This is a genomic window from Burkholderia sp. HI2761 (assembly GCF_002223355.1).
GTDB lineage: Bacteria > Pseudomonadota > Gammaproteobacteria > Burkholderiales > Burkholderiaceae > Burkholderia.
In genome coordinates this window covers 343,677-401,347 of record NZ_NKFN01000009.1, presented here as the reverse complement: position 1 = coordinate 401,347, position 57,671 = coordinate 343,677, and the positions used below count along the sequence as shown (strand labels likewise).

37 protein-coding genes (2 of these 37 cut by a window edge) are annotated in these 57,671 nt (G+C 68.5%); 11 read left to right on the top strand and 26 right to left on the bottom strand.

What is annotated here, in order from left to right:
* Positions 1-2,465, bottom strand: partial view of a YadA-like family protein gene (locus tag CFB46_RS33760; protein ID WP_027786558.1) — the 5' portion only. The gene continues 1,129 nt to the left of window position 1, outside the view; 2,465 of the gene's 3,594 nt are visible here — the first part of the coding sequence; it begins with the start codon at positions 2,463-2,465; its stop codon lies beyond the left edge, outside the window.
* 1,130 nt (positions 2,466-3,595) lie between these two features.
* Here CFB46_RS33760 and CFB46_RS33750 point away from each other — a divergent pair.
* Entirely contained in the window at positions 3,596-4,411 is an 816-nt protein-coding gene (locus CFB46_RS33750; protein WP_027786557.1) for a response regulator transcription factor, read from the top strand.
* Positions 4,412-4,427: 16 nt separating this feature from the next.
* Here CFB46_RS33750 and CFB46_RS33745 read toward each other — a convergent pair whose 3' ends face one another.
* Positions 4,428-6,599, bottom strand: a complete 2,172-nt coding sequence (locus CFB46_RS33745) for a TonB-dependent siderophore receptor (protein WP_089502466.1) — start codon at positions 6,597-6,599, stop codon at positions 4,428-4,430.
* Positions 6,600-6,877: 278 nt separating this feature from the next.
* On the opposite strand from CFB46_RS33745, the gene CFB46_RS33740 reads away from it, so the two are divergent.
* The 3 genes from CFB46_RS33740 to CFB46_RS33735 all read left to right on the top strand — a co-directional run bounded on the left by CFB46_RS33740 (position 6,878) and on the right by CFB46_RS33735 (position 9,564).
* Positions 6,878-7,789, top strand: coding sequence for a DUF72 domain-containing protein (locus CFB46_RS33740; RefSeq protein ID WP_027786555.1), 912 nt, complete (start codon positions 6,878-6,880; stop codon positions 7,787-7,789).
* A 169-nt stretch (positions 7,790-7,958) separates the two neighbouring features.
* Positions 7,959-8,129: a hypothetical protein gene (locus CFB46_RS36190; RefSeq protein ID WP_175884989.1), complete on the top strand. Its 171-nt coding sequence runs from the start codon at positions 7,959-7,961 to the stop codon at positions 8,127-8,129.
* Between the two features lie 274 nt (positions 8,130-8,403).
* Positions 8,404-9,564, top strand: coding sequence for a glycoside hydrolase family 53 protein (locus CFB46_RS33735; protein WP_027786554.1), 1,161 nt, complete (start codon positions 8,404-8,406; stop codon positions 9,562-9,564).
* 43 nt (positions 9,565-9,607) lie between these two features.
* Here the strand turns inward: CFB46_RS33735 and CFB46_RS33730 are convergent, their stop codons facing one another.
* From CFB46_RS33730 to CFB46_RS33705, 6 genes are all read right to left on the bottom strand, one after another.
* Entirely contained in the window at positions 9,608-10,912 is a 1,305-nt protein-coding gene (locus CFB46_RS33730) for a sugar efflux transporter (RefSeq protein ID WP_027786553.1), read from the bottom strand.
* Between the two features lie 4 nt (positions 10,913-10,916).
* Positions 10,917-12,887 (bottom strand): beta-galactosidase, encoded by a 1,971-nt coding sequence (locus tag CFB46_RS33725; RefSeq protein WP_027786552.1) that lies wholly within the window; start codon positions 12,885-12,887, stop codon positions 10,917-10,919.
* 35 nt (positions 12,888-12,922) lie between these two features.
* Positions 12,923-13,774 carry a carbohydrate ABC transporter permease gene (locus CFB46_RS33720; RefSeq protein ID WP_027786551.1) on the bottom strand — a complete coding sequence of 284 codons (852 nt, stop codon included), beginning with the start codon at positions 13,772-13,774 and terminating at the stop codon, positions 12,923-12,925.
* 11 nt (positions 13,775-13,785) lie between these two features.
* Positions 13,786-14,703: a carbohydrate ABC transporter permease gene (locus CFB46_RS33715; RefSeq protein WP_027786550.1), complete on the bottom strand. Its 918-nt coding sequence runs from the start codon at positions 14,701-14,703 to the stop codon at positions 13,786-13,788.
* A 79-nt stretch (positions 14,704-14,782) separates the two neighbouring features.
* On the bottom strand, positions 14,783-16,021 hold the full coding sequence (locus tag CFB46_RS33710; protein ID WP_027786549.1) for an ABC transporter substrate-binding protein: 1,239 nt from the start codon (positions 16,019-16,021) through the stop codon (positions 14,783-14,785).
* A 63-nt stretch (positions 16,022-16,084) separates the two neighbouring features.
* Positions 16,085-17,239, bottom strand: a complete 1,155-nt coding sequence (locus CFB46_RS33705) for an ABC transporter ATP-binding protein (protein ID WP_027786548.1) — start codon at positions 17,237-17,239, stop codon at positions 16,085-16,087.
* Between the two features lie 235 nt (positions 17,240-17,474).
* On the opposite strand from CFB46_RS33705, the gene CFB46_RS33700 reads away from it, so the two are divergent.
* Positions 17,475-18,488 (top strand): LacI family DNA-binding transcriptional regulator, encoded by a 1,014-nt coding sequence (locus CFB46_RS33700; protein ID WP_027786547.1) that lies wholly within the window; start codon positions 17,475-17,477, stop codon positions 18,486-18,488.
* A 336-nt stretch (positions 18,489-18,824) separates the two neighbouring features.
* Here the strand turns inward: CFB46_RS33700 and CFB46_RS33695 are convergent, their stop codons facing one another.
* Both CFB46_RS33695 and CFB46_RS33690 read right to left on the bottom strand, forming a co-directional pair.
* Positions 18,825-21,881 carry a beta strand repeat-containing protein gene (locus CFB46_RS33695; protein WP_089502479.1) on the bottom strand — a complete coding sequence of 1,019 codons (3,057 nt, stop codon included), beginning with the start codon at positions 21,879-21,881 and terminating at the stop codon, positions 18,825-18,827.
* A gap of 315 nt (positions 21,882-22,196) precedes the next feature.
* A complete protein-coding gene (locus CFB46_RS33690) occupies positions 22,197-34,913 on the bottom strand; it encodes an autotransporter-associated beta strand repeat-containing protein (RefSeq protein ID WP_089502465.1) in 12,717 nt (4,238 codons plus the stop codon).
* Positions 34,914-35,650: 737 nt separating this feature from the next.
* Here CFB46_RS33690 and CFB46_RS33685 point away from each other — a divergent pair.
* Positions 35,651-36,124 carry a (2Fe-2S)-binding protein gene (locus CFB46_RS33685; RefSeq protein WP_027786546.1) on the top strand — a complete coding sequence of 158 codons (474 nt, stop codon included), beginning with the start codon at positions 35,651-35,653 and terminating at the stop codon, positions 36,122-36,124.
* 2 nt (positions 36,125-36,126) lie between these two features.
* Positions 36,127-38,619, top strand: a complete 2,493-nt coding sequence (locus CFB46_RS33680; protein ID WP_089502464.1) for a xanthine dehydrogenase family protein molybdopterin-binding subunit — start codon at positions 36,127-36,129, stop codon at positions 38,617-38,619.
* A gap of 314 nt (positions 38,620-38,933) precedes the next feature.
* On the opposite strand, the gene CFB46_RS33675 is transcribed toward CFB46_RS33680, so the two are convergent.
* From CFB46_RS33675 to CFB46_RS33605, 15 genes are all read right to left on the bottom strand, one after another.
* Positions 38,934-39,908, bottom strand: a complete 975-nt coding sequence (locus tag CFB46_RS33675; protein WP_027786544.1) for a type II secretion system F family protein — start codon at positions 39,906-39,908, stop codon at positions 38,934-38,936.
* Between the two features lie 36 nt (positions 39,909-39,944).
* Complete coding sequence (locus CFB46_RS33670) at positions 39,945-40,922, bottom strand: type II secretion system F family protein (protein WP_027786543.1); 978 nt, start codon at positions 40,920-40,922, stop codon at positions 39,945-39,947.
* 34 nt (positions 40,923-40,956) lie between these two features.
* Positions 40,957-42,321: a CpaF family protein gene (locus CFB46_RS33665; protein WP_027786542.1), complete on the bottom strand. Its 1,365-nt coding sequence runs from the start codon at positions 42,319-42,321 to the stop codon at positions 40,957-40,959.
* An 18-nt stretch (positions 42,322-42,339) separates the two neighbouring features.
* Positions 42,340-43,548 carry an AAA family ATPase gene (locus CFB46_RS33660; protein WP_027786541.1) on the bottom strand — a complete coding sequence of 403 codons (1,209 nt, stop codon included), beginning with the start codon at positions 43,546-43,548 and terminating at the stop codon, positions 42,340-42,342.
* A gap of 22 nt (positions 43,549-43,570) precedes the next feature.
* Entirely contained in the window at positions 43,571-44,014 is a 444-nt protein-coding gene (locus CFB46_RS33655; RefSeq protein WP_027786540.1) for a TadE/TadG family type IV pilus assembly protein, read from the bottom strand.
* Positions 44,011-44,547, bottom strand: a complete 537-nt coding sequence (locus tag CFB46_RS33650; protein ID WP_027786539.1) for a TadE family protein — start codon at positions 44,545-44,547, stop codon at positions 44,011-44,013. Before CFB46_RS33650 ends, CFB46_RS33655 begins: the two co-directional genes overlap by 4 nt.
* Before the next feature lie 13 nt (positions 44,548-44,560).
* Positions 44,561-45,832, bottom strand: coding sequence for a pilus assembly protein TadG-related protein (locus CFB46_RS33645; RefSeq protein WP_027786538.1), 1,272 nt, complete (start codon positions 45,830-45,832; stop codon positions 44,561-44,563).
* Between the two features lie 25 nt (positions 45,833-45,857).
* Entirely contained in the window at positions 45,858-46,154 is a 297-nt protein-coding gene (locus CFB46_RS33640) for a hypothetical protein (RefSeq protein ID WP_027786537.1), read from the bottom strand.
* 20 nt (positions 46,155-46,174) lie between these two features.
* Entirely contained in the window at positions 46,175-48,094 is a 1,920-nt protein-coding gene (locus tag CFB46_RS33635) for a type II and III secretion system protein family protein (protein WP_027786536.1), read from the bottom strand.
* Positions 48,095-48,198: 104 nt separating this feature from the next.
* Positions 48,199-49,038 (bottom strand): Flp pilus assembly protein CpaB, encoded by an 840-nt coding sequence (gene cpaB, locus CFB46_RS33630; protein ID WP_027786535.1) that lies wholly within the window; start codon positions 49,036-49,038, stop codon positions 48,199-48,201.
* A 35-nt stretch (positions 49,039-49,073) separates the two neighbouring features.
* Complete coding sequence (locus CFB46_RS33625) at positions 49,074-50,474, bottom strand: ATP-binding protein (protein ID WP_027786534.1); 1,401 nt, start codon at positions 50,472-50,474, stop codon at positions 49,074-49,076.
* A 43-nt stretch (positions 50,475-50,517) separates the two neighbouring features.
* Positions 50,518-51,057 (bottom strand): A24 family peptidase, encoded by a 540-nt coding sequence (locus CFB46_RS33620; RefSeq protein WP_027786533.1) that lies wholly within the window; start codon positions 51,055-51,057, stop codon positions 50,518-50,520.
* A gap of 28 nt (positions 51,058-51,085) precedes the next feature.
* The gene (locus CFB46_RS33615; RefSeq protein ID WP_027786532.1) at positions 51,086-51,304 is read right to left on the bottom strand and encodes a Flp family type IVb pilin; all 219 of its coding nucleotides are present in this window, start codon (positions 51,302-51,304) and stop codon (positions 51,086-51,088) included.
* An 82-nt stretch (positions 51,305-51,386) separates the two neighbouring features.
* Complete coding sequence (locus CFB46_RS33610; protein WP_027786531.1) at positions 51,387-51,578, bottom strand: Flp family type IVb pilin; 192 nt, start codon at positions 51,576-51,578, stop codon at positions 51,387-51,389.
* A gap of 149 nt (positions 51,579-51,727) precedes the next feature.
* Positions 51,728-51,919: a Flp family type IVb pilin gene (locus CFB46_RS33605; RefSeq protein WP_027786530.1), complete on the bottom strand. Its 192-nt coding sequence runs from the start codon at positions 51,917-51,919 to the stop codon at positions 51,728-51,730.
* 1,049 nt (positions 51,920-52,968) lie between these two features.
* Here CFB46_RS33605 and CFB46_RS33600 point away from each other — a divergent pair.
* From CFB46_RS33600 to CFB46_RS33585, 4 genes are read left to right on the top strand one after another with little or no spacing between them, the layout of a single operon-like run.
* Positions 52,969-54,207 (top strand): glycosyltransferase family 87 protein, encoded by a 1,239-nt coding sequence (locus tag CFB46_RS33600; RefSeq protein ID WP_027786529.1) that lies wholly within the window; start codon positions 52,969-52,971, stop codon positions 54,205-54,207.
* Positions 54,204-55,583 (top strand): glycosyltransferase family 87 protein, encoded by a 1,380-nt coding sequence (locus tag CFB46_RS33595; RefSeq protein ID WP_027786528.1) that lies wholly within the window; start codon positions 54,204-54,206, stop codon positions 55,581-55,583. Before CFB46_RS33600 ends, CFB46_RS33595 begins: the two co-directional genes overlap by 4 nt.
* Before the next feature lie 23 nt (positions 55,584-55,606).
* Positions 55,607-56,650: a glycosyltransferase family 2 protein gene (locus tag CFB46_RS33590; RefSeq protein WP_027786527.1), complete on the top strand. Its 1,044-nt coding sequence runs from the start codon at positions 55,607-55,609 to the stop codon at positions 56,648-56,650.
* A gap of 12 nt (positions 56,651-56,662) precedes the next feature.
* On the top strand, positions 56,663-57,046 hold the full coding sequence (locus CFB46_RS33585) for a GtrA family protein (protein ID WP_027786526.1): 384 nt from the start codon (positions 56,663-56,665) through the stop codon (positions 57,044-57,046).
* 120 nt (positions 57,047-57,166) lie between these two features.
* Here CFB46_RS33585 and CFB46_RS33580 read toward each other — a convergent pair whose 3' ends face one another.
* Positions 57,167-57,671, bottom strand: partial view of an NIPSNAP family protein gene (locus CFB46_RS33580; protein WP_027786525.1) — the 3' portion only. The gene runs 110 nt beyond the window's last position; 505 of the gene's 615 nt are visible here — the last part of the coding sequence; its start codon lies beyond the right edge, outside the window; it ends in the stop codon at positions 57,167-57,169.

Here is a 57,671-nt window from a genome sequence, read left to right as displayed (position 1 = left end):
TACTTGACGACGTTTTTCACGGCTTCGCCGGCCTGGTTCGACACCTGCGTGATCTGCTGTTCGAGCGCGGTCTTCACGCCCGACAACTGGCCGCCGTTCACCGCATCCGTGCTGCCCGCGGCGAGGTTGCCGTCGGCCACGTTCGTCAGCTTCGTCGGCGCACCGCCGCGCGCGGCGTTGAACGCGCCGAGCGCCGGGTCGAATTGCAGCGCATCCTGTTGCAGCCCGGCAATCGCGGCCGTGTTGCCCGCGATATTCGTCTCGGCGTTGCCGATGCGCGTTTCGTGATTCTCGAGCGTCGTCGTGTTGCTGCCGACGCGGCCGTCGAGGTTCGTCAATGCGTCGCCGACGTTGTTGAACGCGCTGCCGCCGATCTTGTAGTTCGGTGCGCCGATCGAGCCGTCCGGGTTCGCGCTCGCGCCGCCGCCGAGCGCAGCCGCGGCGCCGTCGGTCGCGCGGCGCAGTTGCGCGCCGTTCACCGCATCGGTGCTGCCGGCCGCCACGTTGCCTTCCGCGACATTGGTCACGCGCACCGGGCTGCCGCCGTTGCCCGCGCCGAGCGACACCTGCTGCTTGCTTGCATCGTCGTATTTGACGGCGAGCGCATCGAGCTGGCTCGTCCCGTCGTGAATCGCCGCGGTCAACTGATCGACGTTGACCGCGTCCGTTCCGCTCTTGCCGGCCGCGACGTTGCTGATGAGTTGCGGACCGTGGCCGCCGTGGCTCGCATCGTAGGCGCCGAGGTCCGGGTTCCATTGCAGCGCATCCTGCTGAAGCGCCGCGATGTTGCCGGTATTCGTCGTCACCTGGTTGCCGACGGTCGTGATCGACTGGTTGAGCGTGTCGGTCGCCTTGCCGAGCTGGCCCACGTTCACGGCATCGCCTGCCGCCACACCGTCCGCGACGTTGTGCAGGCCGACCGGCGCCGCGGCGCCCGTGCCGCCGAGCGTGACGCCGCCGTGTGCATCGTCGTCGTACTGCACCGCGTTCTTCGTCGCGTTGCCGATCTGGCTGGTGATCGACGTGCTCAGGTTGCCGAGCGTCGTGCTGAGGTTGTTCGTCACGCTCGTGCTGAGCGATGCGAGGCCGCCCGTCAACTGGCCGACGTTGACTGCGTCGTGCAGGTCCTTGCCGTCCGCGACGTTGTGCAGCGTCGTGCCGTTCGGGCCGGCGAACGTCACCGAGTCGAAGCCGCTCGCGCCGTCGTACTTGACGTTGCGCGTATCGGCCGCCTGCAGGTTGACGATGTTCGACGCCGCGGTGCTCAGCGAGCCGTTGATGCCGGTCACGCTGTTCTGCAGGTTCGTGATGTTCGAAGCCGCCGTCGAAACGGACGTCTGCAGCGGCGCGATGCTGCCCTTCAACTGGCCGACGTTGACGGCGTCGGTATCGGCGACGCCGGCAGCCACGCCGCCGATCGTCGTGCCGGTGGCGCCGTCGAGCGCGATCGCCGCATGCGAATCGTCGGTGTATTTCACGACGTTCTGCGTCGCCGTGACGATGCTCGTGCTGAGGCTGTTGCCGACGCTGGTCACGCGTGCGTCGACGTTCGAGATCGAGGTCGACAGCGCATTGCCGACCGACGTCACGCGTGCGTCGACATTGCCGATGCCCGTGCTCAGCGTACTGTTCACGTTCTTCAACTGCTGGACGTTGACGGCGTCCGTATCGGCCGCGCCGGCCGCGACGTTCTTGAGCTGGCGTTCCTTGCCGAGCGCGCCGAACGACACCGCGCCGCCGACCGGCGCGGCCGTGCCGCCGAACACCGGCGTGCCGCCGTTGTTCGCGCCGACGCTGCCCGAGCCGATCGCCACCTGGTTGTTGTCGTTCGTCTGCGCGCCCGCGCCGATCGCCACCGACTGCGTGCCGGCCGCACGCGTCTGCGTGGCCGCGTCGTACGAGGCGCCGGCCGATACGCCGTCGCTCGACGTCGGGTTCGCGCCGCCGATCGCGACCGAACGGTCGCCGCTGGCCAGCGCCGAATGGCCGAGCGCGATCGAGCTCGTGCCGTGCGCATCCGCGACGTTGCCGAGCGCCATCGAGAAATCGCCGACCGCGGCCGACTGGCGGCCGATCGCCAGCGCCGTGTTGCCCTGCGCGACCGCCACCGTGCCGATCGCGGTGGACGAATTCGCCAGCGCCTGCGAACCGACCCCGATCGCGATCGCGCCGCCGCTGCTGCTGCCGCCGTTGCTGCTCGCATTCGACTGGTCGCCGATCGCGATACCGCTGGAGCCTGCCTTCGCATTGGTGCCCTGCGTCACGTTCGTGGTACTGACCGCGACGAAGCTGCCGTTCTTCGTTGCCACGCACAGCGGGTTGGTGCCGTCGATGCACTGGCCGTTCAGCGCGTTGTCCGGGTTGCCTCGGTCGACGAAATTGTCCGCGTGCGCGGCGCCGGCGATCAGCACACCCGCCCCCGTGAACATCGCGGCGGCGAGCGCCGAAATCTGCTTCCTCTTCATGGTCTTCTGCTCCGTTGTGTAGCGTCTGGTTTGAATATGGACTACTTACTTTTATTGACAGCTTCGACTTCGATTGCGACTTCGTTTCGGAAGCGGATTCCGGCGCCGGGCAAGCCATGTCGACACGACACGCGTCGAGCATCCGTTTCGACCGGGCGTTCGAACGCCCGGGGCATGCCGTCGGCCTGACGTCCCGTTCCGTTAATTCGACAACTGCATTAGGAATACGTATCGATTTCCATGGACGAGTCTTTCCCCGACTGAATCCGGAGATTCAACCCGTCGTCATGACCATCCCCGATTTGTCGCCGCACCGATCGCGGCTCACTCCGCTTCTTTTATTTCATCCCCGGCGACCGGGTTTCACTTCGTGCAGCGAGCACATGCCTGGACAATCATCAATTGATGCGCCGGCCCCGGGTCAGGCAACGTCCGTCACCGCTTGCGGTGCTTCCGCTTACCTGCTCCACCCGTTACTCAAAGTTCGGACGAATTATGAGACACGAACTTGAATTATTAAAGCGGGCATTCTTTATAGATTGTAAAATTCCGGATATTCAATGAGTTACGTAAAATAAGCCCACCCCGCAAACGATTGCCGCTCGACGCCGTTATTCAAGATCTTTTACCGGGCGGATAAATACTTTGCCAAAGCGGATTCAAATAATGTTTTTCCATAAAATACAATCCGAAAGCCGGCCGGATACGCGGCTTCTCACTGGGTATACGCGTAAACCACGAGTAATTGCGCGCCTCGACGTTTCACATCCCTGTCGCAAACCGACATTTTCGATAATCACGAAGATGGAATGGCGCGAATGAAGCGGTCATGGCTGGCCGGATTTCCAATATGCTCCTACAATTCCGCTCGCATCGATTCCGGCAGTCGCGATCATTCTCCACGCGAGCACGGCAATGCGTCGCGTCCCGACCGGCTCGGCGATCAAAACGACGAACGCCGCGCGATGCGCCGAGCGGTTGCCTGCCGCGCGGTTCTACCCTGTCGGGAATCGATGCGAGCGTGCGATGCGCCGGATGCATCGCCACGGAGCGGCTTCCGACGTTTCCATCTCACCGGGCAGGCCACCCGCGGAAAACGCAGCCAACCGCCTTTTCACAACAGGTGCACGATGCCTTCATCGATCTCCGCATTGAGCGACGCGCATATCCTGATCGTCGACGATCAACCCGACCAGCTCCGTTTGCTGACCGACATCCTGCGCAGCACGGGATGCCGGATCAGCATCGCATTCGACGGCGAGCAAGCGTGCCAGCGCGCGCAGGCGCTGATGCCCGACCTGATCCTGATGGACGTGCGCATGCCGCGCATGGACGGCTTCACCGCATGCCGCCTGCTGGCCGCCGATCCGCTGACGGGCGCGATCCCGATCATCTTCCTGACCGTGGCCGGCGCGTTGCACGAACGGCTCGAGGGGCTCGAGATCGGCGGCGTCGACTATGTGGTGAAGCCGTTCGAGCCGGCGGAGGTGATCGCGCGGATTCGCGTGCAGCTCTCGCGAGCGAAACGCGAACGGCCCGCCGGGACGGAACAGGCGGAAAGCCCGTTCGCGGGCGGCAACGACGACGACATCATCGTGCGCGCGGCCATCCGCCACCTGTCGCGCACGCTCAACGATCCGCCGACGGTGGAGGAACTGGCGCGTGCGGTCGGCACGCACGAAAAGCGCTTGTCGCGCGCGTTTCGCGACAATCTCGGCCAGACGGTATTCGAATATCTGCGCTACGAGCGGCTGCGGATCGCGCAGGATCTGCTGGATTCCACGTCGCTCAGCATCGCCAGTATCGCGAAGGAAATCGGCTTTTCCACGCCGGCCAATTTCGCCACCGCGTTCCGCGAACGTTTCGGCATCACGCCGACCGAATGGCGACGCCAGGGCCATGCGGGCGCGCGCACCGTTACCCGGGCGCCGCAACGCCGCGTGTAGGCCGCATGCGACGCGCTCACCAGTTGTATTTCGCGCTGGCCAGCACGGTCCGCTCGTTGCCGAACACGCACACGGCGTACGACTGACAGCCGCTCACATAGCGCCGGTCGAACAGGTTCGCGACGTTCACCGCGAAGCGCCAGCGCGGCAGGTCATAATGGATCGCGAGGTCGTAAAGCGTCGCGCTCGGCACCGTCAGCGAATTGTCCGGCGCGCCGGCCGATGCGCTCTGGTAGCGCACGCCGCCGCCGATGCCGAGACCGGCCAGCGCGCCCGTGTGCCAGGTCCAGTCGGCCCACATCGACGCCATCTGCCGCGGCAGCGGTACGGACACCGGCCAGTGGTTCAGCGACGCGTCGTTCGCCTGCACGTTCTTGACGTCCTGATAGAGATACGACGCGACGATCGACACCTCGCGCGTCACCTTGCCGACCGCACTCAGCTCGATGCCGCGCGAGCGCACCTTGCCGGTCTGCACCGACGTCGTCGCGCTCGGGTCGAGATTGACCGGCGTCGGCGTCACGACGTTGGTCTGGTCGATCTGATACACGGCCGCATTCAGCATCAGGTTCCGGCCGGCCGGCTGCCAGCGTAGCCCGGCTTCCGTCTGCGTGCCGCGGGTCGGCTTCGGCAAGCCGCCGCCGAACATCCGCACGCCGATGACCGGATCGAACGACGTCGAATAGCTGACGTACGGCGATAACCCGGCGTCGCCGCGATAGGTAAGCCCGACGCGTCCGGAGAACGCACTGACGTCCTGCTGCGCATGCGTGCCGGCGGTCCGGTCGTCGAAGCGCGCGTTCACGACGTCCTCGCGGCCGCCGAGCGTCAGCGTCCAGCGCTGCCAGCGGATCTGGTCCTGCGCATACACGCCGAACCCGTTCATCGCGGTGTACTGGTCGACGTGGCCGAGCGACGTCGGGCCGGAGAAGATCGCGGCCGTCACGGGCCGATAGACGGGGTGGTACAGGTCGAGCGACGGCGCGAGCGCAAGCTGCACGCTGTTGGTCGTCGTCTGCCGGTCGAACTGCAGGCCGAACAGCAGCGTGTGTTCGAGCGGCCCCGTGCCGAAGCGCGCCTGCGCATGATTGTCGATGTCGAGCCGGCTGTAGTTGAGCTGGAACAGCCCCGCGAAACGCATCATGTTCGTCGTGCTGCGGGGCACGAGGCCGTTGCCGAACACCGTCGCATCGTCGAGCGACAGGTGCGACCAGCGCACGTCCTGATGCAGCGTCCAGATCGCGTTCACGCGGTGTTCCAGCGCGTAGCCGAGCGACCATTGCTTCTTGCGGTAGTCGTTGAACGACGGGTCGCCCATGTAGATGTCCTGCGACAGGCGGCCGTTCGGGTTCGGCAGCACCGTGCCCTGAGCGGGCAGGAAGTTCGACGAGATGTCGCCGCTGTCCTGCAGGTACATCGCGGAAAACGTCAGCGACGTGTCGGCGTTCGGCCGCCACCGGAACGACGGCGCGAGCGCGACCCGCCGGTCGCCGTTCGGGCCGGTCACCGCGTTGCCGTCGCGCGCGACGCCGACGAAGCGGTACGCATACTTGCCGTCCGGATCGAGCCTGTCGCCGACATCGAGCATGGCTTGCTTGCGCGCATCGTTGCCGATCTGCACGCCGGCTTCACGCACGCGCGCGCCGTCGGCGCGCTTCGTCTGCGCGTCGACGATCGCGCCGGGCTCACCCGCGCCGTACAGCACCGACGTCGGCCCGCGCAGCACCGCGATCGAATCGATCGTGTACGGATCGACGCGCCAGTTCGCGATCACGGCCGTGTCCGGCGCCGGCAGGCCGTCGACGTACAGCGTCGGCGTGAAGCCGCGCAGCGCCGCATACCAGTCGGTGCGGCTGTCGGCGCCGAACGTCGCGAAACCCGGCACGTAGCGCAACGCCTGGTTCAGGTCGGCCGCGCCGGTCATCTCGATCTGTTGCGCGGTCACGATGTTGATCGTTTGCGGAATCTCGTCGATCGGCGTGTCGGTCCTGGTGCCGGTGGCGGTGCGCCGCCCGACGAGCCCGACGGCCGAAGCATCGGTCGGCCCTCGCACGTCGATGGCCGGCAGCACGGCCGCCGCGGCCGGCGCCGATGCCTGCGCGTGCGCACCGCCCGCGGCGGCCATGCACAATGCTCCGCCAGCCGCGATCGCCGTCGCGCGCCGCCCCGCCTCTGTCTCCATCCACATCGTCTCGATACTCCGTCGTGCTGGGTTGGCCCGTTCGGCCGGATCGACGGACCGCGTATCGTCGGGGTCCGTCCGGTGGTGTCGTGATTACCGTGCTGGCGAAGGCAGTGAAGCGTGGATCGGTACGCACCGGCCGATCGCGCCGTTCGCGAGCGCAGCGATCATACCGGCCGAACGTGGCGCGGTCTTTAAAAAAAGAATTGGACCGGTGACGGGGCGGCACGCATATTGCGCGTCGCCCGAACCTCATCAGGGACCCGGCATAGCCGGGCATCGACGTGACACGCACATCAGGCAGGATTCACATCGGCATTTCAGGCTGGCGCTACCCCGGCTGGCGGGGGACCTTCTACCCGGACGACCTGAAGCAGGCCGGCGAGCTGCGGTATGCATCGGGCCGGATGCAGACGATCGAAATCAACGGCACGCACTACAGCCTGCAAGCGCCGGACAGCTGGCGGCGCTGGTATGCCGAAACACCGCCGGGGTTCGTGTTCAGCGTCAAGGGCTCGCGCTACCTGACGCACATACTGCGTTTTCGCGACGAAGCAGCCACGGTCGCGTGCGCGAATTTTTTCGCCCAGGGGCTGCTCGCGCTGAAGGACAAGCTCGGGCCGTTGCTGTGGCAATTCCCGCCGTCGCTGCGTTTCGACCCGGCGCACATGGAGCACTTCCTGAGCTTGCTGCCGCACGATACGGAAGCCGCACTCGCGCTCGCCCGCCGGCACGATTCGCACGTCCGGGCGACGTATCTGGAGATCGACCGCAAGCGAGCGTTGCGCCACGCGGTGGAAGTGCGGCACGAGAGCTTCGTGGATCCGGCGTTCGTGAAGCTGCTGCGCCGCCACAAGGTCGCGCTCGTCGTGTCGGATTCGACCGAGGCGTGGCCCCAGTTCGAGGATCTGAGCGCGCGTTTCGTTTACATGCGGCTGCACGGCACCGAAACGAAGTATTCAGGCGAATACTCCGATGCGGCGCTCGAGCGATGGGCACGCAGAATCGAAACGTGGAGCCAGGGCGGGCAGCCCGACGATGCGCGTCTCGCCGCACCCGCGCTGCAACCGCCGCGCGCGGCCACGCGCGACGTGTACTGCTATTTCGACAACGACACGAAAACGCAAGCGCCGTTCGACGCCGGGCGGCTGATGGCGCGGCTCGGGCTGCATGCGCACGACACGGCATCCGAATGAAGCGGCTAGCAAGCCGCATGCCGAAAAATGCCGTCGGGAACCGCGAGGCCGGGCGCGCAATATGCTCCGGTGCTGCGAGATCATCTCCTCATCGCGCGCACCGCGCGCCCGGTAAATTTTTCACGACCGGCAAGCGGCGCCATGAACCAAACACTGCAAGGAGAAAGCGATGACCCTGCTTATCTACCTGGTCGGATGGATCATTTTCATCGGCGGCGTCGCCTGGGGCTTGATGACGCTGCACGTCGCGCAGTACATCATCGAGATCGTGGCCGTCATCCTGTTCGGCATCGCGGTCATCACCGGCGCGACGCGCGCGCGGAATCGAGATCGGTCGTAACACGTCACGGGCGCCTGCCCTGCACGATCGGGCGGCATCGTCCGGATTCCTGACGTACGTCCAATGGCCGTTTCGCGCGCACGGCGGGACGCCGGGAATGCGCGCGCCTCCCCACCTCACCAGATAGTAGGCAACGCATGCGTCCTTTGCGTAGGCGACAGCGGTTGCGCTACGCTCGATCCGGCCTCGTATCGGGGCCGCAAATTTAAGCGCTTAAAATTTTTTGAAGCCGGCGATCCCGCATCCGACGGGATCCCTCACCTGGAGGATGACGATGAACAGACGATCGATGCTGAAATGGAGCGTTTCGACCGCGGCGCTTGCCTGTCTCGACCTGGCCGGCCCGCTGCCGGCCTTCGCGCAGGCCGTCACGCGTGCCGCGGGCAGCGCCCCGTTCGCGATGGGCGCCGACGTGTCGACGCTACCGGAACTCGAGGCGCACGGCGCGCAGTACTTCGACCGCGGGCACCCGCGCGACTGCCTGAAGATCCTGCACGCGCACGGCGTCGACTCGATCCGCATCAAGGTATGGAACGATCCGGGCAATCCGGATTTCTTCCCGGCGAATCAGAGCGCCGCGGCCGGCTACAACGATGCGGCCCATGTCGTTGCGCTCGCCAGGCGCGCGGCCGCGCTCGGGATGCGCATCCTGATCGATTTCCACTACAGCGACTGGTGGGCCGACCCCGGCAAGCAATACCCGCCGCACGCGTGGGCCGGCAAGAATCTCGCCGATACGTGCGCGCTGCTGTCGGCCTATACGACCGACGTGCTGCGCCAACTGCAGCGCGCCGGCGTGCGGCCGGAGTGGGTGCAGATCGGCAACGAGATCACGGGTGGCATGCTGTGGCCGCTCGGCCGCTACGACCAGTGGGACAACCTCGCTCAGTTGCTGAAGGCGGGCCACGATGCGGTGAAGGCCGTCGATCCGCGCATCAAGGTGATGCTGCACATCGACAGCGGCGGCGACAACGCGAAAAGCCGCTGGTGGTTCGACAGCGCGACGCAACGCGGGGTCGCGTTCGACGTGATCGGCCTGTCGTATTACCCGCAGTGGCAAGGCGCGCTCGACGACCTGCGCAACAACGCGAACGATCTCGCGGTGCGCTACGACAAGGAACTGATCGTCGTCGAGACCGCGTATCCGTGGACCACCAGCGACGGCGACTCCGAGCCGAACGCGATGACGAACACGGGCTCGACCGCGTTCCCGCCGTCGCCGGCCGGGCAGGCGCAATTCCTCGCGGCGGTCGTCGATATCGTGAAGGGTGTGCCGGGCCATCGCGGCAAGGGCGTGTTCTGGTGGGAGCCGGAGTGGATTCCGACGCCGGGCGTCGGCTGGAAGGTCGGCGCGGGCGATCAGTGGGACAACAACACGCTGTTCGACTTCCACGGCCACGCCCTGTCGTCGCTCGACGCATATCGCCAGCGCTGACGCGGCACGTCGTGACGGCGTCACCGCACCGGCGCAGCGCGCGTCAGTGCGGTGCGTCGAAGCGGCGACGCGCGGGCGTCGCCGTGCCGCTTGTGCCGCTTGTGCCGCCGGCTCCGCCCCGCCCGCCGTGCGCATCCCGGGCGAGCAGCGCGAACGCGACGAGCGCGAGCCCACAGCAGCCCGCGAATGTCGCGCGATAGCCGAACAGGTCGACGCACGCGCCCGACAGCACGCCCGACGCGATAGAGCCGACGCGCGCCGTGCTGAAGAACATCGCGGTGGCGGTGCCGGGGCGCGACGGCATCAAATCGCACACGCGCGTCATCCCGAGGCACGACGTGATCGCGACCACGCATGCGCTCAACAACTGCAGCGGCAGGATCGCATCGACCCGCGACACCGCCGCGAGCCCGATGAAATACGCCGCATGCACGAGCGCGCACGCCATCAGCCAGCGCGCCTTGTCCAGCCGCGTCGACCGGACGCCGAGCCACAGCATCATCGGGATTTCGAGCAATGCGGCCAGCCCGAGCGCCGCCGATACGTTCGTCGGCGTGCCGCCGAGTCCACGCACGATGTAGAGCGGCAGCACGATCATCGTCGCGTTCGCCGCCAGCCCTATCAGCGCGAGCGCGACGAGGGTCCGCAGCACGCTCGCGCGAGGCGCGGCGACGCCAGCCGTCGCCTCGTCCGGCGGCGCCGCGGCGCGATCGACTGCGCGCACATGCGCCGCCGTGGGCCGCCGCACCGGCTCCGGAATCCGCGCGACGATCGCCGCGCATGCGACGAAGCCCACGGAAGCCGCTAGAAAGAGCCCGGTAAAACCCGTCTGCGCGAGAATCAGCGCACCGAGCGCGGGACCGAACACCCACGCGATCGACAGCATCGTGCGCAGCGCGGCCGACGCGAGTTCGCGCTGCGCATCGTCGGCGACGGGCAGTACCGCGCGCGCGAACGAGAAGATCTGCGACAGCGACACGGCGCCCGCGCCGAGCAGGATCGTGCCGGCTGCGATCACCGGCCCGTGCGTCCGCAATACGCACAGCAGCGCGAAGCCCAGCGCGGCCGCCGCGAGCGACACGACGAGCAGCGGCCGGTGCCGGTCGCGGCGATCCGACCAGCGTCCGGCCCACGTGCTCGCGACCACCCCGCTCGCCGCGATCAGCGTCATGAACACGCCCGCGAGCAGCGGCGACATTCCCGCCGCCTCCACGCCGAACAGCGACAGGTACGGCGCGGTGAACGACATCGCGACGCCGAGCATCAGCGCCGCCGCGGACAGCGGTACGAAGTACGCGATCCCCGCCAGGCGCGCGAAATGCAACCGCAGCGACCGCAACGACTGCATCGCGTCAGTCCGGCTCGACCCAGGCGGCCACGTCCACCGCGCCGAGTTCCCGGCCGCCGAGCACGAAGCGCGCACCGTCCGGCGCGGGCAGCGTGCACGACGTGTCACCGTAGTTGAACGCGAACGTTACCCGCCCGCGTCGACGCAACCGCACACCGTCCGGCAGCGCACGCATCGGCAGGCCGGCATCGCGTGCGCAGCGGGCAACGATCGCGCGCAACAGCGTCCGATCGAAACAGGCCGTCGCCATCGTGACGTAACCGCGCCGCACGAGCGCCGGCACACCGTCGTCGCAGGCGGCCAGCACGTCTATGTCGGCCGGCGATTCCATGTCGATGTGATCGCGCCATTTCAGTGCATGGCCGTCGACACCGTCGAACGACACACGCGGCGCGAGCGAAGGCCGCAGCGATTCGACCTGGCCGATCCGCACCGGCAGCACGTCGCGCAGCTTGCCCGGTGCGAGACCCGGCGCGATCGCGAATTCCGCGGTGCGCGAACCCGTGCGCGGCCCGAACAACCAATGTGCGTTTCCGCGCGCGGCCTGCTCGACGACGCGATCCGTCACGACAGGCAGCGTCGGCACGACGACGAACGCATAACGCGACACGTCGGCATCGGCCGCGACGATATCGACGTCGAGCCCTAGCTCGCGCAGCGCGCGATACCAGTCGAACGCGTGCTGCTGATAGTCGAAGTCGGCGCCGTGCGGCTGGATGCGGATCATCCAGTCTGCCTCGTAGTCGAACAGCAGCGCGACGCGGGCCGTCTCACGCTCGCCGACGACGAGCGCGGGATCCAGCGCGGCGATCTCGCGTGCGACGCGCGCCACTTCATGACCGCCCGGCGACAACCGGTCGTCCGGCGCGTTGAGTCCCGAGTGCAGTTGCTCCTGCGCGTGCGGATACTGCCGCCAGCGGAAATACGACACGAGTTCCGCGCCATGCGCGAACGCTTCCCACGTCCACAGCCGCACCGCGCCCGCATGCGGCACCGGGTTGTACGGCCCCCAGTTGACGGGCCCCGCCTGCTGCTCCATCACCCACATCCGGCCGTTGCCGACCCCGCGATACAGATCGTGCGAGAACGCCGACACGTCCGGATGCCCGGTGCGGGCCCAGCGTCGCTTGTCCGCCTCATCGAGCGGCAGCACTTCGGTACGCGGCACCGGATAGCTGTCCCACGCGGCGACGTCGAGGCCGCCGCGTGCGAACGCGTAGTGATCGAACTCGGTGAAAAATCCCATGAAGTTATGCAGCACGTCGCGGCCCGGCGCGTGCGGACGGATCGCGTCGACCTGCGCGGCATGAAACCGCGCGACCTCGTCCGACTGATAGCGCCGGAAGTCGAGCAGGTGCGCGGGATTCGCGTCGGTCGGCGTATGACGCGGCAGCTCGATCTCGTCGAAGCCGCGATACTCCATGCTCCAGAACACGTTGCCCCACGCGCGGTTCAGCGCGCCGATGTCGCCATAACGCGTGGCGAGCCACGCGCGGAAGCCTTCGAGCGCCGCACGCGTGTAGCTGGGCAGCGTGTTGTGGCAGCCGAGCTCGTTGTCGGTCTGCCACGCGATCACCGCCGGATGGGCGCCGTAGCGCCGCGCCATCGCGTCGGCGATGCGCACGCAGTGCTCGCGATACACCGGGCTCGCGATGTCGTAATGGCGACGCGAGCCGAACTGCCACACCGCGCCGTCCGCGCCCACCGGCAGGATCTCCGGATGACGATCGACGAGCCACTTCGGCGGCGCGGCGGTCGGCGTGCCGAGCACGATCTTCAACTGCCGGCGCGCGAGCGTGTCGATCGCCTCGTCGAGCCACGCCCAGTCGTAGCGGCCGGGCTCCGGCTCCATCCGGCTCCACGCGAATTCGGCGATCCGCACGCGGGTCAGGCCCAGTTCGGCCATGCGCCGTGCATCGCGATCCCATTGTTCGCGCGGCCAGTGTTCGGGGTAGTAACAAACGCCGAGGTGCATCGTGGATTCCTTGCTGAAGAAAGAGGATGGGACGGTCAGCCCTTGGTCGCGCCGAACGTGAGCCCCGCGACGAAGTGCTTCTGCATCGCGAAGAACATCGCGACCGACGGCAGCGCGGCGAGTACCGAGCCGGCCGACACGATGTTCCAGGCCGTCGTCCACTGCCCTTTGAGCGCGGCGACGCCGACGGTGATCGGCGCCGCGTCGTCGCCTTGCGTGAGGCACAGCGCCCAGAAGTAGTCGTTCCATACGAACGTGAACACGAGGATCGCGAGCGCCGCGAGCGCGGGCCGCACGAGCGGCAGCACCACGCGCAAGTAGATCGCCCACTCGGACGCGCCTTCGACGCGCGCGGCCTCGATCAGCTCGAACGGCAGCTCGCGGATGAAGTTGCGCAGGAACAGCGTGCAGAAGCCGGTCTGGAACGCGGTATGGAACAGCACGAGCGCCCACACGGTGTTGTAGAGGCCGACGCCGAGCATGATCTGGCGCACCGGGATCATCAGAATCTGGATCGGCACGAAATTGCCGGCGACGAACAGCCCGAGCAGCACGAGATTGCCGCGGAACCGGTAGTTCGCGAGCGCGTGCCCGGCAAGCGACGCGAGCAGGATCGACGCGGCGACCGACGGTACCGTGATCAGGAGGCTGTTCGCGAAGTAATGAAGCATCGGCGTCTGCGTGAGCGCGGCGCCGTAGTTGGCGACGAGCGCGAACTGCTTCGGCCAGTCCCAGTAATGACCGGCCATGATCTCGTCGGTCGATCGGATCGACGTGACGAGCACCGCGAGCAGCGGCACGAGCCACAGCGCGAGCGCGCACGGCAGCGATAGCCGGTACAGCAGACGGGCGGGACGTCCCCAGCGGGACACGGGCATCGGATACATGTTGGTTATCCTTACGACTCGACGCGCACCAGCTTGCGAAGCTGCCACACGATATAGACGAGCATGATCGCGAACAGCACGACCGCGATCGCGGCCGAATAGCCTTCGCGGTAATACTTGATCGCCTGGTCGACCATGAAATATGCGAGCACGGTCGAGCTGTCGAACGGGCCGCCGCCCGTCATCACCGAGATCAGGTCGAAGCTGCGCAGCGCGCCGATCACGGTCAGCACGACCGCCATGAACGTCGCGGGCCGCAGTTGCGGCAGGATCACGTGCCACAGCAGCGTGAAGCCGCGCGCGCCTTCCATCCGCGCCGCTTCGACGATCTCGCCGTTGATGCCGGTCAGCCCGGTCAGGTAGAGAATCATGCAGAACGGAATCTGCGGCCACAGCGCGGCGGCGATCACGCCGTAGGTCGCATAGCGCGGATCGCCGAGCACCGGGATCCCGTGCCCGACGATCAGCTTCAGCAGCCCGAACGTCGGGTCGTAGAACCACGAGAACACGAGACCGACCACGACGCCCGGCAGCACGAACGGCGCGAAAAACAGCGACTTCACGAGCCGGATGCCGAACACGTTCTGGTTCAGGTACAGCGCGAGCGCGAGGCCGAGCGGCGGCGCGGCGAGAAACAGCACGAGCCACAGCACGTTGTTCTTCAGCGCGACGTAGAAGGTGTCGGACTGCAGCAGCTCGCGATAGTTGTCGAGCCCCGCGAACGTCATCGGCGTCATCCCGTCCCAGTGATGAAAACTCAGCCAGATGCTGCTGACGATCGGATACAGCACGAACACGGTGAAGAGCGCGAAACCCGGCAGCACGAACCACAGGGCCGCGCGGTTGCGCCGCCGCGCGAGCGACGCGCGTGCAGGCCGCTGCAAGCCGGCATCGCGGCGCGCGACACTTTCGGACAGGCTGGTTGACATGAGATGACCTTCGATGAAACGAACGTAACGGTGACGACGAAGCACCGGACCGGCAGCGCCGGCCCGGCCGCGCGGCGCATTACTTCCGGTAGATGCGCTTGCGGGTCTGCTCGAGGCGCTGCAGGATCGCATCGAGCTGCGTCGGATCGGACAGGAACTGCTGCATCGCCTTCATCCCCTCGTCGGCCATTTCCTTCGTCATGTCGCGGTCGTAGAACTGCGCGATCCCGCCCGGCGTCGTCGCGAGCGTGTGAAAGCCGATCTTCGAGATCGGGTCCTGCGGCTCCGGCGCCTTGTTGTTCGACGGCAGTTGCCCCATTCCCTTCGCGAATTCGCCGCTGACCGCCGGTTGCCCCATGAACGCGAGGAAGCGGCGCGCATCGGCCTTGTTGTGCGCCTTCGCGGGGACGATCAGCACATTGACCGGGCCGTCCTCCGCCAGCGGCACCGACGCGTCGATCACCGGAAAGCGGAAGAAGCTGATCGGGTTGCGCGTCGCGCTCAGCAGTCCTGCCGAATACCACGTGCCCATCAGCGTCATCGCGGCCTGGCCGTTGACGATCAGCGGGCTCAACGAATCGACGTCGTAGGACAGCGCGTTGTCGATGAAATACTTGTCGTCGATCAGCTTCTTCCACGCCGCGTACACGGCACGCACGCGCGAATCGGTATACGCGACGTCGCCGGCCATCAGCTTCTGGTGAAACGCATAGCCGTTGATCCGCAGGTCGAGGTAGTCGAACCACGCAGCGAGCGTCCACGCATCGCGCGCGGCCACCGCGATCGGCGCGATGCCGGCCGCCTTCAGCTTGCGGCACGCGTCGAGAAACTGCGGCCAGTCGGCCGGCTCGCCGTGAATCCCGGCCTTCTCGAACAGGTCCTTGCGATAGAACAACCCGTACGCGTCATAGCCGAGCGGCAAACTGTAAAGCTTGCCGCCGTAGGTCGACGACTGCTTGACGGACGCATACGTGTCGTTCCAGCCGTTCTTCTGCCAGTCCGCGCTCAGGTCCTCGATCAGCCCGCGCTTCGCGAAATACGCAAGCCGTTCGCCGTTGTTCCAGCTCAGCACGTCGGGCGGATCGGTCGCGAGCCACCCGGACATCTGCACCTTGTATGCCTCCTCGCCGACGTAGCTGACCTTCAGATCGATATCCGGATTCGCCTTGTGGAACTGGTCGAACGCTGCCTGCCACGTCGCGCGCTGGTTGCCGCGCGCGGCGACGTTCACTTTCAGCGTGCCCGCGTCGGCCGTGCCCGCGGCGCATGCCGCGGCAGTCGTCAGGGCAAGCAGCAGTCGGCTCGCACGAAGTTTCATCGTTGTCTCCTGGTATTGGTGTGTTGAATGCCGCGTCGCATGCGGCGGGTCGGCATTGCGCCGTTACGCGAACGCCGCTTCGGCGTGGATGGCCGGCAATGCGATGCCGGCTTCGTCGAAAAGGTGACAGCTCGACGGCGGCACGCGGAACGCGTGGCGCTCGCCGCGCCGCAATGCGGCCTGCCCCGGCAGTTTCGCGAGTAGCGGCACACCATCGGGCTGGTCGAGATGCACGTACGCGGCTTCGCCGAGCTGCTCGACGAGCGCGACGTCGCGGACGATCGACGGCAACCCGGCATCGCCGGACGCCGCGACCGTCAGGTGCTCGGGACGGATCCCGAGCGTCACGCGCGCGCCGCGGCCGACGTGGCGCGGCAACGGGCGATCGCGCAGCGTGAGCATTTCGCCGGACCCTTCCAGCGTCAGCCGGCAGCCGTGCGCATCGCCTGCGTCGACCACCGCCGGCAGAAAATTCATCCGCGGCGAGCCGATGAAGCCCGCGACGAAGCGGTTGGCCGGCCGGTGATACAGCTCGAGCGGCGCACCGGCCTGCGCGATGCTGCCGAAGCGCGCGACGTCGTCGCCCGCGTGCAGCAGCACGATCCGGTCGGCCAGCGTCATCGCCTCGATCTGGTCATGCGTGACGTAGACCGAACTCGATTGCGTGAAGCGCGCGTGCAGCCGCGCGATTTCGACTCGCGTCTGGCCGCGCAGCGTCGCATCGAGATTCGACAGCGGTTCGTCGAACAGGAACACGCGCGGCTCGCGCACGATCGCGCGGCCGATCGCGACGCGCTGCCGCTGCCCGCCCGACAACGCCTTCGGCTTGCGATCGAGCAGCGCGTCGAGCTGCAGCACGCGCGCGGCCTCGGTCACGCGGCGGCGGATTTCGTCCTTCGGCGTGCCGGCGATCCGCAGCCCGAAACCGATGTTGTCGAACACGGTCATGTGCGGAAACAGCGCATAGCTCTGGAACACCATCGCGACGCCGCGCTCCGCGGGCGGCGTGTCGTTCATCCGCGCGCCGTCGATCCGCAGTTCGCCTTCGGTCACGTCCTCGAGCCCCGCGATCATTCTCAGCAGCGTGGATTTCCCGCAGCCCGACGGGCCCAGAAACACGCAGAATTCGTGCGACGCGATCTCGAGGTTCACGTCGCGCAGCACCGGCGCATGGTCGCCGTAGCGCTTGGAGACATCCTTCAATGAAATGGCGGTCATCGCGCTCTCCTCTGGCCGGTCACACGCATCGGATCGGAAAATTTAAACGCTTAAATTTCTGTGGTTCGATTCGCCCGGTTCGCCGTACCATGTCGTCTCCTTCCTCTGATGTGTCGAGAAATTAGCGTATCGGCTGTCCCTGTGCAACTTGTGGGACACACTCCCAGAATATGAGCAGACACTCCCCCGCCTTACTGTTCTCTTGCGGCGCTGCCCGGCCGAACGGAGCCCTCGCATGGTGACACTCGCCCAAGTCGCGCGACGCGCGAACGTCACGGCGGCGACCGTCTCGAACGTGCTGCGCAATCCGCAGAAGGTGAAGCCGGCGACCGTCGAGCGCGTGATGGCCGCGATCCGCGAGCTCGGCTATCGGCCGAACCTGACCGCACGCGCGCTCGCGGAAGGCCGCACGTCGACGCTCGCGCTGATGCTGTCGAACATCACGAACCCGTTCTACCCGGAGTTCGTGCTGGCCGCCGAACGCGAGGCGCGCAAGCGCGGCCATTACCTGCTCGTGTCGAATACCGACGACGATCCGGCGATCACGCGCAACTACCTCGAGCGGATCGCGGGCACGCTCGCGGCCGGCGCGATCGTGATGAACACCGATCTGGCCGAAGCCGAACTCGCCGACATCACGCGTCACGGCGCATCGATCGTGCTGTGCATGTGGGAACACGTGCATGCGTCGCGCACGCTGCCGTGCGTGACCGTCGATTTCGCGGCGGCGGGCGCGCTGGCGGCCGCGCATCTGTCCGGGTTGCGGCATCGCGCGTTCGGCGCGCTCGTCGGCAAGGGTTCGGGCGGACCGCAGTCGGTGCGGCTGCGCGGTTTCGCCGACGAACTCGCCGCGCGCGGCCATCCGGCGAATGCGCTGACGACCGTGTCGGCGCACGACTCGATCGAAGGCGGCTACGAAGCGGCCGCCGCGCTGCTACGGGAAAAGCCGGGCCTCACCGCGCTGTTCGCGACCAACGACCTGATGGCGATCGGCGCGATGCAGGCCGCCGCCGATCTCGGCTTGCGCGTACCGGCCGATCTGTCGGTGGTCGGCATGACCGATATCCAGCTCGCCCACCAGTTCCGCCCCGCGCTGACGACCGTACGGTTCCCGACCGCGCAGATTGCCGCGCGGGCGATCGCGCTGACGCTCGACATGATCGACGGGATCGAGCCGTCCGCGGCCGTGCATACGATCGGCGCGCCCGAGCTCGTCGTGCGCGAATCGACCGGGGTGGCGCCGGACTGACGGTTCGACATGCACGCGTTTGCGCGTGCGGCGTATGCGTCGGCAATGAACGGCGTGGCGTCGGTCGCGCGGTTTGCGTTTTCGCATTCGACGAGGGCGGGAAACGTACATCGCCCCTTCGACGCGCGGCGAACCGATGCGGGCAGGAAGAGATCGGAAGTCCGAGAGAGCGGCATCCGACGCCACCGCTCCGCGAAACGCAAAATGGCGCGTCACCGAGACAACGCCGCGCGAGTCGACACGATTCGTCGTCCCGCCGGCGTTGTGGGTGACGCGCGTGTAGCGTGATGATTCGCGGTCGCCCGGAGCATGCGGCGGCCGCGATATCGACGTCGCCTACTTCTTGATCACCGGGACGGTGAGCGAAGTGACGAGCGACGTCACGGGTGCCAGCAGACCGCCCGACGAACTGCCTCCGCCTTGCGCGGAATTGCCGTTCAGCGAAACCGCCAGCGCGGGAACGACGCCGGCCACCGCACCGACGGCCGAACCGACCGATTGCACCGCCGCGTTGGCGACCGTCGCGCCACCGGAGATGAGCGCCCCGGCGGCGTTCGTCACACCGCCGACTGCGCCGGCCGCCGTGCCGCCGTTGAGCGCGACACTCAATGCCGGCAGGGTCGCGGCGACCGCGCCGGTGGTACTGGTTACGGTGTGCGCGAGCGAGCCCGCCAGGCCTGTGGTGACCGTCGCGAGCGAGCCCGCCGCGCCGGTTGCGCCGGAGAGGACGCCGGTTCCCGAGCCGACGACGTTGCCGGCGCCGCCCGTGGCGGATCCGATCAACGACGTGACGGTCGATGCGATCGGCGTGATTGCCGCCGTGCCGGTGCCGGCGATGCCGGTTACCGCGCCGGACATTGCGCCAATCGCACCAGTCGCTGCGCCGACCGGCAGCGAACCGCCGAGATTGCCGACGATGCTCGTGATCGGCGTGATCAGCGCGCCGCCGTTGCCGGCGACTCCGGTGACGGCGTTGACGACGCCCGTGCCGGTATTGGCGACCGTGCCTACGATGTCACCGAGGCCGCCGGTCGCACCGCCGGCACCGCCCACTGCGCCGGTCAGCGTTCCGACTGCACCGGTTGCCGTGTTGCCGACCGTGCCCACAATGCCGCCGAGACCACCGGTCGCACCGCCGGCACCGCCCACTGCGCCGGTCAACGTTCCGACTGCGCCCGTTGCCGTGTTGCCGACCGCGCCAACGACGCCGCCGAGACCACCGGTCCCGCCACCACCGATGCCACCCAGCGCACCGGTTACCGTACCAACCACGCCACCAAGCCCGCTAGTCGGATCGCCGACACCACCCAAGGCACCTGTCACCGTACCGACCGCGCCGCTTGCCGCGTTGCCCACCGCTCCAACGACGCCACCGAGACCACCGGTCCCGCCACCAACACCGCCCAGCGCGCCAGTCAACGTTCCGACTGCACCCGTGGCCGTGTTCGCTACCGTGCCGACAACACCGCCGAGGCCGCCGGTCCCGCCGCCACCGATGCCACCCAGTGCACCGGTTACCGTGCCAACCACGCCACCAAGCCCGCCGGTCGGATCGCCGACACCACCCAAGGCACCCGTCACCGTACCGACCGCGCCGCTTGCCGCGTTGCCCACCGTTCCAACAACACCACCGAGACCACCGGTCCCACCGCCCACGCCGCCCAGCGCGCCAGTCAGCGTTCCGACTGCACCCGTCGCCGTATTCGCTACCGTGCCGACAACGCCGCCGAGGCCGCCGGTCCCGCCGCCACCGATGCCACCCAGCGCACCGGTTACCGTACCGACCACACCACCAAGCCCACCAGTCGGATCGCCGACACCACCCAAGGCACCCGTCACCGTACCGACTGCACCGCTTGCCGCGTTGCCCACCGTTCCAACAACACCACCGAGACCACCGGTCCCACCGCCGACGCCACCCAGCGCGCCAGTCAGGGTTCCGACTGCACCCGTGGCCGTATTCGCTACCGTGCCGACAACACCGCCGAGATCGCCAGTCGGATTGCCACCGCCGATGCCACCCAGTGCACCGATTACCGTACCGACCACACCACCAAGACCGCCTGTCGGATCGCCGACACCACCCAAGGCACCTGTCACCGTACCGACTGCGCCGCTTGCCGCGTTGCCCACCGTTCCAACGACGCCACCGAGACCACCGGTCCCGCCACCAACGCCGCCCAGCGCGCCAGTCAGCGTTCCGACTGCGCCCGTCGCCGTATTCGCTACCGCGCCGACAACGCCGCCGAGACCACCGGTCCCACCGCCGACGCCACCCAGCGCGCCAGTCAACGTTCCGACTGCACCCGTCGCCGTATTCGCTACCGTGCCGACAACACCGCCGAGACCACCGGTCCCACCGCCGACGCCACCCAGCGTGCCAGTCAACGTTCCGACTGCACCCGTCGCCGTATTCGCTACCGTGCCGACAACACCGCCGAGACCACCGGTCCCGCCGCCACCGATGCCGCCCAGTGCACCGGTTACCGTGCCAACGACACCACCGAGACCCCCGGTCGGATCGCCAACACCACCCAAGGCACCCGTCACAGCGCCGACCGCGCCAGTTGCCGTGTTCGCCACCGTCCCGACAACACCACCGAGGCCGCCCGTCGGATTGCCGCCACCGATGCCACCCAGTGCACCGGTTACCGTGCCAACGACGCCACCAAGCCCACCGGTCGGATCGCCAACACCACCCAAAGCACCCGTTACCGTACCGACCGCGCCAGTTGCCGTGTTCGCCACCGTCCCGACGACACCGCCCAAGCCACCCCTCGCACCACCGCTTCCACCAAGACCACCCAGCGCACCGGTCACCGTGCCAACGACACCACCGAGACCACCAGTCGCACCGCCGCCGCCCACACCACCCAAGGCACCCGTCACAGCACCGACCGCACCGCTGGCCGCGTTGCCCACCGTCCCGACGACACCACCCAAACCACCCGTCGCACCACCGCTTCCACCAAGACCGCCCAGTGCACCGGTCACCGTGCCAACGACACCGCCAAGACCACCCGTCGCACCGCCACTCCCGCCGATGCCACCCAACGCCCCCGTCACCGTGCCGGCCGCACCCGCGACCGGCTCGAGCAATCCGCTACCGATATCGATCGCCGCGGTTCCCGTCCCCGACCCGGCCATCCCGATCGAGATACCGCCTGCATTCGGGCTGCCGACCGTCACCGCCCCATTCCCCCATCCCGTCACGGTGCCGATGAGCCCGTCGGGCGCCGGCGATGCGCCTTCGATGATGACGCCGTCGGTATTGCTGAGACTTCCCGGCACGGCAGTCACGACCCCCGCCTGGGACGCCGTGGCGGCCAGGCTGAACAAAACCCCGACCGACAAGGCGATGCCTGTCAATTTCGCGTTCATTTTCGTTTTCATGAATAACCTCATTTCGGTTGGACAACCGCGGAACAGCTCGAGCGATGACGCGTGGACCCCATCGCCCGAAGGCGGCGCGAATCGTTCGCGGATTGCCCGATACGGCAAAGCGTTGAAACAGGTTCAAACAGGCCGATGCAACGGGATACCAAACACCAAGCGGCGCACTTCATGAAAATTGATTCGCATCACGAAACGTCTTCAATGCGAATCTGAAAACCAACCATCATCGAACTATCAAACCATCGATCGACGACCAACAACGATCGACCGCTCACGACGCCCCCCTCCATCGCGAGCGGCCCCCGCCTCCCTTTAGAACTTCCACAACAGATTGCCGTACAGCGCGTGATCGCCGATGTTGCCGCCGAGCTGGCCGCTGTACGACAGGCCGAGCGACAGATTCTTCGTGACGGCCGCATCGACACCAACCTCGAGCACCGCGGCGTCGCGCGCGACCGGCACGCCGACCACGCTGAACGGCGATCCGCCGCTCGCGAACGACAGCCTCGACGCCGGCTGCGTATTGCCGAACGCGTGGCGCCAGCCGACCGTGCCGAACGCCGTGACCTTGCCCTTCGTCGTGACCGCGAGGTCGGTCGAGGCCCGCACGCCGACGGTCGAGAAGCCGAGGCCCGTCGTGTCGGAATCGCCCTGCAGCGCAGCCGCGCCGCCGTTCTCCTTGAAGCCGCCGGTGTGCAGGCTCGCGAACGCGAGCCCGACGAACGGTTCGAGCTCGACGTTGCGAATGGCCGTCGAGTAGCCGATCTCCGTGAACACCTGCGTCGCGTTCGCGTCGTAGCTCGCGGTATCGTGATCGGAGAAGCCGCCGAACGACGGATTGCGCTCGCTATGCACGCGGTACCACGACTGCGACACGCCACCGCGCACGTTCCACGCGTCGTATCGGCCGCTGGCGTACAGCGCGATCGTCTCGCCGTTGACCTTCGCCGACTCGTTCTGGTCGGTATTGAGCTGGCTGCGCGACGCGCCGCCCGCGATACCGACGCGCCAGTGGCTGCTGACTTCCGCATCCGTACCGACGACGAAGCCGTACAGGTTGCGATCGATCGAAGCGACGCCGTCGCCGTCGAACCGGCTATGCGAACCGTACAGCCGGCCCCACACCGCGGGCTTGAACGACTTGGCCGGCGTGCAGCCGTTCTCCGCGGCCATGCGCCGGTCGAGCGCCGCCGAGTGATCGTCCGCCGACACCGGCGCCTCGCATCCGCACAGCGCCCCGCCCGGCTGCGAACCGAGCCGCGCGCGATCGAGCACCGCGTCACGCACGTAGCGGCTATCCGACAGCAGCACGCTGCGCGTGCTCGGATACAGGTCGCCGGCCAGTTGCGTGAACGCACGGTTGGCGGTCGGCGCATCCGAGGTCAGCACCGTATCGAACAGCGGGTTGCCTGCGCCGAGCGTGCCGACCGCGCCCGCCACCGCTTGCCCGTCGGGCGTCGTCGCAACCGACGCGAACGGCGTGCCGTTCGGGGCCAGCGACATCAGCACCCGCGCCGGGTCGTACGTGAGCGTCGGCGTGAGGAACGCATACGTCGAGTTCACCGCGCTGAACTGCCCTTGCACGCCCGCGCCGGCATTCACGATGGTGTAGAGCTTGCCCGGCTGGTATTGCCCGGCCGCCGCGACGACCTGGACCGACCCACCGTTGAGCGTGGCGGAGCCGGTCACGTCGAGGCCGCCGCTCTGTTGCGGCGTGGCGCCGACCTGCAGCGTCGAGCCCGGCTGGAAGGTCGCGTTGCCCGCGACCTTCAGCGGCTGCCCGAGCTGGAGAACCGATGCGGTGCCGCCACCCGACACGACCAGGCCGCCGATCGTGCCCGTCCCGGTGACGGTCGCGCCGCTACCGACGGTCACCGGCGAGCTGGCCAGCGAACCGGTCACGGCGAGCGTGCCGCCGGTCACGGTCGTCGGCCCGGACAACGTGTTCGTGCCGCTCAACACCTGCGCGCCCGTGCCGGCCAGCGTCAGCGGGCCGGTACCCGACAGCGTGCCCGCGAACGAGCTGGTGCCCGCGGTATTGACCGTCAGCGGCGTCGCGCCGAGGTTCACGTTCGAGCCCGTCGTACCCGACAGCGTGCCGATCGACTGCGGTGCGGCCGCGGCCGTCAGGTTCAGCGTCGCGCCGCTGCCCGCGAGAATCATCGGGCTCGTCGACGCGAGGCTGCCTGCGCCGGCGAGCGCGAGCGTGCTGCCGCTGCCGATCGTCGTGCCGCCGGTATACGTGTTGGCGCCGGTCAGCGTCTGCGTGCCGCCGCCCTGCACCGCGAAGCCGCCGGTGCCCGCGATCGTGCCGCCGAACGAACCGCCCGCCGGGCCGGCCACGGTCAGCGTGTTGCCGCCGAGATTCACGGTCGAACCGGCCGCGCCCGACAGCGCGCTGGCCGTCTGCGGCGTCGTCGTGCCGCTGACGTCGAGCGTCGCGCCGTTGCCGGCCAGCGTCAGTGCGCTGCCGGCCGACAGGCCGCCGTTGCCGCCGACCGCCAGCGTGCTGCCGTTGCCGATCGTCGTGCCGCCCGTGTACGAGTTCGCGCCGCTGAGGGTCGTCGTCGACGGACCGCTCACCGCCAGGTTGCCGCCGCCCGAGATCGCGCCGCTCAGGCCGAGGTTGTTGGCGCCGCCCACCGTCAGCGTCGAACCCGTGCCGAGATTCACGGCGTTGCCGAGCGTCGTGCCGGGCACGCTGGTCCCGAGCGTGCCGCCGTTGCCGCCGACACTCAGCGTGCCGCTGCCGAGTGCGGTCGGCGTGCCGGCGACCAGCGTGCCGCCGCCCGTGACGCTGGTGCCGCCCGTGTACGTGTTGGCGCCGGAAAGCGTCGTCGTCGCCGGGCCGCCGAGCGCGAGCGCGCCGCTGCCGGAGATCGGGCCGCTCAGACCGAGGTCGTTCGCACCGCCCACCGTCAGCGTCGATCCCGTGCCGAGGTTCACCGCGTTGGCGAGCGTCGTACCCGGCGTGCCCGCGGCCAGCGTGCCGCCCGCGCCGCCGGTGTTCAGCGTGCCGGTGCCGAGCGCCGTGTTGCTGCCCGCGACCAGCGTGCCGCCGCCGGTCAGGTTCGTGCCGCCCGTGTACGTGTTCGGCCCGGTCAGCGTTTCGGTGCCCGTGCCGGCCAGCGTGAGGCTGCCGCCCGTGCCGGCGATGGTGCCGCCGTACGTGCCGCTGCCCGACCCGCCAAGCGTCAGCGTGTTGCCGCCGAGGTTCACCGTCGAACCCGCGACGCCCGACAGCGCGTTCGTCGTTTGCGGCGTCGTCGCGCCGCTGACGTCGAACGTTGCGCCCGCACCGGTCAGGCTCAGCGGGCTGCTGCCGGACAGGCTGCCTCCCGCGCCGATCGCCAGCGTGCCGCTGTTGATCGTCGTCGCGCCGGTGTACGTGTTGTTGCCCGTCAGCGTTTCAGTACCGGTGCCCGACAACGTCAATCCGCCCGTGCCGCCGACCGTCCCGCCGAACGTGCCGCTGCCCGATCCGCCGAGCGTCAGCGTGTTGCCGCCGAGATTCACCGCCGAACCCGATACGCCGGACAGCGCGCCGGTGGTCTGCGGCGTCGTCGCGGCACTCAGGTCGAGCGTCGCACCGCTGCCCGCCAGATCCACCGCGCTACCCGACGACAGGCTGCCGCCCGCGCCGACCGCCAGCGTGCTGCCGTTGCCGATCGTCGTGTTGCCCGTGTACGAGCTGGTGCCGCTGAGGGTCGTCGTCGACGGACCGTTCACAGCCAGATTGCCGCTGCCCGAGATCGCGCCGCCGAGGCCCAGGTTGTTCGCGCCGCCGACCGTCAGCGTCGAGCCCGAACCCAGGTTGACCGCGTTGGTCAGCGTCGTGCCGGCCACACTCGTGCCGAGCGTGCCGCCTGCGCCGCTGGTGTTCAGCGCACCTGTGCCGAGCGCCGAACCGTTGCCGGCGAGCAGCGTGCCGCCGCCCGCCAGGTTCGTGCCGCCCGTGTACGTGTTCGGACCGGTCAACGTTTCGGTACCGGTACCCGCCAGCGTCAGGCTGCCGCCCGTGCCGGCGATCGTACCGCCGAACGTGCCGCTGCCCGACCCGCCGAGTGTCAGCGCGTTACCGCCGAGGTTCACCGTCGAACCCGCGACGCCCGCCAATGCTCCCGTCGACTGCGGCGACGTGGCCGCGCTCACGTCCAGCGTCGAGCCCGCACCGGCCAGATCGACCGCGCTGCCCGACGACAGGCTGCCGCCCGCGCCGATGGCCAACGTGCTGCCGTTGCCGATCGTCGTGCTGCCGGTGTACGTGCTCGCGCCGGTGAGCGTCGTCGTCGACGGGCCACTCACCGCCAGATTGCCGCTGCCCGAGATCGCGCCACCCAGGCCCAGGTTGTTCGCGCCGCCGACCGTCAGCGTCGAACCTGCACCGAGATTCACCGCGTTGCCGAGCGTCGTGCCGGCCACGCTGGTGCCGAGCGTGCCGCCCGCGCCGCTCGTGTTCAGCGTACCCGTGCCCAGTGCCGAACCGTTGCCCGCGATCAACGTGCCGCCGCCGGTGAGGCTCGTACCGCCCGTATAGGTGTTGTTGCCCGTCAACGTTTCGGTACCCGTGCCCGCCAGCGTGAGGCTGCCGCCCGCGCCCGCGATCGTGCCGTCGTACGTGCCGCTGCCCGTGCCGCCGAGCGCCAGGTTGTTGCCGCCGAGATTCACCGTCGAACCGGCCACGCCCGACAGCGTGCCCGTCGTCTGCGGCGTGGTCGCGCCGCTCAGGTCGAAGGTTGCGCCCGCACCCGTCAGGCTCACCGGCGTCGTCCCCGACAGGCTGCCGCCCGCGCCGATCGCCAGCGTGCCGCTGTTGATCGTCGTGGCGCCGGTGTAGCTATTGCTGCCCGTCAGCGTTTCGGTGCCGGTGCCCGACATCGTCACGCCGCCCGTGCCGGCGATGTTGCCCGCGTAGGTGCCGCTGGCCGACCCGCCGAGCGTCAGGTTGTTGTTGCCCAGGTTCACCGTCGAGCCGGCCACGCCCGAGATCGCGCCGGTCGATTGCGGCGACGCGGCGCCGCTGAGGTCGAGCGTCGCGCCGGACGCCGTGAGGCTGACCGGGCTGCTCGACGACAGGCTGCCGTTGCCGCCGATCGCCAGCGTGCCGCTGTTGATCGTCGTCGCGCCGGTGTACGTGTTGGTCCCGGTCAACGTTTCGGTGCCGGTGCCCGACAGCGTCAACCCGCCCGTGCCGCCGATCACGCCCCCGTACGTGCCGCTGCCTGCGCCGCCGAGCGTGAGCGTATTGCCGCCCAGGTTGACGTTCGTGCCCGTGCCGCCGGACAGCGCGCCGCTCGTCTGCGGCGACGTGGCCGCGCTCAGGTCGAGCGTGGCGCCGGTGCCGGACAGGTCGATCGCGCTGCCCGACGACAGGTTGCCGCCCGCGCCGACCGCCAGCGTGCTGCCGCCGCCGATCGTCGTGCTGCCGGTGTAGGTGTTCGCGCCCGACAGCGTCGTCGTCGACGGACCATTCACCGCGAGGTTGCCGCTGCCGCTGATCGCACCGCCGAGGCCGAGATCGTTCGTACCCCCGACCGTCAGCGTCGAACCGCTGCCGAGGTTCACCGCGTTGCCGAGCGTCGTGCCGGGCGTGCTCGCGGCCAGCGTACCGCCCGCGCCGCTCGTGTTCAGCGCACCCGTGCCGAGCGCCGAACCGCTGCCCGCGATCAACGTGCCGCCGCCGCTCAGGGTCGTGCCGCCCGTGTACGTGTTGTTGCCGGTCAGCGTTTCGGTACCCGTGCCCGACAACGTGAGGCTGCCGCCCGCGCCCGCGATCGTGCCGCCATACGTGCCGTTGCCCGTGCCACCGAGCGTCAGGTTGTTGCCGCCGAGGTTCACCGTCGAACCTGCGACGCCCGACAGCGTACCGGTCGTCTGCGGCGTGGTCGCGCCGCTGACGTCGAACGTTGCGCCCGCACCGGCCAGATTGACGGGGCTGCTGCCGGACAGGCTGCCGCCCGCGCCGATCGCCAGCGTGCCGCTGTTGATCGTCGTCGCGCCGGTGTACGTGTTGGTCCCGGTCAAGGTTTCCGTGCCGGTGCCCGACAGCGTCAATCCGCCCGTGCCGCCGACCGTCCCGCCGAACGTGCCGCTGCCCGACCCGCCGAGCGTCAGCGTGTTGCCGCCGAGATTCACCGCGGAACCCGCTGCGCCGGACAACGTGCCGGTCGTCTGCGGCGACGTGGCCGCGCTCACGTCCAGCGTCGAGCCTGCACCGGCCAGATCGATCGCGCTGCCCGACGACAGGCTGCCGCCCGCACCGACCGCCAGCGTGCTGCCGCCGCCGATCGTCGTGTTGCCGGTGTACGTGCTCGCGCCGGTGAGCGTCGTGGTCGACGGGCCGTTCACCGCGAGGTTGCCGCTTCCCGAGATCGCGCCGCCGAGGCCCAGGTTGTTCGCGCCGCCGACCGTCAGCGTCGAGCCCGAACCCAGGTTGATCGAGTTGGTCAGCGTCGTGCCGGCCACGCTCGTACCGAGCGTGCCGCCTGCGCCGCTCGTGTTCAGCGCACCCGTGCCGAGCGCCGAGCCGCTGCCCGCGATCAACGTGCCGCCGCCGGTGAGACTCGTACCGCCCGTATAGGTGTTGTTGCCGGTCAGCGTTTCGGTACCGGTGCCCGACAGCGTGAGGCTGCCGCCCGCGCCCGCGATCGTGCCGTCATACGTGCCGCTGCCCGACCCGCCGAGCGTCAGGTTGTTGCCGCCGAGGTTCACCGTCGAACCGGCCACGCCCGACAGCGTGCCCGTCGTCTGCGGCGTGGTCGCGCCGCTGACGTCGAAGGTCGCGCCCGCGCCGGCGAGATTCACCGGGCTGCTCGCGGACAGGCTGCCGCCCGCGCCGATCGCCAGCGTGCCGCTGTCGATCGTCGTCGCCCCCGTGTACGTATTGGTTCCGGTCAGCGTTTCCGTCCCCGTGCCGGCCATCGTCAGCCCGCCGGTGCCGCCGATCGTCCCCGCATAGCTGCCGTTGCCGGCGCCGGCCAGCGTCAGCGTGTTGCCGCCGAGATTCACGTTCGTGCCCGCCACGCCGGACAGCATCCCGCTCGTTTGCGGCACGGTCGCCGCGCTGATGTCGAGGGTCGCGCCCGTGCCGGCGAGATCGAGCGCGCTGCCCGACGACAGGCTGCCGCCCGCGCCGACCGCCAGCGTGCTGCCGCCGCCGATCGTCGTATTGCCGGTGTAGGTGTTGGTTCCCGTGAGCGTCGTCGTCGACGGGCCGCTGACCGACAGACCGCCGCTGCCCGAGATCCCGCCGCCCAGCCCGAGATCGTTCGTACCGCCAACCGTCAGCGTCGATCCCGCGCCAAGATTGACTGTATTGCCGAGCGTCGTGCCGCCCACGCTCGTGCCGAGCGAGCCGCCCGCGCCCGTCACGTTCAGCGCGCCGGAACCCAGTGCGCTGCCGTTGCCGGCGATGAGCCCGCCGCCGCTCAACGTCGTGCCGCCGCCGTAGGTGTTCGTGCCGGTGAGCGTCGTGGTGCCCGCACCGGTCTGCGCCAGGCCGCCGCTGCCGGAAATCGTGCCGCTCAGGCCGAGATCGTTCGCGCCGTTCAGCCCGAGCGTCGCGCCCGCGCCGAGCGTGACCGCGTTGCCGAGCGTCGTGCCGCTCACGCTCGCGTTCAGCGTGCCGTTGCCGGTCACGTTCAATGCGCCGGAACCGAGCGCCGTATTGCTGCCCACGCTCAGTCCGCCGCTGCTCAACGTCGTCCCGCCGCCATAGGTGTTCGCGCCGCCGAGCGTGGTCGTGCCCGAGCCGGACTGCACCACGCCGCCCGCGCCGGAAATCATGCCGCTCAGGCCGAAGTCGAACGCGCCGCCGAGATTCAGTGCTGAGCCGGCGCCCAGATCGACGGCGTTCGCCAGCAGCAGGTTCGCCGTGCTCGCGCTGAGCGCGCCGCCGCTGCCGGTGACGCTGAGTGCGCCCGTGCCGAGCGCCGTGTTGCTGCCGACCGACAGGCCGCCGGCACTCAGCGTCGTGCCGCCCGTGTAGGTGTTCGCACCGGTGAGCGCGGTCGTGCCGCTGCCGACCTGCGCGAGACTACCGCCGCCGGCGATGACGCCGCCGAGGCCGAGATCGTTCGTGCCGCCGAGCGTCAGCGCCGAACCGGTGCCGAGATTCACGGCATTGTTCAGCGTCGTGCCGGCGACGCTCGCGGCCAGCGTGCCGCCTGCGCCGCTCGTGTTCAGCGCGCCGGTGCCGAGCGCCGCACCGTTGCCGGCAAGCAGCGTGCCGCCGCCGGTCAGGTTCGTGCCGCCCGTGTACGTGTTGGTCCCGTTCAGCGTTTCGGTGCCCGTACCCGACAGCGTCAGGCTGCCACCGGCCCCCGCGATCGTGCCGTCGTACGTGCCGCTGCCTGCACCACCGAGTATCAGGCCATTGCCGCCGAGGTTCACCGTCGAACCGGTCACACCCGACAGCGTGCCGATCGCCTGCGGCAGCGCCGCGCCGCTCAGGTCGAACGTCGCGCCGGCCCCGCCGAGATTCACGGCGCCGCTTGCTGCCAGGCTGCCGCCCGCGCCGAGCGCCAGCGTGCCGCTGTTGATCGTCGTGCCGCCGATATAGGTGTTCGCGCCGGTCAGCGTCTCCGTGCCGGTGCCGGCCATCGTCAGCCCGCCCGCGCCGCCGATCGTGCCGCCGAACGTGCCGTTACCGGAGCCGCCGAGCGTCAGCGTATTGCCGCCGAGATTCACCGCCGAGCCGGCCGTGCCGACCAGCCCGCCCGTCGTCTGCGGCGACGTGGCCGCGCTCAGGTCGAGCGTCGCGCCCGCGCCGGCCAGATCGAACAAACTGCCGCCGGACAGGCTGCCGCCCGCGCCCACCGCGAGCGTGCTGCCGTTGCCGATCGTCGTGTTGCCGGTGTAGCTGCCCGCCCCCGTGAGCGTCGTGATCGACGGGCCGCTCACCGCGAGGTTGCCGCCGCCCGAAATCGCGCCGCCCAGGCCCAGGTTGTTTGCGCCGCCGACCGTCAACGTCGCGCCCGAGCCAAGATTCACCGCATTGCCGAGCACAGTGCCGCCGACGCTCGTACCGAGCGAGCCGCCCGCGCCGGTAACGTTCAACGCGCCCGTGCCGAGCGCCGCGCCGTTGCCCGCGACGAGCCCGCCGCCGGCGAGCGTCGTGCCGCCCGTGTACGTGTTCGTACCGAGCAGCGTCGTCGTGCCGCTGCCGGTTTGCGCAAGCCCGCCGTCGCCGGCAATCACGCCGCCCAGGCTCAGATCGGCCGTGCCGTTCAGGCCGAGCGTCGCGCCGGCGCCGAGGTTCACCGCGTTGCCGAGCAAGGTACCGGCGACGTTCGTGGCGAGCGTGCCGCCCGCGCCGCTCACGTTCAGCGCACCGGTGCCGAGCGCCGCGCCGTTGCCGGCGATGAGCCCGCCGGCGCTCAACGTCGTGCCGCCCGTGTACGTGTTCGCACCGAGCAGCGTCGTCGTGCCGGTGCCGGTTTGCGCGAGGCTGCCGTTGCCGGCGATCGTGCCGCTCAGGCCGAGATCGTTCGCGCCGTTCAGCCCCAGCGTGACGCCGGCACCGAGATTGACCGCGTTGCCGAGCGTCACGCCCGGCACGCTCGCGCCGAGCGAAGCCGAGCCGTTGACGTCGAGCGCGCCGAGGCCGAGCGCCGCGCCGCTGCCGACGACCAGGCTGCCGCCCGTCAGCGCCGTGCCGCCCGCATAGGTGTTGTTGCCGGTCAGCGTTTCGGTGCCGGTGCCGGAAAGCGTCAGCCCGCCCGCACCGCCGATGTTGCCGGCGAAGACGCCGCTGCCGCTGCCTGCCAGCGTCAGGTTGTTCGAACCGAGATCGATCGTCGAACCCGCGACACCCGACAGCGTGCCGATCGACTGCGGCGTGGTCGCACCGGTGATGTTGAACTGCGCACCGGCGCCCGTCAGGTTGACGGGGCTCGACGCGGCGAGGCTGCCGCCCGCGCCGATCGCGAGCGTGCCGCTGCCGATCGTGGTGCCGCCGGTAAACGTCTCGGCCGCGGTGAGCGTCGTCGTCCCCGGACCGCTCACGGACAGGCCGCCCGCGCCGGAAATGATCCCGCCCAGCCCGAGGTCGTTCGCACCGCCAACCGTCAGTGCCGCGCCCGCGCCGAGCTGGATCGCATTGCCGAGCACCGTGCCGCCGACGGTCGTGCCGAGCGAGCCGCCCGCGCCGGTCACGCTCAGCGCACCCGTGCCCAGCGCCGCGCCGTTGCCGGCGAGGATTCCGCCGCCGCTCAGCGTCGTACCGCCCGAGAACGTGTTCGCGCCGGTCAACGTCGTGATGCCCGAACCGGTTTGCGCGAGCCCGCCGGTACCGGCGATCACGCCGTTCAGGCCGAGATCGTTCGCGCCGGTCAACGCGAGCGTCGCGCCCGCGCCGAGGTTCACCGCGTTGCCCAGCGTCGTGCCGTTCACGCTCGCGCCGAGCGCACCGCCCGCGCCGGCGACGTTCAGCGCGCCGCTGCCCAGCGCCGTATTGCTGCCGGCGAGCAGCGTGCCGGCGCTCAGGGTCGTGCCGCCGCCGAAGGTGTTCGCGCCGGACAGCGTCGTCGTCCCCGTGCCGCTCAGCACGAGACCGCCGGTGCCGCCAATCGAGCCGCTCAGGCCGAGGTCGTTCGCGCCGTTCAGCGTCAGCGACGCGCCGTTCAGGTCGATCCCGTTCGTGAGCGCTGCGCCGGCGGCCAGATCGGTGCTCAGCGAACCGCCGAGGCCGCTCACGGTCAATGCGCCGCCCACGCCGAGCGCCGAGTTGCCACCGACGATCAGGCTGCCGCCACCCGTCAGGCTCGCGCCGCCCGTGAACGTGTTCGCGCCGGACAACGTCGTGGCGCCGGTGCCGCCGAGCGCCAGGGCGCCCGCGCCCGAGATCGCGCCGCTCAGGCCGAGATCGGCCGCGCCGTTCAGGCCGAGCGTGGCGCCCGCGCTCAGGTTGACCGCATTGCCGAGCACGGTGCCGCCGACGTTCGTCGCGAGCGTGCCGCCCGCGCCGACCACGTTCAGCGCCCCCGTGCCCAATGCCGCGCCGTTGCCGGCGATCAGTCCGCCTCCGCTCAGCGCCGTGCCGCCCGTAAACGTGTTCGCGCCGAGCAGCGTCGTCGTGCCGGCACCGGATTGCGCCAGGCTGCCGTTCCCGCCGATCGCACCGCCCAGGCTCAGGTCGGCCGCGCCGTTCAGGCCCAGCGTCGCGCCCGCGCCCAGGTTGACTGCGTTGCCGAGCAGCGTGCCGCCGACGCTCGTCGCGAGCGTGCCGCCCGCGCCGGATACGTTCAACGCGCCCGTGCCGAGCGCCGCGCCATTGCCGGCGATCAACCCGCCGCCGCTCAGTGCGGTGCCGCCCGAGAACGTGTTCACGCCGAGCAGCGTCGTCGTGCCCGTGCCGCTTTGCGCGAGGCCGCCGTTACCGGCGATCGTGCCGCCGAGGCTCAGGTCGGCCGCGCCGTTCAGGCCCAGCGTGGCCCCTGCGTCGAGATTCACCGCATTGCCGAGCAGCGTTCCGCCGACGTTCGTCGCGAGCGTGCCGCCCGTGCCGGCCACGTTCAGCGCCCCCGTGCCCAATGCCGCGCCGTTGCCGGCGATCAGCCCGCCGCCGCTCAGCGCCGTGCCGCCCGAGAACGTGTTCGCGCCCAACAGCGTCGTCGTCCCCGTGCCGGTTTGCGCGAGACTGCCAGTGCCTGCGATCGTACCGCCCAGACCGAGGTCGGCCGAACCGTTCAGGCCCAACGTCACGCCGGTATCGAGATTCACCGCGTTGCCGAGCAGCGTGCCGCCGACGCTGGTGCCGAGCGTGCCGCCCGCGCCGCTCACGTTCAGCGCGCCCGTGCCGAGCGCCGTGCCGGTGCCGACGATGAGCCCGCCGCCCCCCGTCAGATTCGTTCCTCCCGTGAACGAATTGGCGCCGTTCAGCGTCAGCGCGCCGGTGCCGCTCACGTTCAGCGGGCCGCCGCCGGCGATCGCCCCCGACAACGCGAGCCCGGTCGCGCCGTCCACCGTCAGGCCGCCGGTCAGCGTCACGTTGTTGAGCAGGTTCACGCCGGCCGCGCCGGCCTCGAGCGTGCCGCCGCCGCCGACGATCGTGCCGGTGCCCAACGCACCGGCGCCGTGGACGATCGCGGTGCCGCCGGTCAGCGACGCGTTCGTCGCGGTCGATGCGCCGGTGATGTCCCACGTGCCGCCCTGCACGGCGAGGTTGTTGAAATTGCCGTACGTATCGACCGCAATGGCGCCGTTCGTCGCGCCGCCGGCGGCCGTGTTCAGTTGCAGGTTGAGCGTGTTGTTGCCGCCCAGCCCGGCATCGACGCCGAGCCCGACCGACGATCCGGTCAGCGCATTGAACGTGTTCGACGTGCCCAAGGCCGCGCCCAGCGACACGTTGCCCGTGACGGTGCCGGCGTTGGTGAACGTGTTGCCCGTGCCCGGCGTCCCGCTGGGCGCGAGCACCACCGAACCGTTGATCGTGCCGCCGCTCGCGTTGGTGAAGTTGGCCTGCGCGCCGCCCGACGTGGTCACGACCTGCGCGGTGGGCCCCGCGCCGAAGCCGAGCAGGCCGGTCGTACCGATCGTGCCGGCATTCGTGATGTTCGTCGTGCCGCCGGTGCCGTTGTATACCGTCAACGCCGGCCCGTTGAGCAGCGAGCTCGTCGACCCCATCATCACGCCCGAGCTGGCGTTCGTGACGTTGACGGTGCTCGCCGACGCGATATTGCCGACCACCGTGCCGTTCGACACGATGCTCAACCCGGACAACGCGGGGTCGATCGTGCCGTTGTTGGTCAGCGTGACGCCGCTGCCCGTCAGCGACAGCGCCGTGCCGCCGATCAACGGCACCACGGAAACGGTCGCGCCGGACTGGACGGTCAGGTTGAGATTGTTCGTGCCGTTCGAATAGGACGTGCTGGCTCCGGTACAACTGACGGTCGTCGTTCCGGTGCAGGCAGCCAGTGCGTCGACGGGGACGATCCCGGCGCCGACCAGCGCGACCAGCATGCCGGTCGGGACGAGGAATTTCGGACGTGCTTCCGCGCGCTTTTTGTTCGAGCCCATGCGCATACGCATAATCACACCTTCCCATAAGAGAATCGACGACACCGGGCATTCACTCGGCGAATTAAAATGGCCTGAGATAAATACCGGAATGCGTTATTCGATGTTTTCCGGAAAAACACCGTCCCGTCACCAATCCGAAGCGGCTGGCTGGATTAAAAACAAACAAGAACGAATCGACGAGAATTATTGAATCGGCATATTTTACTTTTAACCCCCTTCATTACCCGGTAAATTTTCCACTAATCAATAATAGTTGTTTTCACGACACCGTAAACGTTGCCTCGACGAGCACAGCTCATCGCACATCCATCCATACAGGCCAACAACGCATCCATGCCGAAACCCTGCCCGTACGGGACTTCCCGCCCCACAATCAAACGCCGCCCGATCCCGTCGGACAACCGCGCTCCTGTTGCCCCGCATACCGATTCGTTAGTGCCTGCCGCCCGATCCGCCTGTCTCCCGGCGCGATCGCGAGTCAAATATAGGCCCGAGTCGCAAACGTTTTCCATCGAACGGGTATTTTTTTGGCAAAACTCAATATTCTTTCATTCACATTAATCCATTGGTCGCGCGAGATGAAAATGATTCTCTTTAAATAAACCGGGAAAATCATTAAGAAAGGCAAAAAACTCGAATTCCCCGGTGCAGACTTTTTAGCGAATCTGCTTTAATTGGTTCAGATTCGCCGCATTGCCTTTCCTGTTTCTCGGGCGATAACGAGGTGTCCAAGGGAGAACTTCACGATGGTGACGTTGAACATCAACAACCGGCCGGCCGAGATCGACGCCGATCCGTCGACACCGGTGCTCTGGGTGCTGCGCGACAACCTCGGGCTGACCGGCACCAAGTTCGGATGCGGCACCGGCGACTGCGGCGCCTGCACCGTTCATGTCGACGGCCGGCCGGCCCGAAGCTGCACGCTTGCGTTGTCGGCGGTCGGAAGCGCGCACGTCACGACATCCGAACATCTCGCCGACGATGCGGTCGGCAAGGCCGTCCTCGACGCATGGATCCGGCACGACGTCGCGCAATGCGGCTACTGCCAGAGCGGCCAGATGATGAGTGCGGCCGGCCTGCTGCGCGGCAACAAGGCGCCGACCGATGCCGACATCGATCGCGCGATGGCCGGCAACCTGTGCCGTTGCGCGACCTACCAGCGCATTCGCGCCGCGATTCACGATGCGGCTCACGCGCTTGAGCCTGCCGGGAGACTGTGACCATGCGTATCCGCACTTTCGGGCGCCCGGCAAGCGCCGACGCCCCCCACCGCGACGCTTCGCCGGTCGCCGGAACACGTTCTCCGAAGCTCGGCCGGCGCGGCTTCCTGAAGCTGACGATGGCGGCGAGCGGCTGCCTCGCGCTCGGCATCGCGCCGACGCGCGCCGCGGCGCAAGCGGGCAAAACCGTGCAGGCTTCACCACCACAAGCATTCCTGATCATCGCGCCGGACAACACCGTGACCGTTGCCGTCAACCGGACGGAATCCGGCCAGGGCGTCAGCACCGCGCTGCCGATAGCGCTGGCCGACGAGCTCGACGCCGACTGGCGCAACGTGCGCACCGTGCTCGCGCCGGCCGGCGAGCCGTACAAGGATCCGGTGACGGGCATCCAGATGACGGCCGGCTCGACGTCGGTCAATCACTCGTTCGCGCAATACCGCGAGCTCGGCGCGTCCGCCCGCGCGATGCTCGTCGCCGCGGCCGCACGGCGCTGGAACGTCGATCCCGCCACGTGCCGGACCGCGAATGGCGTCGTGACGTCCGGCAGCTACCGCGCGACCTACGGCGAGCTCGCACCGGACGCGATGGCGATGCCGGTACCGCAGCGGGTGCCGTTGAAGTCGCCGGACCAGTTCCGCCTCATCGGCAAGCCGACCCCGCGCGTCGACGCGCGCGCGATGCTCGACGGCACGCTCAAGTACGGGATGGACTGGCGCCTGCCGGACACGATGGTGGCCGTGGTCGCGCGCCCCCCGCGCTTCGGCGGCAAGGTCGCGAGCTACGACGCGGCGGCGGCCCGGGCCGTCAAGGGCGTGGTCGAGGTCGTCGAGATCCCGACCGATCGCGGCGGCACCGGCGTGGCCGTGATCGCGAACGGCTACTGGCCGGCCAAGCTCGGCCGCGATGCGCTGAAGATCACGTGGAAGGATGCCGGCTCGACCGTCACGTCCGCCGAACAGATGCAGGCGTACAAGCAGCTCGCCGGCACGCCCGGGACCGTGGTTCGCACGGGCGACGCGGGCAGCGCGCCGCCCGCGGCAACGCGGATCCAGAAGGACTACGAATTTCCGTATCTCGCGCATGCGGCGATGGAGCCGCTCAGTTGCACGGTCGACGTCGGGCCACCGAGCTGCGCGTGCGGGATCAAGATCTGGGGCGGCTCGTCGCTGCAGACGACCGACCGCGCGGCGGTCGCGAAGGCGCTCGGCGTCGCCCCGGAGAAAGTTCAGATCTTCACGATGATGACGGGCGGCGACTATGGCCGGCGCTCGACGCCCACGTCGGACTACGTGGTCGAAGCCGCCCACGTGTCCTCCGCGTACCTCGCGGCCGGCCATCTCGGCCCGGTCAAGACGATCTGGACGCGCGAGGACGATCTGCGCGGCGGCTATTACCGCCCGATGGTGCTGCATCGCGTCGACATCGGCGTCGACGGCAGCGGCGCCGTACGCGACTGGCAGCACGTCGTCGTCGGCCAGTCGGTGCTGAAGGGCTCGCCGCTCGAGCGCACGACGATGCTCAAGCGCGGCACCGATCCCAGCCTGACCGAAGGCGTGGCGAACAGCCCGTACGGCTTCCCGATGCAGGTATCGGTCCATCAGACCGACGCCGACGTGCCGGTCCAGTCGTGGCGTTCGGGCGGCCATACGCACACGGCGTTCGTGATGGAAACGCTGGTCGACGAACTCGCGCACTCGGCGCGGCAGGACCCGGTCGCCTACCGGATGGCGCGGCTGGCCGGCCCCGAACACGCACCGCATCGCCAGGCGCTCGCACTGGCCGTCGACAAGTCCGGCTACGGCACGCGCACGCTGCCGGCCGGGCACGCGTGGGGCGTCGCGATGCACGAAACGGCCGGCTCGGTCGTCGCGTACGTGACGGAAGTCTCGATCGAAGCGCAGCAGCCGCGCGTGCATCGCGTGACGGCAGGCGTGTATGCGGGCCGCATCGTCAACCCGACGGGTGCGGAAGCCCAGATCCAGGGCGGCGCGCTGTTCGGCCTCTCGACGACCAAGCCGGGCTTCGCGATCGACGTCGACCATGGCGCGGTGCGCAACGCCGGTTTCGCCGACTATTCGCCCGTGCGCATGCAGGAGGCGCCGCCGGTGGATGTCTTCTTCGTTCCGTCGGACGCTCAGCCGACCGGGTTGAGCGACGCCGGCGTGCCGCCGATCGCGCCGGCGGTGGCCAACGGTGCGTTCGTCCTGACCGGCGAACGGCTGCATGCGCTGCCGTTCGGCCCGATGCTGGTCGCCTCGGCCGCCCCCGCGATGTCGGCGGCCCCCGCTGCGGCCGTCGACGAGGACCCGTACGGCGACCTGCCGGCCGGCGGCTGCCGGCTGCCGCGCAAGGCCAAGTCGATCGCGTCGAAGCCCAAGGTCGACCAAAGCCACGCCGGCGTCGGCCAGTCGCCGGCGGTGCCGAAATTCCTGCGGCCGAAACGGCGCGCCGGGATTCCGTGCATCGAGGATCTGAAGAAAGGCACGGTGTGACGTAGACGATCCGGCGCGCGATCGATACCGGCAGTCGTTTTTAGTGATGCGCCGCGCGCCGGCCGTCCCGATACGGGACGCCGCCGCTTCGAGCGGTTAGCAGTAGGGGGCAGCCGTGAAGGCGGTGGACTACGGCTTGTTCCATGGTCGACCATGGGTCCAGGATGCATTGACGCCGCTATGGTCGGCCTGTCTCGCGGCGCCGCCTGGGGAGGAAGCCTCCATGAAGCCTGTTGCCGTGCCGGCCGCCGGATCGCCCGGGGCCGGCACGCAAGATCGTGATCGATGCAGGTAAAGCCGTGTCGCCCCGCCGCTCACTGTGCGACGCCGACGAACGTCGGCAGCAGCACGCGATAGACGTGAATCATCGCCGGGCCGAGCAGCACCATCATCAGCGCGGGAAAGATGCAGAAGATCAGCGGAAACAGCAGCTTCAGCGCGATCTTCGCCGCGCGCTCCTCCGCGCGCATCCGGCGCCGCGTGCGCAGCATGTCCGACAGCACGCGCAACGATTCGCTGATGCTCGTACCGAACCGGTCGGCCTGGATCAGCATCGCGCAGAACGATTCGATGTCTTCCACGCCGGTGCGCAGCGCGAGATTGCGCAGCGCCGTCTCCTTCGTGAAGCCGGAGCGCATCTCGAGCAGCAGCAGGTCGAGTTCGGTCGCGACCACCTCGCTGCGAAACCGCAGCTCCTCGCTCACCTTCATCAGTGCCGCGTCGAGCCCCAGCCCCGCTTCGACGCACACCGTCAGCAGGTCGAGCGCGTCCGGGAAATCCTCGAAGATCTTCTGCTGGCGCACCTTGACCCGCTGCGACAGCACGACGTTCGGGATGTAGTAGCCGATGCCGGCGAGCGCCACGAGGATCACCGACAGCAGCGCACGCTCGTCGCCGAGCGGCGTCGTGATCAGTATCGCCAGCGCCGCGCACGGCAGGCCGAGCGCGAGCATCGTCTTCGCGGTGAAATACAGCGCGGCCGCGCTCTGGTTGCGCCAGCCGGCATTCATCAGCCGGATGCGCAGCGGCGAATTCTCCCAGCCCTCCTTCGGTACCGACAGCTTCGAGATCGGGGTGGACAGCTCGACCAGCTTCGCGACCCAGCGCGACGCCATGTCGTCGCCGTCGCCCGGGCCGGCGACGGCGCCCGCCGCGGCCCCGCCGGCCTGCTGGAGCCGGCGCTGGATGCCGCGCGGCGCGAACAGCAGCATCGCGACGAGCACGCCGCCGGCCACGAAGATGAACAAGCCGCCCAGCATCACGGCCTGGACCACGCTCAGGTTTTGCATGACAACCTCGCAACGGTTCGTTATTCGGCTCGCGCGTCAGACGCGAATGCGGACGATTCGGCGGATCCAGAACAGGCCGAACAGCATCGATACCAGCATCGTGCCGACCATCCGGATCCCGGCCGGATCCTCCCAGAGCACCGACAGGAATTCGCGGTTCAGCAGCGCCATCACCGCCGCGGTGCCGAACGGCAGGAGCCCGAGAATCCACGCCGACAGCCGCCCTTCCGCCGACAGCACGCGCACCTTGTCGAACAGCTTGAAGCGCTCGCGGATCAGCCCCGCGATGCTGTCGAGCAGCTCGGCCAGGTTGCCGCCCGTCTCGCGCTGGATCAGCACCGCGATCACGAAGTAACGCAGGTCCTGCACCGGCACGCGCGTCGCGAGGTTCATCAGCGCATCGTGCAGCGACACGCCGTAGTTGACCTCGTCGAACGTGACGCGGAATTCGCCGCCCATCGGCTCGGAAAACTCGTCGCCGACCATTCCGAGCGTGCTCGTGAACGAATGACCGGAACGCAGCGCGCGCGCGATCATGTCGCAGATCTCCGGCAACTGCCGCTCGAGCTTGCGCATCCGCCGGGCGCGGCGGCGCAACACGTACATCATCGGCCCCCACCCGGCGAACAGCGCGATCGGCACCGCGGCGAGTTGCGGCAACCGCGCGAAGCTCACCGCGAACCACGTGAGCGCCGCGAACGTCGCGCTGAGCGTGATCAGCTTCGGCAGCGTCCAGTCGAGGCCCGACTGCTGAATCACGAGGTCGAGCGCATGCACGCGCGGCAGGCGCAGCAGCAGCCGGTCGAACGGCTTCGACTGGTCGAGCATGCGCTTCTTCAGGATCGACAGCCGCTCCTGCTGGACGTTGCCGCCCGCCGACATCGCGCGAATGCGCGATTCGATCCGGCGCGCGGCGGCGCCGTGTCGCGCGTTCCACCATTGATAGACACCTTCGATCGACAGCACGACCGCGACGAAGGTGAGAATCACAAAACCGTAAAAGATCGCATTCATGAATGCCTCCCCGGCAGCACACGGCGCCCTGGCGTCAGTCCGTCTCGTAACGCACGGACGGGTCGTACAGCGAATCCGGCAGGTTGATGCCGAACGCCTGCAGCCGCTCGACGAACTTCGGCCGCACGCCGGTCGCGCAGAAGTGGCCGCGCACCGCACCGTCGCGGTCCACGCCCGTGCGCTTGAACGTGAAGATCTCCTGCATGTTGATGATGTCGCCTTCCATCCCGGTCAGTTCCTGGATGCTGACGATCTTGCGCTTGCCGTCCGTGAGCCGCGCCGCCTGCACGACCACCGAGATCGCCGACGCGATCTGCTGGCGCATCGTCTTTGGCGGCAGCGTCAGTCCGGACACGCTGACCATGTTCTCGAGCCGCGTCAGCGCATCGCGCGGCGTGTTCGCGTGGATCGTCGCGAGCGAGCCCTCGTGGCCCGTGTTCATCGCGTTGAGCATGTCGAGCGCTTCGGCGCCGCGCACTTCGCCGAGAATGATCCGGTCCGGGCGCATCCGCAGCGCGTTGCGCACCAGCGTGCGCTGCGTGATCTCGCCCTTGCCTTCAATGTTGGGCGGCCGTGTTTCGAGCCGCAGCACGTGCGGCTGCTGCAGTTGCAGCTCGGCGGCGTCCTCGATCGTCACGATCCGCTCGTTGCGCGGAATGAAGCCGGACAGGATGTTGAGCAGCGTCGTCTTGCCGCTGCCGGTGCCGCCCGACACCAGCACGTTCACCTTCGCGCGAGACAGCGCGTCGAGCAGCTCGGCCATCGGCGGCGTCAGGCTGTGAAAGCGCACCAGGTCGTCCATCTTCAGCGGGTTGACCGCGAAGCGCCGGATCGACATCAGCGGCCCGTCGATCGCGGACGGCGGGACGATCGCGTTCACGCGCGAGCCGTCCGGCAACCGCGCGTCGACCATCGGGCTCGATTCGTCGATACGGCGCCCGACGCGCGACACGATCTTCTCGATCACCTTCATCAGGTGCGCGTCGTCGTAGAACGTCACGTCGGTCAGTTCGAGCTGCCCGCGGCGCTCGACGTAGACCTGCCGGTAGGTGTTCACGAGGATGTCGGAAATGCCGGGGTCGCGCAGCAGCGCCTCGAGCGGGCCGAAGCCGAACATCTCGTCGTACACGTCGATCGCGAGCTGTCTCCGCTCGATGTCGTTCGCGGGCATCCGCTCCTCGTCGAGGATGCGCGCGATCAGCGCGCCGATTTCCATGCGGACCTGGTCCTGATGCAGCCGCGACAGGCGCTCGAGCTCCACGCGCTCGAGCACGGCCAGGTGGATTTCGCGGCGCAGCTTCTGGTATGCGTCGCGCACCGACGAATGCGCCGGGCCGGCCGGTTCGCTAGCCGCCGTCGGCTGGGCCCGTTGCAAGGACATCTGTTCGCGCAATGACATGATGATTCCCCGAAAGAATTACATCGACTTGAGCTTAGGCGTGGCCTTGCGGCCGAACAGCCGGGACATCAACGGTTCGGTGTGCGTCGCGCTGCGTCCCGCGCGCACCTCGCCGTCGACGAGTTGCTTCGCGCAGCCCTGCAACGCCCGTACGACCGCCGAGCCGCGCGCGAGCCGCGACACCGGATGGCCCTGGTTGATCGCTTCGAGCACGGTGTCGGCGTCGTCGGGAATCGTGCAGGCCGCCTGCAGGCCGAGCACTTCCTCGAGCGCGGTGCGGGTCCGCTCGCTCGCGCGGGTCGCGCGGTTCACGATCAGCCGCAACTGGTCCGTCGAATAGCCAAGCGACACGAGGATCTCGAGCAGCCGGCGGCCGGCGCGCACGTGCGGCATCGCGGGCTGCAGCACGAGCTGGATCTGGTCGCTCCGATCGAGCGCGACCATCGACAGCGGGTTGATGCCGACGCCGACGTCGAAGATCACGAAGTCGTAGCGCGGCGCGGCGACGCCGAGAATCCATTCGAGCGCGTCCTCGCGAATCTCGGCGGCCTTGACCGGGTCGCCGGCGCCCGCCAGCACGTGGAAATTTTCCGTGACGTGCGCGACGCTCGCGTCGAGAAACGCGCCGTCGAGCCGCTCGATCTGCGCGCACAGCTGCGGCAGCGTCGACGGCGGGGTTTCGTCGCTGACGAGAAACGCCGCGTCGGCGAACTGCTGGTTCACGTCGATCAGCAGCACGCGGCGCTTGAAGCCCTCGGCGATCTCGAACGCGATGTTGCTGGCCGCGAAGCTCGTGCCGGCCCCGCCCTTGCACGACATGAACGACACGATCCGCGTGTCGTCGGTATCGCGCCGCGTGCTTTGCCCGGCCGCCCGTTCGAGCGCTTTGCCGAGCGCCTGCAGATCGAGCGGCCACTGCAGCACGTCGCGCGCGCCCGCGCGCATCGCGTCGAGCAGCACGTGCGGCGATGCATCGGCCGTCACGAGGATGCAGGTCAGGCTCGCGTGCGCGCGGCAGATGCGCTCGATCGCCGACAGCTCGGACGGCTCGAGCGACGTGCCGTCGACCAGCAGGACGTCGAACGCGTCGAGCCCGTCGGTGCGATGTTCGATCTGCGACGGACGGCCGTTGGCGCGCGTCGTGCGATAGCGTCCGCAGTCGGCCACGAGACGCGCGATCTGCGAAAGCCGCGCGGTATCGTCGGAAGCTACGAGGATATTGATCATGTCGTGTGCCTCGTGTGTTCGATCAGTTGCAGGCGGAGCCGCCCGTCGCGGAGCTCAGGCTTTCGCGCGGCAGCGTCGTCGTGAACGGCGGCATCCTGACCGTGACGTTCACGAACGGGATCATGGTCTTGACGGTGACGTTCGTGACGCTCACCGTCACGAACGAGCATGTGTTGACGTCGCAACTCGTCGGCGTATAGCTGACCGACACGTTGCTGTCCGACAGCAGCGGCAGCATCGATTTCACGCGCTTCACGACGCCCGCGGCGTTCACGTCGCAGACCACCGCCGTGCGTGCGCCGAGGCGCACGGCCTCGCTCGCGGTATTCCAGTAGAACAGCACGCGGCCGAATTCGAAGATGCCGATCAGCAGCATGATCAGCACCGACGCGATGAGGGCGAATTCGACGATCGCCGCGCCGCGTTGGGCGCGCCGGCGTGACGGCGGAACATGGCGCGCGTTCATGACACTTGCCTCATCACGGTGACGATGTTGCCGAAGGTGATCGACGGCAGCGCCGGGTACGCGGGAATCGGCTGGTACTTGTAGCCGCTGATCTTCACTTCGACGACGTTGATCGCGCCCGCCGCCGAGCCGCTCGACGAACTGTTGTTGTCCGCGTCATAGGTCGGCAGGTTCGCGAACTGCGACGGATCGGACGCATCGCTGCAGCCGGTCGTGTGCTGTGCGTCGCAGATCGTGACCATCGACGTCGTGAGGCCGGGCACCAGCTCGGTGCCCGATGAGCCGCACGTCGTGCTGCCGTAGACGACGAGACACTGCGCCTGCGACACCGGATACGCGCTGTCGGTCGGCAACCAGACCGACAGGTAGCGCGCCGCGTCGCGGGTCGCCTTGGTCAGCGTCTCGTACTGGTAGATCGCCCGGCCGAATTCGGCCACGCCGGTCGCCAGCAGGATCATCGGCATCAGCACGAGCGCGAACTCGACGGCGGCGGCGCCGCGGGTGCGCGAACGACGAAACGACGGCTTCTTCATGATCGTCTCTCCGTTATTGAACGAGCATCGGAACCTGGGTTCCCGACGCACTACCGCTGCCCGGCAAGCCGTGCGTCGCGCACGGGCTGTTGGCGGAGACCGACGAGCCGAGGTATTCGAGGTGCGCCACGACGGCGCCGCTGCCGGCGCTGAACGGGAGCGGATCGAGCATCAGCACGCAATCCCATTGCGTGACGTGCACCTTGCCGCTGTTCCCGGACAGCGTCGAGCAATCGCCTTCCGGCGCGAGCGCGACGCGGCGATCGCCGCCGGCCGTCTGGTAGTTGCTCGCCGTCGCCGTGCCGTTGGTGGCGATTCCGCTGCCCGACGGCGGCGCGCCGTCGCCCTGGTAAGGCTTGAAGCTCGCGCGGTCGGTCACGAACTGCGTGTACGCGTCCCCCTTGATGCCAGCCGTTCCGGGCGGCCCGTAGTTCGGCCCGACATACGCGTAACCGGTGAAGTCCGGCTGGCCGCTCGAGCCGTTCGCGCCGTTCGTATAGATGCCGAAACGCGTGTTCCAGGCCCGCTGCGACGCCGACTTCAGGCCGGTGGTGCTCAGGTCCGGCGGGGTCGTGATGTTGCAGGTGTTGCCCGACAGCTCGCCCGCCAGCGTCGTTTCGTTCGTCGAGCCGTCGAGCGCGGCCCAGCCGAAGTTGCCGGGCCCGTAGGTCGACGACGACCCGGACGGCGACGAGATCCAGTCGCCGACCTTGTACGACGGCGAGCCCGCCGTGCGGCACACGAACACCGGGATCGCGCAGGTCGTCTGCCCGCCGCCGACCGTGGCGATCGCGCTCGCCGACACCTCCGCCGCATTGGCGAGCTTGGTGCCGGGCAGCACGTTCAGCACTTCGATGAACCAGTGCGCGATCTTGCTCAGCGTCGCGGTGCACTGCACGTACTTGATGTTCGCCGGCGTCGTGACCGCGTTCTTCGCCAGGAACGGATTGGTCAGCGAATCGCTGAACGTGACGTTCGCGTTCGTCGCCATCTGCACCGACTTTTTCTGGAAAAACACGAAATTCAGATGGCCGGCGGCGATGCCGTCGGCCTCGGCCACCGACAGGCTGATGGCCGAAGTCAGGTCGCGAGCGGCCGACAGCGCGCATGCATCGGCGCTGTTCTGCAGTTCGCTGCGCGTGACGTACAGCTTGCCGAGATCCAGCGCGAGCCCGACGAACCCGATCATCACCGCCAGCGAGAGGCCGACGATGATCGCGACGGCACCGCGCTGGCGATGCAGGCTGCGACGCGTGACTTTCGGATAGCGGGCTGCGCTGTTCATGGCGTTCTCCCTGAGCATGCCGTCGTTACTGGGTGGCCTTGCCGATGCCGATCACGAACGCGTTGGAGGGCGGCGTGATCTGCTTGAACGACTTGTCGTAGTTGTCGAGCGCGGCCGCGGCGGCGCTGCCGTCGACGCCCGATGCCGACGCCGTATGTTCGCCGGCGTGCGGATCGATGATCTGGGCCTGCATCACGGTGCGGACCGAGTCGCCGAAGCGGCTGTCCCACACCGGGGTCGACGACATGCAGCCGGCAAGCGCGAACGCGAGCGGGACGGCGAGCGCCGCGCGGCGCACGAATACGAGGTAGGCGGATTTCATGAGCTTCCCCTTGGATGGCTTCAACGATCGGTGGACTGAGGTTCCGCGCCCGCACGCGCGATCTGCGCTTTGGGCGCCGCCGCGATCCGGTGCTTCGAGCGCGCCGCCGGCTGGGCCGGCGTATCGGGGCCGGCTGCCGCGAGGCGCGCGGCGGCGGCTTCGATGCGGGCGACACGCGCCGAGGTGGCCGGGTCGGACTGCGGGGCGGCGGCCGCGACCGGCGCCTTCGGCGGCCCGACGGGCGCCGGCGGCTGCACGTCGGCGTCTTGCGGCGCGCGCGGCGCCGGCAGCGCGGCCGGCGCGACCGGTGCTTCCGATCGCGGCGCCGGAGCGGGCGCCGGCGCCTGGGCCGGTGTCTGCGGAGCGGCGGCGTTCGCGGGTTGCATGGGCTGGGCGCCTGCCTTGCGGACGCCGCCGCGGCCTTCCATGTTGCCGGTCGCATACACGTCGGCTTCGTTCGGCTTCGAGAAGCTGTCGGTCGGCAGCGCGACGTCCGCGGTCTGCAGCGGCTTCACCAGGTGCGGCGTGATCAGGAAGATCAGCTCGGTGCGATCCTGCTGGAACGACGTGCTGCGGAACAGCGCGCCGAGCACCGGCACTTCGCCGACGCCCGGGATCGCCTTCAGCGCGCCGGTCGCGTTGTCCTTGATCAACCCGCCGATCGCGAACGATTCGCCGTCGCTCATCTGCACCGTCGTCGATGCGCGCCGCGTCGTGATCAGCGGCAGGATCGACGTGCCGCCGATGTTGGTCGCGCTCAGCGTGACGCCCGTCTGCGACAGCTCCGACACTTCCGGCGCGACCTTCAGGCTGATCCGGCCGTTGGCCAGCACCGTCGGCGTGAACTTCAGCGCGACGCCGAATTCCTCTTCCTGCAGCGTGATCGACGACGTGCCGTTGCCGCTGCTCTGCGGAATCGGGATGAAGATCTTGCCGCCCGCGAGGAACGTCGCTTCCTGGCCGCTGATCGTCACGAGGTTCGGCTCCGCGAGGATCTTGACGAGGTTGTCGGTGTTCTGCGCGTCGGCCGCGACGCTGAACGGCTTGTTGTTCGCCTTGTTGAACAGCGCGCCGCTCGCGACGCCCGCGAGCAGGTTGCTGACCAGCGCGCCGCTCCACGAACCGAACCCGCCCTGGATGTTGAACGCGCTGCCCATCTGGTTGATCAGCGTCTTCGACACCTCGGCCACCTTCACCTCGAGCATCACCTGCTGCGGCGACGTGACGTTCAGCATGTTGAGCACGCCGCCGCCCTGCTTGCCGCCGCCCGCGGCATCGCCCGCGCTGTCGCCGTACGCATGGGCGATCTGCACCGCCTGCTGCGCGGCCTGCGAGCTCGACACGGTGCCGGCCAGCACGATCGTGCCGGCCGCGGTCGACACATGGATGTCGCGTTCGTTCGGCATCAGTTGCAGCAGCGACGCCTGCAGGCCGCCGGCGTCCGCGCCGACCGCGACGTCGATCACGCGGCATGCGCCGCTCCTGCCCTGCACGATCATGTTGGTCGTGCCGACCGAGAGCCCGAGGATGTACAGCGTCTGCGGCGACACCATCGTCGCCTGTGCGACGGCCGGATTGCCGATCGTCCGGTTGCGGACCGGCTCGGGCATCGGCACCAGCAGCGACTTGCCGAGCGGCACGGCGACGCTGCTCGATTCGCGCACGGCGCCGACGCAGTTCGGCCCGCGCAGCGGCCCCGCCGACGCGGGCGCGGCGGCCGGCACCGGCGCCATGCTGATCGTCATCTGCATCGGCCCCTTGCCGACCGCGGCCGGCGCGCTGGCGCCGCCCTTCGTCAGCACCGCCGATTCGACGCCTTCCTGCGCGAGTGCGCCATACACGGTCAGCCATCCCGAACAGAGGATCGCGGCCATCATCGTGCCCCGTGCGACGCGTGTGCGTAGCGGGCCGGTACCTGTGCATTGCGGTTTGATCTTCATTTCGTCTGATCCCCCGAGAGACCGGCGCCGTGCCGGTTATCGACTTCCAAGGCCGCCGCGCGTTGCCGGCGGCCGATCTGTTGGTCTGGCTGGTTGGTTTGGCTTCAGAAACATTCGACGCTGCCCTTCACGCCGGTCAGCACGCCGACGCAATCGCGCCGCGCTTCCGGCGCCGCGTGCGACGCGACGTGCACGCGGACCTGCCGCACGTGGACGGGCGCCGGCGGCGCTTCGGGCACGGGCTCCTTGCCGAGCAGCGTCAGCTTGGTCGCACCGTCCGTGTTCAGCGTCTTCTGGTCGACCTGGTTGCGCAGCACGAGCGACAGCGTGCCGACGCTGCGTGCGACGTCGAGCCGTTCGGCCTGCTCGGGCGTGACTTCCAGCGTCACCGCGTTGACCACCTTCGGCGCCGTGTCGTCGCGGCTGACCTGCTGCGCGACGGCGAGCACGAGGATGTGCTCGAGCACGATCTTGGAGATGCTCTGCCCGTCGGTCTTGCCCTGCTGTTCCTGCGTGTTGACGATCACGTCGACGTAGTTGCCCGGCAGGGCGAAGCCGGCGACGCCGACCACGTCGTTCACGCGCACCGTGATCGCGCGGCTGCCGTCGGCGATCACCGCGGACAGCCCGCCCTTCGTGCCGACCGGCGCGAGCTTCGATTCGATCACCGGTTCGCCGCGCGACAGGCTGGTGCGCACGACACGCCCTTCGAGCGTCTTCGTGTCGGTGAACGCGCCGGTCGGCACGCTGCCCGACGGCCAGCTCACCATGTGGATCTGGTTCGGCCCGAGCGGCTCGCCCAGGTTCAGGTCGGTGCTGGCCACCGCGACGGACGTGACCGAGCTCGTGGATGTCTGCATCAGCCAGTGGGAGGCGAATACGACCGCGGCAAGACCCGCGATCATCGCGACGACCAGCATCATGACCGCTCGACTGTTTTTCATGGCAATGCTCCTCGACGAATCGTGAAAGAAACCGCTCAACCGGTGACGAACGTACGGCCTCCGCGCTCGACCGGCGGCGGATGGCTGCCGTCCCGTTCAGGCGCCGCGCCGAAGTAACTCGCCCACGCGTCGTACAGCGCGTCGTGCGTCACCTCGGGCGGATCGCCGCGATAACGCGCGCCGGCGGCCACGAGGCGCAGCAGGTCCGCCGGAAAGCACGCGAGAAACGCCTTGCCGGTCGGCAGATGCAGCCGATGCAGCAGGAAGTCGAACGCGTCGCTCGCCGACACGAGCCCGAGCGATGCGCAGGCCGCGTCGTACACCGCGCGGTAGTCGTCGATCGACATCGCGCCGACGTGCAGCTTCGAGCCGAGGCGGCGCATGAACGCGTCGTCGCAGAACTGCTCCGGCGCCAGGTTGCTCGAGAACACCGGCCATACGTCGAACGGCAGCACGAAACGGTTGCCGGATTCGAGCGTCATGAAATCGTCGCCGCGATCGAGCGGACGCAGCCAGCGATTGAGCAGGTCGCGCGGCTCGACGCGCTGGCGGCCGAGATCGTCGACGACGTACATGCCCATGTTCGCCTTCATGTGCGGCGGCGCCTGGTAGAAACCGGCCGCTTCGTCGCGACGCAGGTCGAGCTCGTCGAGCGTCAGCTCGCCGCCCGACATCACGACCGGCCGCCGGCACAGGCGCCAGCGGCGATCGACCGACTGGCCGACGCTCGGTGCCTGCGCGTCGACATGCACGAGCGGGTCGTAGACCTGGATCACTTCGCCCGCCGCGCAGATCGCGTGCGGGACCGGCACGCGGCCGTGCATCAGCGCGCCGAGCCGTTCGGCGAGAAAGGTCTTGCCGCTGCCGGCCGGGCCGTAGATCAGCAGCGGCCGGCCCGCGTTCAGTGCCGCGGCCGCCGCATCGAGCACTGCCGTGTCGATCACGATGCCTTCGAACGCCGCCCATACGTCGCTCTGGCCGATGTGCAGCTTGCGCACCGAATGCGCGGCCACGCTCGCGAGATACGCGTCGAGCGTCACCGGCGCGGGCCCGCTGTAGCCGCTGCGCTCCCGTTCCTCGAGCGCGAGCACGCGGCCCGCATCGGTCAGGCGGAACGTCACGTCGAGATCGGTCGCGCCGCGATGGATCAGCTCGACGAGATGCTCGCGCACCAGGAACGCAAAGACGTCGTCGAGCACCGCGAGCGGCAGGCAGTGCCGCTCGACCAGGTCGCCGTACGACGGACGGCCGAGCACCAGCGTCGACTTCAGCACGAGGCCGCCGACGAACGCCATGCTCAAGCCGGTTTCCGCGAGCGAGCGCGGCGCCGGCGGCAGCTGCGCGCCCAGCTTCGTATGGACCTCCCGCGACGGCGGCGGGTCGGGCAGGCGTGCCACCTGCGCGTCGCGTCTCGGTTCGGTGTGGTTCGTGTTCATGATCGTTGCGTCCTCGTTGCGTCTTCGTTGCGGATCCGCCGCGCTATGCGCACGACGCGAACAGCATGCCCAGCGTGCCGACCGCGATCGCCACGCCGTACGGCAGCGTGCCGACCGAGACGATCTCGACGGGGCCGTTGTCGGCCTCGGCGCGCGCCGCTTGCGAGCGCCGCACGAGCAGCGTGCGCACGTTCGCCCACATCCGGCGCGTCCGCCCGCGCAGCAGCGCGTAGACGACGGCGCCGATCCCGCCGGCCAGGAACGTGGCCAGCACGATGTAGAACGTCATTTCCGCGCCGACCCATGCGCCGATCGCGAGCATCAGCTTCACGTCGCCGGCCGCCATCCCGCGCAACAGGTAGAACGGCAGCAGCAGGCCGAAGCCGGTTGCAGCGCCGGCGAGCCATCCGAGCACGCCTGCCAGTACGCCGTGCAACAGGCACTGCGCAACCAGCGCGCCGGCCAGGCCGAGCAACACGAGACGGTTCGGAATGCGACGGCTCGCGATGTCCGTGCCGGCCGCGGCGACCGCGAGCAGCGTCACGCACAACGGAACCGGATAAGGCGGCGCAACGGGAAGCATGGCGAACCTCGCGTATCGAATCGGTGGATCAGGAAACCATGGACAACGCGGTGGTCACGGCGGTGCTCACGGCAGCCGTCACGGCCGCGGCGATCATCTCGTATGTATCGACGAGCGAGCCCTTCAGCGTGACGACGCTGCCCAGTACCGCGATGGCGAACATCGACGCGAGCAATGCATATTCGATCGACGTCACACCCTGTTCGTCGGCGATCCAGCGACGGGCGACACGCGTGATGGCATGCATGATGGTCTCCGGTTTCCGGTTGAACGGATGGCCGGGGACGGCCCGAACGCTGCACCAGCCGAGCCGCCCGCGGCACGGTGCATCAGATGCCTGCAACCGCCGAATCGAGGTCGGCCGCGATCGTGCTGAACACGGTCTTGAGATCCTTCCCGATGGTCGACAGCGCGGCGATGATGCCGATGGCGATGAGGGCGGCGATCAGGCCGTATTCGATGGCGGTCACGCCGTCTTCGTCGCGAATGAAACGGCCGGCTTGTTGAATGAGCTTGGACATGGTGATCTCCTTGCGTGGTGACTTTCAAAACCCTCGCGCACCGGCTGGTCGGACGACCGTGCATCGATACGTCGAGGAATGTCGTTGATGCCGTGTGGCGCCGACGAACGATTCGGACGATTCGGGCGAACCGTTCGTCGTACCGTCCATCAGATGCCTGCTACCGCCGAGTCCAGATCCGCGGCGATCGTGCTGAACACGGTCTTCAGATCCGTACCGACCGTCGCCAGAGCGGCGACGATGCCGATCGCGATCAGCGCGGCGATCAGGCCGTATTCGATGGCCGTCACGCCGCCCTGATCCTGGACGAACCACGCGATCTTTTCGATGATTCTTGACATGAGCACTCTCCTTTCGGACTGCTATGAAATACCCTTCGTCGGTCGAGACGTCGGGGGGTGGGCACCACCGGCACTACGCTAGAAATCGGAAGCCGACGATCAGTCGCGGAAACGGGGCGGACCACCCCGGTCCGTGCGAACGGGTATCGGCGAGACGGAGCATGAGAGATGCGTGTACGGTTCGACCAGTCGGATGAACCGGGCAGGTCGATCGACCGGAACGGCACGGCGGCCGCTCGACGCATGGAATCCAGTTGAACGGGAGACGAACTCCCGGCAAAACTGCAATGTGTCTTTAACGCGGCTTGCGATCCGCGATGTGCTGTGGTCTTTCATTTTTATTCCCCATGTACTGCCATGCCGATTTCTTATTGCCCGGAAGCGATCGGGTCTCGTTGGTCGTTCGACGACGGTTCCCGCGCTCGATCGAGCGGAGCCGCGTGTTCCCCGACGCGCTCCGGACCATCTTTTTCCGCAAGTGATGCCGAGCCGGTTCCTCTGCTTGTTGCCCGAACCGCCCGGTCACCACATCGTCGACTGCCGTGCCAACGCTTACGCAAAGAGCGGACCATCCCGGGCGAAATCGAGGCGCGGCAAGGGTTCCGGCGATCCGCACGCCCCCTCGCCAAACGTCCGGCCACCGAAATGTTTCAACCTTGATATATGCGGTTCGGGCGCATGTGGTCGGCACGAAACCCCGTCGCCGCGCTGCACAAAGGGTCCAAAAAATTTTCTCGGGATTTTCCCGAACATGGCGAGCGCCTCGTGCGTCGCCGGTTCGGCGGCCTGCACAGCCGACAAAAAACGCGGAATGTTTCAGGCCAGATACACGAATGCCGGCGGCGGCGTTTTCTCATACCAGAAATGGCGGTTTTCACCCGAACCGATGAACACATTCAATGCCGGCCGGCCGTGCGCGGTTTGCATCATGCGATTTTTTCTTCAACAATGAATTCACGGACAACGCTATCTCAGAGCGATCGATCCGCAGGCACGACAACATCAAACGGCTGCGACAGACCACGCGGCCAAACGACAGACGGGGCATCATGTACACAGCCAATCGTGGAACGCGCGATCGCGCAATACGCTGTGCTCAATGGCTGACGGCCGACCGGATCATTCCGTACAGCTGCATCATGCTGATGCTCTTCGCTGCGCTGCTGATCGTCTGGGGCGTCGTGACCGACGGCTTCACGTCGAACGCCACCGCCCGCCCCGGCACCGACTTCTCCGTCTTCTGGACCGCATCGCATCTCGTGTTGCAAGGTCACGCCGCGGCGGCCTACGACACGTCGTCATTTCTGCAGGCCGAATTCGCGCACTTCGGTGCGTATCTGCAAAACCGGCCGCTTCCCTGGCTCTATCCGCCGACGATGCTGCTGTTCGTCGCGCCGATTGCCCTCGTGCCTTTCCTGCCCGCTTACTTCCTCTTTTTCGCGGGCAGTCTTTTATGCTATGCGTTCGCCGTCTCGCGGTTGTCGGGGCTGCGCGCGCATCTTCCCGTGCCGCGCGCCGCGACGCTCGTCGTCGTCGCATATTCGGCGGTGTGCATGTCCGCGCTGTTCGGCCAGAACAGCATCCTGACCGCCGGCCTCGCCGCACTCGCGCTGCATCTGCTCGGCAAGCGGCCGGTCGTGGCGGGCGTGCTGATCGGGCTGCTCGCGATCAAGCCGCAACTCGCCGTCGTGTTCCCGTTCGTGCTGATCGCGACGCGTGCGTGGCGCACCTTCGCGGCGGCGGCGATCAGCGCGGCGCTGTTCGCGGCGGCCGGCGTCGCGCTGGCCGGCCCCGCCGCGCTGCACGGGTTGAGTCACGCACTGGAGACGGTACGCGCGCAGCATTTCATGCTCGCGTCGTACTGGCTCGCGTCGCCGACGCCGTTCGCCGCGTTGCGGCTCGCAGGCGCGCCGGTCGCGGCCGCGCTGGCCGCCCAGGCGGCGGTCGCGCTCGTCGCGCTCGCCGCGGCCGTCGACGTCTGGCGCCGCACGCGCGACATGCGGCTGCGCGGCGCGGTGCTGGCGGTCGCCACGCTGCTGACGACGCCGTATCTTTGGAACTACGAACTGACGTGGCTCGGCATCGCGCTCTTCTGTCTGATCGCGCACGGCCTCGACGAAGGTTGGCTGCCCGGCGACCAGGGCATCGTCGTGCTGGCATGGCTGCTGCCGATCTTCGAAATGCTGAACCGGCTGATGAAGCTGCCGCAAATCGGGCCGGTCGTGCTGCTCGCGGTGCTGTTCGTCGTCGTGCGCCGCACGGCGTTCGTATCCCGGAGCGCACGATGAAAACGCCGTCGTTCGCCCGCCACGCACACCCGGCCGCCCACGTGCATCCGGAACTCCCGATCGCCGGCCCGCGCCGCTATCCGCACTGGCTCAATCGCGATCGCGTGCGCCTCTATGCGGCCGCCGTGCTGCTGACGGAGGTGCTGTTCATCGTCATTTACCTGGTCCGCCTGCACCTGTCGCACGACGGCGCGCTGGAGCCGCTGTCGCAGGACTTCTCGCCGGTCTGGAGCGCCGCATGGCTCGCCGCGCACGGGCACGGCGCCGACGCATGGCATTACTCCACGTTGTTCGCGGTCCAGAAGCTCGCGCTCCCGACGATGACGCTCGCGGACGGCACGCTGCCGTGGCTCTATCCGCCGACGATGCTACTGCTCGTGCTGCCGCTCGGCTGGCTGCCGTACACGCTGGCGATCGTGCTGTGGCTCGGCATCGGAATCGCGCTGTTCGCGGCGGCGATCCGCGCGACCGTGCAGCGCGACGCCGCGTGGTTTTGCGCACTTGCGTTCCCCGGCGCGTTCCTCACGGTGATCGTCGGGCAGACGAGCCTCTTCACCGCGACGCTCGCCGCGCTCGGTCTGCTCGCGCTGAACCGCCGCCCCGTCTTCGCCGGCATCTGTTTCGGGTTGCTGACGATGAAGCCGCAGCTCGCAGTGCTGTTCCCGCTCGCGCTGCTGTGTGCCGGCCAATGGCGCGCGCTGGCTGCGTGGGCCGCGACGATCGTCGGCAGCGCCTTGCTCGCGACGCTCGCGTTCGGCGTGGGCCCATGGATCGCGTTCGTCCACTTGATCGCCCACGTCTATACGATCGTCGGCACCGGCCACGCCAAGCTCGCGCGCATGCCGACCTTGTTCGCGCTCGCGACGATGGCCGGCTGGCCCGCGCTCGTCGCGCGCGGCCTTCAGTTACTGTCGGCCGCGGCTGCCGCGATCGCCGTCGTCTACGCGTGGCGCGGCGCCTGCTCGTACGCGCTGCGCGCCGCGACCCTTGCGTGTGCATGCCTGCTCGTCAGCCCCTATCTGTACGACTACGACCTGACGTGGTACGGCATCGTGATCGCGTGGTATGCACGCTATGCGTGGACGCACGGCTGGCGCCACTTCGACCGCGAATGGCTGATGCTGCTGTGGCCGATGCCGCTCGCGGGTCTCGCGATCGTACCGCACCTGTCGTTCCAGTTCATGCCGCTCGTGACGCTCGCGTCGCTCGCGCTGCTCGTCGGCCGGATTGCCCAGGAACGACGCGACGTGCCGTCGATGCCCGATGCGCGCGACACCTCGACCGAGACCGACTTCGCGCACGCGGTCCGACCGCACCACCGCCCGGCGCACGACATGCGCCGCACCGGCCGCCTGACGTTCGGCGTCCACCGGTAAGCGACATCACAAGGGGAATCATCATGCGGGAATCCATCTACACGCCGCTCGTCTCGCTGGTCGTGCCGTTCTACAACGAAGGCGAAGCCGTCGAGCGCTTCTTCGACGTCGTGATTCCGTTGTTGACCGCGATCGACGCGATCCGCTTCGAGATCGTCTGCGTGAACGACGGCAGCCGCGACGACACGCTGGAACGCCTGGTCCGCATCGGCGCCGCCGAGCGGCGCGTGCGCGTCATCGATCTCACCCGCAATTTCGGCAAGGAAGCCGCGCTGACGGCCGGCCTCGACGAAGCCGCCGGCGACGCGGTGATCCCGCTCGACGCCGACCTGCAGGACCCGCCAAGCCTGATTCCGGTGCTGATCGAGCACTGGCGCGACGGCGCGGAGGTCGTCGCGGCCAAGCGCAGCAACCGCGCGTGCGATTCCTTCGCGAAACGCACCGCCGCCGCGATCTACTATCGCGTTCACAACCTGCTGTCGGACGTGAAGCTGCCGGAGAACGTCGGCGATTTCCGGTTGATGGATCGCAAGGTCGTGAACGCGCTGCGCAACCTTCCCGAGCGGCACCGCTTCATGAAAGGGCTGTTCGCGTGGGTCGGCTACAAGACCGTGATCGTCGAATACCAGCGCGATCCGCGCAGCGCCGGGCACTCGAAATTCTCCGGCTGGAAGCTCTGGAATTTCGCGCTGGAAGGCATCACCAGCTTCAGCACCGTGCCGCTGCGCAGCTGGACCTACATCGGCGTCGGTATCGCGGCGCTCGCGTTCCTGTACGGCACCTTCATCATCCTGCGCACGCTGCTGTTCGGCAATCCGGTGCTCGGCTACGCATCGCTGATCTCGGTCACGCTGTTCATCGGCGGCATCGAGCTGATCGGGATCGGCGTCGTCGGCGAATACGTCGGGCGGATCTACGACGAATCGAAGCAACGGCCCATCTACCTGATCCGCCGCCGCTACCAGGCGCACGGCAAGGTGATCGAACTGCCGGTCGCTCGCGACGCACGCCGCCAGCCGCCCCGCCGGCGCGCACAGCCGGTCCGGGCGCGCATCGGCGCGCGCTGACGCGCAGGCGCCATGATCGGCCCGCTCCGGGCCGAGCGCACGCGGCTCGTGCGCTTCGGCGTATCCGGACTCTGCTCGACCGCGATTCACACGCTGGTCGCGGCGGCGCTGTTCGCGCTGCTCGATGCGACGCCGGTGACCGCGAATGCGGTCGCATTCGGCTGCGCCACCGCGTTCTCGTATCTGGCGAATACGCTGTGGAGCTTCTCGTCGACGGTGCGCACCCGCAATGCCATGCGCTTTCTCGCGGTCACGCTCGCCGGTTTCGTCGAAACGATCCTCATCGCACGCGCCGCGGAGGTGCTGGATGTGTCGCGCGCGATGGGTGTCGTCGCGATCGCGCTGCTTATCCCGCCGACGACGTTCGTGCTGCACCGGCTCTGGACGTACCGGTAAGCGGCCCTCTTTCGTCCCTGCCGACAATCGGTCAATCAATTAACAGATTCAATGTCGTTACGTGGCCGATCACCCGAGCGGCGCCGCGGGCCGGATTGCGCGGCAGCCGCGGCGCCGCATTCAACGCAACGGCGACCACGCCTCCGGCAAGCCGATCGTCGACGTCGCCCTTTCGATCTGCTCCGGACCGCCTTTCGGAGGCCAAAGCCCCTCCGCATAGTGCCGCTTTCTCAGCGCCATACGTTCTTCCAGACTCGAGAATCCCCAGATGTGCGTGATGCGCGGCGGTCCATCGAGCGCGTACAGGTTGCCAACGAGATGCGACGTATAGGCTTTGGCCGGGCCCACCGCCCGTTCCCACGCGGCAATGGTCGGCGCAATACCGCCGGCTTTCAGCCAGTAGCGGCGAATCTCATAGAAGTCGCCAAATGCCGCCGGTTCGACATCGGGTAGAAAAGGAAAAAGCGCATGGCTTTCCATCGTCAATCGAACGGATGCGCTTTCAATCCCGAAAGGTCGCTCGGCGCTCAATGCCCGATTGCGTTCATGCTGCAACTCATCCATCGTCTCGAAGCCACGCAGCACGACAACCCGCGATAGCTCGCCAATTTCCGTGCGCCATGCT

Excerpts from the sequence above, each read along its gene's own strand:
- CFB46_RS33605 (WP_027786530.1), bottom strand. The coding sequence starts at position 51,919 with ATGTCAAGAATCATCGAAAAGATCGCGTGGTTCGTCCAGGATCAGGGC.
- CFB46_RS33600 (WP_027786529.1), top strand. The coding sequence starts at position 52,969 with ATGTACACAGCCAATCGTGGAACGCGCGATCGCGCAATACGCTGTGCT.
- CFB46_RS33670 (WP_027786543.1), bottom strand. The coding sequence starts at position 40,922 with ATGAATGCGATCTTTTACGGTTTTGTGATTCTCACCTTCGTCGCGGTC.
- CFB46_RS33695 (WP_089502479.1), bottom strand. The coding sequence starts at position 21,881 with ATGAAAACGAAAATGAACGCGAAATTGACAGGCATCGCCTTGTCGGTC.
- CFB46_RS33615 (WP_027786532.1), bottom strand. The coding sequence starts at position 51,304 with ATGCATGCCATCACGCGTGTCGCCCGTCGCTGGATCGCCGACGAACAG.
- CFB46_RS33595 (WP_027786528.1), top strand. The coding sequence starts at position 54,204 with ATGAAAACGCCGTCGTTCGCCCGCCACGCACACCCGGCCGCCCACGTG.
- CFB46_RS33735 (WP_027786554.1), top strand. The coding sequence starts at position 8,404 with ATGAACAGACGATCGATGCTGAAATGGAGCGTTTCGACCGCGGCGCTT.
- CFB46_RS33705 (WP_027786548.1), bottom strand. The coding sequence starts at position 17,239 with ATGACCGCCATTTCATTGAAGGATGTCTCCAAGCGCTACGGCGACCAT.
- CFB46_RS33640 (WP_027786537.1), bottom strand. The coding sequence starts at position 46,154 with ATGAAATCCGCCTACCTCGTATTCGTGCGCCGCGCGGCGCTCGCCGTC.
- CFB46_RS33725 (WP_027786552.1), bottom strand. The coding sequence starts at position 12,887 with ATGCACCTCGGCGTTTGTTACTACCCCGAACACTGGCCGCGCGAACAA.
- CFB46_RS33590 (WP_027786527.1), top strand. The coding sequence starts at position 55,607 with ATGCGGGAATCCATCTACACGCCGCTCGTCTCGCTGGTCGTGCCGTTC.
- CFB46_RS33750 (WP_027786557.1), top strand. The coding sequence starts at position 3,596 with ATGCCTTCATCGATCTCCGCATTGAGCGACGCGCATATCCTGATCGTC.
- CFB46_RS33680 (WP_089502464.1), top strand. The coding sequence starts at position 36,127 with ATGCGTATCCGCACTTTCGGGCGCCCGGCAAGCGCCGACGCCCCCCAC.
- CFB46_RS33610 (WP_027786531.1), bottom strand. The coding sequence starts at position 51,578 with ATGTCCAAGCTCATTCAACAAGCCGGCCGTTTCATTCGCGACGAAGAC.
- CFB46_RS33720 (WP_027786551.1), bottom strand. The coding sequence starts at position 13,774 with ATGTATCCGATGCCCGTGTCCCGCTGGGGACGTCCCGCCCGTCTGCTG.
- CFB46_RS33620 (WP_027786533.1), bottom strand. The coding sequence starts at position 51,057 with ATGCTTCCCGTTGCGCCGCCTTATCCGGTTCCGTTGTGCGTGACGCTG.
- CFB46_RS33625 (WP_027786534.1), bottom strand. The coding sequence starts at position 50,474 with ATGAACACGAACCACACCGAACCGAGACGCGACGCGCAGGTGGCACGC.
- CFB46_RS33655 (WP_027786540.1), bottom strand. The coding sequence starts at position 44,014 with ATGAACGCGCGCCATGTTCCGCCGTCACGCCGGCGCGCCCAACGCGGC.
- CFB46_RS33645 (WP_027786538.1), bottom strand. The coding sequence starts at position 45,832 with ATGAACAGCGCAGCCCGCTATCCGAAAGTCACGCGTCGCAGCCTGCAT.
- CFB46_RS33715 (WP_027786550.1), bottom strand. The coding sequence starts at position 14,703 with ATGTCAACCAGCCTGTCCGAAAGTGTCGCGCGCCGCGATGCCGGCTTG.
- CFB46_RS36190 (WP_175884989.1), top strand. The coding sequence starts at position 7,959 with ATGACCCTGCTTATCTACCTGGTCGGATGGATCATTTTCATCGGCGGC.
- CFB46_RS33635 (WP_027786536.1), bottom strand. The coding sequence starts at position 48,094 with ATGAAGATCAAACCGCAATGCACAGGTACCGGCCCGCTACGCACACGC.
- CFB46_RS33700 (WP_027786547.1), top strand. The coding sequence starts at position 17,475 with ATGGTGACACTCGCCCAAGTCGCGCGACGCGCGAACGTCACGGCGGCG.
- cpaB (WP_027786535.1), bottom strand. The coding sequence starts at position 49,038 with ATGAAAAACAGTCGAGCGGTCATGATGCTGGTCGTCGCGATGATCGCG.
- CFB46_RS33745 (WP_089502466.1), bottom strand. The coding sequence starts at position 6,599 with ATGTGGATGGAGACAGAGGCGGGGCGGCGCGCGACGGCGATCGCGGCT.
- CFB46_RS33665 (WP_027786542.1), bottom strand. The coding sequence starts at position 42,321 with ATGTCATTGCGCGAACAGATGTCCTTGCAACGGGCCCAGCCGACGGCG.
- CFB46_RS33690 (WP_089502465.1), bottom strand. The coding sequence starts at position 34,913 with ATGCGTATGCGCATGGGCTCGAACAAAAAGCGCGCGGAAGCACGTCCG.
- CFB46_RS33660 (WP_027786541.1), bottom strand. The coding sequence starts at position 43,548 with ATGATCAATATCCTCGTAGCTTCCGACGATACCGCGCGGCTTTCGCAG.
- CFB46_RS33710 (WP_027786549.1), bottom strand. The coding sequence starts at position 16,021 with ATGAAACTTCGTGCGAGCCGACTGCTGCTTGCCCTGACGACTGCCGCG.
- CFB46_RS33685 (WP_027786546.1), top strand. The coding sequence starts at position 35,651 with ATGGTGACGTTGAACATCAACAACCGGCCGGCCGAGATCGACGCCGAT.
- CFB46_RS33730 (WP_027786553.1), bottom strand. The coding sequence starts at position 10,912 with ATGCAGTCGTTGCGGTCGCTGCGGTTGCATTTCGCGCGCCTGGCGGGG.
- CFB46_RS33675 (WP_027786544.1), bottom strand. The coding sequence starts at position 39,908 with ATGCAAAACCTGAGCGTGGTCCAGGCCGTGATGCTGGGCGGCTTGTTC.
- CFB46_RS33585 (WP_027786526.1), top strand. The coding sequence starts at position 56,663 with ATGATCGGCCCGCTCCGGGCCGAGCGCACGCGGCTCGTGCGCTTCGGC.
- CFB46_RS33650 (WP_027786539.1), bottom strand. The coding sequence starts at position 44,547 with ATGAAGAAGCCGTCGTTTCGTCGTTCGCGCACCCGCGGCGCCGCCGCC.